65 protein-coding genes and 2 pseudogenes (1 of these 67 running past the window's edge) are annotated in these 57671 nt (G+C 32.1%); 20 read left to right on the plus strand and 47 right to left on the minus strand.

Annotation, left to right across the window (positions count from 1 at the left end; translation table 11 throughout):
- Window positions 1–88: 88 nt before the first annotated feature.
- From JMI89_RS08595 to JMI89_RS08680, 19 genes and pseudogenes are all read right to left on the minus strand, one after another.
- Window positions 89–613: an RHS repeat-associated core domain-containing protein gene (locus JMI89_RS08595; protein ID WP_220679951.1), complete on the minus strand. Its 525-nt coding sequence runs from the start codon at window positions 611–613 to the stop codon at window positions 89–91.
- Window positions 614–961, minus strand: coding sequence for a hypothetical protein (locus tag JMI89_RS08600; RefSeq protein WP_220679848.1), 348 nt, complete (start codon window positions 959–961; stop codon window positions 614–616).
- A gap of 571 nt (window positions 962–1532) precedes the next feature.
- The gene (locus JMI89_RS08605; RefSeq protein WP_220226076.1) at window positions 1533–1874 is read right to left on the minus strand and encodes a hypothetical protein; all 342 of its coding nucleotides are present in this window, start codon (window positions 1872–1874) and stop codon (window positions 1533–1535) included.
- A gap of 104 nt (window positions 1875–1978) precedes the next feature.
- The gene (locus tag JMI89_RS08610) at window positions 1979–2155 is read right to left on the minus strand and encodes a hypothetical protein (protein ID WP_220226077.1); all 177 of its coding nucleotides are present in this window, start codon (window positions 2153–2155) and stop codon (window positions 1979–1981) included.
- Between the two features lie 12 nt (window positions 2156–2167).
- Window positions 2168–2350 (minus strand): annotated as a pseudogene (locus JMI89_RS08615) (RHS repeat-associated core domain-containing protein); the annotation flags it as partial.
- 52 nt (window positions 2351–2402) lie between these two features.
- Window positions 2403–2846, minus strand: a complete 444-nt coding sequence (locus JMI89_RS08620) for a hypothetical protein (RefSeq protein WP_220679850.1) — start codon at window positions 2844–2846, stop codon at window positions 2403–2405.
- A gap of 6 nt (window positions 2847–2852) precedes the next feature.
- Window positions 2853–3239: a hypothetical protein gene (locus tag JMI89_RS08625; protein ID WP_255562883.1), complete on the minus strand. Its 387-nt coding sequence runs from the start codon at window positions 3237–3239 to the stop codon at window positions 2853–2855.
- 18 nt (window positions 3240–3257) lie between these two features.
- A pseudogene (locus JMI89_RS12100) lies at window positions 3258–3392 on the minus strand (RHS repeat-associated core domain-containing protein); the annotation flags it as partial.
- Between the two features lie 432 nt (window positions 3393–3824).
- Window positions 3825–4364: a hypothetical protein gene (locus tag JMI89_RS08630; protein WP_220679851.1), complete on the minus strand. Its 540-nt coding sequence runs from the start codon at window positions 4362–4364 to the stop codon at window positions 3825–3827.
- Window positions 4365–4368: 4 nt separating this feature from the next.
- Window positions 4369–4770, minus strand: a complete 402-nt coding sequence (locus tag JMI89_RS08635) for a hypothetical protein (protein ID WP_255562884.1) — start codon at window positions 4768–4770, stop codon at window positions 4369–4371.
- A 688-nt stretch (window positions 4771–5458) separates the two neighbouring features.
- Window positions 5459–5806 (minus strand): hypothetical protein, encoded by a 348-nt coding sequence (locus JMI89_RS08640; RefSeq protein WP_220679852.1) that lies wholly within the window; start codon window positions 5804–5806, stop codon window positions 5459–5461.
- 4 nt (window positions 5807–5810) lie between these two features.
- Window positions 5811–6032, minus strand: a complete 222-nt coding sequence (locus JMI89_RS08645) for a hypothetical protein (RefSeq protein WP_220679853.1) — start codon at window positions 6030–6032, stop codon at window positions 5811–5813.
- A gap of 170 nt (window positions 6033–6202) precedes the next feature.
- A complete protein-coding gene (locus JMI89_RS08650) occupies window positions 6203–6952 on the minus strand; it encodes an RHS repeat domain-containing protein (RefSeq protein ID WP_255562885.1) in 750 nt (249 codons plus the stop codon).
- A 558-nt stretch (window positions 6953–7510) separates the two neighbouring features.
- Window positions 7511–7978 carry a hypothetical protein gene (locus JMI89_RS08655; protein WP_187755316.1) on the minus strand — a complete coding sequence of 156 codons (468 nt, stop codon included), beginning with the start codon at window positions 7976–7978 and terminating at the stop codon, window positions 7511–7513.
- Between the two features lie 178 nt (window positions 7979–8156).
- On the minus strand, window positions 8157–8357 hold the full coding sequence (locus tag JMI89_RS08660; RefSeq protein WP_220679854.1) for a hypothetical protein: 201 nt from the start codon (window positions 8355–8357) through the stop codon (window positions 8157–8159).
- Window positions 8358–8817: 460 nt separating this feature from the next.
- Window positions 8818–9063 carry a transposase gene (locus tag JMI89_RS08665; protein WP_220679855.1) on the minus strand — a complete coding sequence of 82 codons (246 nt, stop codon included), beginning with the start codon at window positions 9061–9063 and terminating at the stop codon, window positions 8818–8820.
- An 86-nt stretch (window positions 9064–9149) separates the two neighbouring features.
- Window positions 9150–9701: a hypothetical protein gene (locus tag JMI89_RS08670; RefSeq protein WP_187755318.1), complete on the minus strand. Its 552-nt coding sequence runs from the start codon at window positions 9699–9701 to the stop codon at window positions 9150–9152.
- 1295 nt (window positions 9702–10996) lie between these two features.
- Window positions 10997–11347 (minus strand): hypothetical protein, encoded by a 351-nt coding sequence (locus JMI89_RS08675; RefSeq protein ID WP_187755330.1) that lies wholly within the window; start codon window positions 11345–11347, stop codon window positions 10997–10999.
- A gap of 902 nt (window positions 11348–12249) precedes the next feature.
- Complete coding sequence (locus JMI89_RS08680) at window positions 12250–12705, minus strand: hypothetical protein (protein ID WP_187755331.1); 456 nt, start codon at window positions 12703–12705, stop codon at window positions 12250–12252.
- 119 nt (window positions 12706–12824) lie between these two features.
- Between JMI89_RS08680 and JMI89_RS08685 the strand changes: the two genes are divergently transcribed.
- A complete protein-coding gene (locus tag JMI89_RS08685) occupies window positions 12825–13160 on the plus strand; it encodes a hypothetical protein (RefSeq protein ID WP_220679856.1) in 336 nt (111 codons plus the stop codon).
- Window positions 13161–13319: 159 nt separating this feature from the next.
- On the opposite strand, the gene JMI89_RS08690 is transcribed toward JMI89_RS08685, so the two are convergent.
- From JMI89_RS08690 to JMI89_RS08735, 10 genes are all read right to left on the minus strand, one after another.
- The gene (locus JMI89_RS08690) at window positions 13320–13679 is read right to left on the minus strand and encodes a hypothetical protein (RefSeq protein ID WP_187755333.1); all 360 of its coding nucleotides are present in this window, start codon (window positions 13677–13679) and stop codon (window positions 13320–13322) included.
- Between the two features lie 4 nt (window positions 13680–13683).
- Window positions 13684–13824 carry a hypothetical protein gene (locus tag JMI89_RS08695; RefSeq protein ID WP_187755334.1) on the minus strand — a complete coding sequence of 47 codons (141 nt, stop codon included), beginning with the start codon at window positions 13822–13824 and terminating at the stop codon, window positions 13684–13686.
- 68 nt (window positions 13825–13892) lie between these two features.
- Entirely contained in the window at window positions 13893–14243 is a 351-nt protein-coding gene (locus JMI89_RS08700; protein WP_187755335.1) for an immunity 51 family protein, read from the minus strand.
- Entirely contained in the window at window positions 14233–14586 is a 354-nt protein-coding gene (locus JMI89_RS08705; protein WP_246415101.1) for a hypothetical protein, read from the minus strand. Before JMI89_RS08705 ends, JMI89_RS08700 begins: the two co-directional genes overlap by 11 nt.
- A gap of 11 nt (window positions 14587–14597) precedes the next feature.
- Window positions 14598–14783, minus strand: coding sequence for a hypothetical protein (locus JMI89_RS08710; protein ID WP_187755336.1), 186 nt, complete (start codon window positions 14781–14783; stop codon window positions 14598–14600).
- 390 nt (window positions 14784–15173) lie between these two features.
- The gene (locus JMI89_RS08715) at window positions 15174–15530 is read right to left on the minus strand and encodes a hypothetical protein (RefSeq protein ID WP_220679857.1); all 357 of its coding nucleotides are present in this window, start codon (window positions 15528–15530) and stop codon (window positions 15174–15176) included.
- A 373-nt stretch (window positions 15531–15903) separates the two neighbouring features.
- Window positions 15904–16320: a hypothetical protein gene (locus JMI89_RS08720; RefSeq protein WP_220679858.1), complete on the minus strand. Its 417-nt coding sequence runs from the start codon at window positions 16318–16320 to the stop codon at window positions 15904–15906.
- Between the two features lie 4 nt (window positions 16321–16324).
- Complete coding sequence (locus JMI89_RS08725) at window positions 16325–16537, minus strand: hypothetical protein (RefSeq protein ID WP_220679859.1); 213 nt, start codon at window positions 16535–16537, stop codon at window positions 16325–16327.
- A gap of 599 nt (window positions 16538–17136) precedes the next feature.
- The gene (locus JMI89_RS08730) at window positions 17137–17589 is read right to left on the minus strand and encodes an SMI1/KNR4 family protein (RefSeq protein WP_220679860.1); all 453 of its coding nucleotides are present in this window, start codon (window positions 17587–17589) and stop codon (window positions 17137–17139) included.
- Between the two features lie 244 nt (window positions 17590–17833).
- Window positions 17834–18028 (minus strand): hypothetical protein, encoded by a 195-nt coding sequence (locus tag JMI89_RS08735; RefSeq protein ID WP_220679861.1) that lies wholly within the window; start codon window positions 18026–18028, stop codon window positions 17834–17836.
- Between the two features lie 487 nt (window positions 18029–18515).
- Here JMI89_RS08735 and JMI89_RS08740 point away from each other — a divergent pair, with 487 nt between their 5' ends.
- The 3 genes from JMI89_RS08740 to JMI89_RS08750 all read left to right on the plus strand — a co-directional run bounded on the left by JMI89_RS08740 (window position 18516) and on the right by JMI89_RS08750 (window position 21584).
- Window positions 18516–18683: a hypothetical protein gene (locus tag JMI89_RS08740; protein WP_187755343.1), complete on the plus strand. Its 168-nt coding sequence runs from the start codon at window positions 18516–18518 to the stop codon at window positions 18681–18683.
- Between the two features lie 235 nt (window positions 18684–18918).
- Window positions 18919–19338 (plus strand): hypothetical protein, encoded by a 420-nt coding sequence (locus JMI89_RS08745; protein ID WP_187755344.1) that lies wholly within the window; start codon window positions 18919–18921, stop codon window positions 19336–19338.
- Window positions 19339–20273: 935 nt separating this feature from the next.
- On the plus strand, window positions 20274–21584 hold the full coding sequence (locus JMI89_RS08750; protein WP_220679862.1) for a sulfatase-like hydrolase/transferase: 1311 nt from the start codon (window positions 20274–20276) through the stop codon (window positions 21582–21584).
- 234 nt (window positions 21585–21818) lie between these two features.
- Here the strand turns inward: JMI89_RS08750 and guaA are convergent, their stop codons facing one another.
- The 3 genes from guaA to JMI89_RS08765 all read right to left on the minus strand — a co-directional run bounded on the left by guaA (window position 21819) and on the right by JMI89_RS08765 (window position 27024).
- Window positions 21819–23402 (minus strand): glutamine-hydrolyzing GMP synthase, encoded by a 1584-nt coding sequence (guaA, locus tag JMI89_RS08755; protein ID WP_220679863.1) that lies wholly within the window; start codon window positions 23400–23402, stop codon window positions 21819–21821.
- A 222-nt stretch (window positions 23403–23624) separates the two neighbouring features.
- Window positions 23625–25763 (minus strand): phosphate acetyltransferase, encoded by a 2139-nt coding sequence (pta, locus tag JMI89_RS08760; protein ID WP_187755346.1) that lies wholly within the window; start codon window positions 25761–25763, stop codon window positions 23625–23627.
- Between the two features lie 58 nt (window positions 25764–25821).
- Window positions 25822–27024: an acetate kinase gene (locus tag JMI89_RS08765; RefSeq protein ID WP_187755347.1), complete on the minus strand. Its 1203-nt coding sequence runs from the start codon at window positions 27022–27024 to the stop codon at window positions 25822–25824.
- 224 nt (window positions 27025–27248) lie between these two features.
- Here JMI89_RS08765 and yfbV point away from each other — a divergent pair, with 224 nt between their 5' ends.
- From yfbV to JMI89_RS08785, 4 genes are all read left to right on the plus strand, one after another.
- Window positions 27249–27695, plus strand: a complete 447-nt coding sequence (yfbV, locus tag JMI89_RS08770) for a terminus macrodomain insulation protein YfbV (protein ID WP_220679864.1) — start codon at window positions 27249–27251, stop codon at window positions 27693–27695.
- 13 nt (window positions 27696–27708) lie between these two features.
- Complete coding sequence (priC, locus tag JMI89_RS08775; RefSeq protein ID WP_220679865.1) at window positions 27709–28236, plus strand: primosomal replication protein PriC; 528 nt, start codon at window positions 27709–27711, stop codon at window positions 28234–28236.
- Between the two features lie 878 nt (window positions 28237–29114).
- Window positions 29115–30080 (plus strand): cysteine synthase A, encoded by a 966-nt coding sequence (cysK, locus tag JMI89_RS08780; RefSeq protein WP_187755350.1) that lies wholly within the window; start codon window positions 29115–29117, stop codon window positions 30078–30080.
- A 112-nt stretch (window positions 30081–30192) separates the two neighbouring features.
- Window positions 30193–30609, plus strand: coding sequence for a hypothetical protein (locus tag JMI89_RS08785; RefSeq protein ID WP_187755351.1), 417 nt, complete (start codon window positions 30193–30195; stop codon window positions 30607–30609).
- Window positions 30610–30650: 41 nt separating this feature from the next.
- Here JMI89_RS08785 and JMI89_RS08790 read toward each other — a convergent pair whose 3' ends face one another.
- A complete protein-coding gene (locus JMI89_RS08790) occupies window positions 30651–31598 on the minus strand; it encodes a type IV pilus twitching motility protein PilT (RefSeq protein WP_187755352.1) in 948 nt (315 codons plus the stop codon).
- A 22-nt stretch (window positions 31599–31620) separates the two neighbouring features.
- Here JMI89_RS08790 and JMI89_RS08795 point away from each other — a divergent pair, with 22 nt between their 5' ends.
- Entirely contained in the window at window positions 31621–32331 is a 711-nt protein-coding gene (locus JMI89_RS08795; RefSeq protein ID WP_187755353.1) for a YggS family pyridoxal phosphate-dependent enzyme, read from the plus strand.
- 34 nt (window positions 32332–32365) lie between these two features.
- A complete protein-coding gene (locus tag JMI89_RS08800) occupies window positions 32366–32935 on the plus strand; it encodes a YggT family protein (RefSeq protein ID WP_187755354.1) in 570 nt (189 codons plus the stop codon).
- 294 nt (window positions 32936–33229) lie between these two features.
- Here JMI89_RS08800 and JMI89_RS08805 read toward each other — a convergent pair whose 3' ends face one another.
- Entirely contained in the window at window positions 33230–34096 is an 867-nt protein-coding gene (locus JMI89_RS08805) for a YicC/YloC family endoribonuclease (protein ID WP_187755355.1), read from the minus strand.
- A 235-nt stretch (window positions 34097–34331) separates the two neighbouring features.
- Between JMI89_RS08805 and JMI89_RS08810 the strand changes: the two genes are divergently transcribed.
- The 3 genes from JMI89_RS08810 (at window position 34332) to pyrE (ending at window position 36361) form a co-directional block, all read left to right on the plus strand.
- Window positions 34332–34664, plus strand: coding sequence for a YegP family protein (locus JMI89_RS08810; protein WP_187755356.1), 333 nt, complete (start codon window positions 34332–34334; stop codon window positions 34662–34664).
- Window positions 34665–34912: 248 nt separating this feature from the next.
- Window positions 34913–35635: a ribonuclease PH gene (rph, locus tag JMI89_RS08815; RefSeq protein ID WP_187755357.1), complete on the plus strand. Its 723-nt coding sequence runs from the start codon at window positions 34913–34915 to the stop codon at window positions 35633–35635.
- A gap of 81 nt (window positions 35636–35716) precedes the next feature.
- Entirely contained in the window at window positions 35717–36361 is a 645-nt protein-coding gene (gene pyrE / locus JMI89_RS08820; RefSeq protein WP_187755358.1) for an orotate phosphoribosyltransferase, read from the plus strand.
- Between the two features lie 278 nt (window positions 36362–36639).
- Here the strand turns inward: pyrE and JMI89_RS08825 are convergent, their stop codons facing one another.
- Window positions 36640–38382, minus strand: coding sequence for a carbohydrate porin (locus JMI89_RS08825; protein ID WP_187755359.1), 1743 nt, complete (start codon window positions 38380–38382; stop codon window positions 36640–36642).
- A 436-nt stretch (window positions 38383–38818) separates the two neighbouring features.
- Between JMI89_RS08825 and JMI89_RS08830 the strand changes: the two genes are divergently transcribed.
- On the plus strand, window positions 38819–39916 hold the full coding sequence (locus JMI89_RS08830) for an SIMPL domain-containing protein (RefSeq protein WP_187755360.1): 1098 nt from the start codon (window positions 38819–38821) through the stop codon (window positions 39914–39916).
- Between the two features lie 55 nt (window positions 39917–39971).
- Here JMI89_RS08830 and dinB read toward each other — a convergent pair whose 3' ends face one another.
- Window positions 39972–41027: a DNA polymerase IV gene (dinB, locus tag JMI89_RS08835; RefSeq protein ID WP_220679867.1), complete on the minus strand. Its 1056-nt coding sequence runs from the start codon at window positions 41025–41027 to the stop codon at window positions 39972–39974.
- A 216-nt stretch (window positions 41028–41243) separates the two neighbouring features.
- On the opposite strand from dinB, the gene rnt reads away from it, so the two are divergent.
- Window positions 41244–41876, plus strand: coding sequence for a ribonuclease T (rnt, locus tag JMI89_RS08840; protein ID WP_187755362.1), 633 nt, complete (start codon window positions 41244–41246; stop codon window positions 41874–41876).
- 6 nt (window positions 41877–41882) lie between these two features.
- Here the strand turns inward: rnt and JMI89_RS08845 are convergent, their stop codons facing one another.
- The 5 genes from JMI89_RS08845 to JMI89_RS08865 are packed head-to-tail and all read right to left on the minus strand — an operon-like array spanning window position 41883 to window position 46184.
- A complete protein-coding gene (locus tag JMI89_RS08845) occupies window positions 41883–42578 on the minus strand; it encodes a hypothetical protein (RefSeq protein ID WP_187755363.1) in 696 nt (231 codons plus the stop codon).
- Window positions 42578–43729, minus strand: a complete 1152-nt coding sequence (locus tag JMI89_RS08850; protein ID WP_220679868.1) for a beta-ketoacyl synthase N-terminal-like domain-containing protein — start codon at window positions 43727–43729, stop codon at window positions 42578–42580. The genes JMI89_RS08845 and JMI89_RS08850 overlap by 1 nt, the downstream gene beginning before the upstream one ends.
- Window positions 43730–43733: 4 nt before the next feature.
- Window positions 43734–44000 (minus strand): acyl carrier protein, encoded by a 267-nt coding sequence (locus JMI89_RS08855; protein WP_220679869.1) that lies wholly within the window; start codon window positions 43998–44000, stop codon window positions 43734–43736.
- Window positions 44001–44055: 55 nt separating this feature from the next.
- Complete coding sequence (locus tag JMI89_RS08860; RefSeq protein WP_220679870.1) at window positions 44056–45267, minus strand: ABC transporter permease; 1212 nt, start codon at window positions 45265–45267, stop codon at window positions 44056–44058.
- On the minus strand, window positions 45264–46184 hold the full coding sequence (locus JMI89_RS08865; RefSeq protein WP_220679871.1) for an ABC transporter ATP-binding protein: 921 nt from the start codon (window positions 46182–46184) through the stop codon (window positions 45264–45266). The genes JMI89_RS08860 and JMI89_RS08865 overlap by 4 nt, the downstream gene beginning before the upstream one ends.
- 122 nt (window positions 46185–46306) lie before the next feature.
- On the opposite strand from JMI89_RS08865, the gene JMI89_RS08870 reads away from it, so the two are divergent.
- The 4 genes from JMI89_RS08870 to JMI89_RS08885 are packed head-to-tail and all read left to right on the plus strand — an operon-like array spanning window position 46307 to window position 49895.
- Window positions 46307–47227, plus strand: coding sequence for a dialkylrecorsinol condensing enzyme (locus JMI89_RS08870; protein ID WP_220679872.1), 921 nt, complete (start codon window positions 46307–46309; stop codon window positions 47225–47227).
- 14 nt (window positions 47228–47241) lie between these two features.
- Window positions 47242–48417, plus strand: a complete 1176-nt coding sequence (locus JMI89_RS08875) for a beta-ketoacyl-ACP synthase III (protein WP_220679873.1) — start codon at window positions 47242–47244, stop codon at window positions 48415–48417.
- A 2-nt stretch (window positions 48418–48419) separates the two neighbouring features.
- Window positions 48420–48857, plus strand: a complete 438-nt coding sequence (locus tag JMI89_RS08880) for a hypothetical protein (protein ID WP_220679874.1) — start codon at window positions 48420–48422, stop codon at window positions 48855–48857.
- Between the two features lie 21 nt (window positions 48858–48878).
- Window positions 48879–49895, plus strand: a complete 1017-nt coding sequence (locus tag JMI89_RS08885; RefSeq protein WP_187755370.1) for a BtrH N-terminal domain-containing protein — start codon at window positions 48879–48881, stop codon at window positions 49893–49895.
- Between the two features lie 65 nt (window positions 49896–49960).
- Here JMI89_RS08885 and JMI89_RS08890 read toward each other — a convergent pair whose 3' ends face one another.
- On the minus strand, window positions 49961–50290 hold the full coding sequence (locus JMI89_RS08890; protein WP_187755371.1) for a Grx4 family monothiol glutaredoxin: 330 nt from the start codon (window positions 50288–50290) through the stop codon (window positions 49961–49963).
- 219 nt (window positions 50291–50509) lie between these two features.
- On the opposite strand from JMI89_RS08890, the gene yccS reads away from it, so the two are divergent.
- Complete coding sequence (yccS, locus tag JMI89_RS08895) at window positions 50510–52639, plus strand: YccS family putative transporter (RefSeq protein ID WP_220679875.1); 2130 nt, start codon at window positions 50510–50512, stop codon at window positions 52637–52639.
- A 92-nt stretch (window positions 52640–52731) separates the two neighbouring features.
- Here the strand turns inward: yccS and JMI89_RS08900 are convergent, their stop codons facing one another.
- From JMI89_RS08900 to nfo, 5 genes are all read right to left on the minus strand, one after another.
- A complete protein-coding gene (locus JMI89_RS08900; protein WP_220679876.1) occupies window positions 52732–54204 on the minus strand; it encodes a glycoside hydrolase family 32 protein in 1473 nt (490 codons plus the stop codon).
- Window positions 54205–54406: 202 nt separating this feature from the next.
- Complete coding sequence (locus JMI89_RS08905; protein ID WP_187755373.1) at window positions 54407–55087, minus strand: methionine ABC transporter permease; 681 nt, start codon at window positions 55085–55087, stop codon at window positions 54407–54409.
- A gap of 25 nt (window positions 55088–55112) precedes the next feature.
- Complete coding sequence (locus tag JMI89_RS08910; protein WP_220679877.1) at window positions 55113–56174, minus strand: methionine ABC transporter ATP-binding protein; 1062 nt, start codon at window positions 56172–56174, stop codon at window positions 55113–55115.
- Window positions 56175–56274: 100 nt separating this feature from the next.
- Entirely contained in the window at window positions 56275–57105 is an 831-nt protein-coding gene (locus tag JMI89_RS08915) for a MetQ/NlpA family ABC transporter substrate-binding protein (protein WP_220679878.1), read from the minus strand.
- Window positions 57106–57536: 431 nt separating this feature from the next.
- Window positions 57537–57671 carry the 3' end of a deoxyribonuclease IV gene (gene nfo, locus JMI89_RS08920; protein WP_220679879.1) on the minus strand. 708 nt of this gene lie beyond the right edge of the window, so 135 of the gene's 843 nt are visible here — the last part of the coding sequence; its start codon lies beyond the right edge, outside the window; its stop codon occupies window positions 57537–57539.

Consider the following 57671-nt stretch of genomic DNA (forward strand, 5'->3'; position numbering starts at 1 on the left):
ACTTATCAGCGTTTATAGTAGTATCTTCCATTTTTTATTTACATTTAATTCGACTATCCATTAATGATTCAGTATAAGGGTGAGTTTCTCATGTTTGTCTAGTACTAGCCCATTCATTAAGTTTTTTGAAATCTGGATCATTTTCAGGTATAATAGACACATGACTACCATGATCATTAATAGCTTCTAAACCTGTTCCGTTAAGTTTAGCTACATCTACTGCTTGATATTTACCTTCTGGCTTATCCAAAGAAAATGAAAGCCCAGAAGTTGTATCTTTTCCTGGTCTTGGGGTCATTGAATCAGGAGTTCCTGAAGCCATTCTATAGACAATACCCTCTGTAAGTTTTTCATCCAACCCAAACGGGTCGACCATCGTATTGGAATCATGCACATACGCATACAAATTCGGGTTATTTCCTGCCAGTCCGATGGGGTCTTTGCTAGTATACATCCCTGTTTCAGGGTTATAATAACGGAACCGATTGTAATAAAGCCCGTCTAGTTCCTTATCTTCATACTGCCCCAGTTGCCTGAACGGAATAAACGACTTATTGTTAAATAAATTTTCCCTTATTCTGCCATAGATGTCAAATTCTACCTGCCAAACCAGCTAACCTTTGTCATCATAGGCCTGAGCCGGTCTGACCAAATAATCCGATACAATCGAGTAGGACTTACCCTCGCATAGCTTAGCTGTGGGTGCTAAACTTCCTTCTTCATAAACCCAAGTGGTCAGGTTTTCAACCGGTTCGGGTTGTTCTAACATAAGCATTCCCAGCTCATCAGAAATAATCTTAGGACGCCGTTCATTCTCATAAAACCATTCATGAAATAATGCATTACCATCCCAAAGATAACGATAAATCTTTGTATTTACAATTTTAGCTGTTCTTCTATCTAATGCGTCGTGTTCAAAACGGATCCATTTCCCCTGAGGATTGCGTACCGCTTGTAACATTCCGTTACCCAGCCATTGGTATTCCCAGTCACCTTGTTGCTATTGTGGAGGGTCAGAATTTTCAAGCGTTCTTTTTTTTCTTATTTTATCGTATTGTTTGAGTTCGGATTTTGAATATCTCCGTATTTCAGCCCTACGGTCAAATTCATTTTCTTCAATCCAAAAATTGTTCTTAGAATTTATATTTTCAATTAAGAAAGATGAATTTTTTGGTAGGTTATTGGCAGAATTTTTAAAATTTCTCGGAGTTTTTAAAATAAGATTTCCCTGTTTATCATAAAGATAATTCCAAGTTTTATCCTTTAAAATCTTACCCGATGTACCATATACTTGATCGGATTATTGTGGATCGGAATACAAATTTTATAAAAATCAATTTTTATAAAACGGAAAAGAATCCTTAATTCTTAAGAATTTTTAATTAATTTACTATATCTAAAATTGATTCCTGATGATAAGAATTTAGGTTTTACGCTTAACTCTAGTTGTAGTATTGCACAAACACCCCTTATAGACGAGAATCGGAATTGTTAGAGAAACTAAATTGATTGTTAAACCAAAAAGCCAACTTCTAAAGTTGGCTTTTTATAAAATTTATAATTTTATTTTTAATTAAAGTTTTATTTTCTACAAGATCGTTAGTAGTAATCACAAGCATACTTTTATTATCAAAATCACTTAAAAAATCATTGAAATCAATGTCAGGATCTTGAATAATCTTAATGATTTGTGTTTGATTAAAATTAATTAAGCTAATGATTGGATCTAAATCTTCAAAAAAATTACCGTTACTATAACGAGTTTTAAAGAATGGAAATTGCCAATTATCTATTTCATCAGATTCAATTAATAAATCAGTAATAAAGTAATACCATTTTTTTTTAATTCGAGTATGTGAGGTGTTTTCATACAAAAGCTTTCCCTGTAATTATTTCAATGTCTATTCTAACATCTTTAGTACCTTTTATTAAGAAAGTTTTACTTACAGGTGCATCCGCTCCACCATTTTTACCAGCATTAATAATCCACTTTTTTAGCTTTATCAATAGCTTCTTGTCTTGCTTTACGTTCTCCCTTTGTTAAACTTTCAGTTAATTCATCTAACATAGATAGCCCTTCCTTTGACGTTGGTGGAGTCGCTCTATTCCATGATACAGATTTTTCTAAACCATCACCTTGAGCTTGAATTATCACCTTATGTCAATCCAACCCGAACGGATCGACCATCGTATTGCTATCATGAACATATGCATAAAAATTCGGGTTATTTCCAGCAAGCCCAATAGGATCCTGACTGATATATAAACCTTCCTCGGGTGAATAATAACGAAACCTATTGTAATAAAGCCCGTCTAGTTCCTTATCTTCATACTGCCCCAGTTGCCTGAACTTATCTTCATAATAAAAAATCAACCTGAATGGTTGGTGTTGTTTATTTTTATTAACGAGATACTATTAAATTACCAATATCTCCATTCATAGGATCAAATGAGAACCTATAGTCTTCATTATTAATAATGATTGAAAAATAAAGAGTATTTTCAATATAGTATAAGTCAGATACAGCAATATTATTATTTATAAATAAATTTTCAAATTTATTTTTTATTAATTTTAAAATATTCCATTTTATACTTTTATCACCATTGATGATATATGCTTTATTTTCCTTAAAGTTAAAAGGAGCTTCTACAATTCCTATTTCTTGTTCGCCTTTTAATAATATAGCTGTAATTTTTTTTTCATTTAACAATTGATAATTTTTTCCATTATAAGTCCAAGAAACACCTTCAGATAAAAGATCATATATACTTAATCTATTTATATTTTTTGATTTATCATAGCTCCCTAGAGAATCTATTAATTTAAATTTTGATATTTTCATTATTTTTTATGGACAAGTTATTTTTTTAGGTTCTTCAATAGGTATTAATTTAGCACGATCTTCATAATTAAGTATTTGCACTTGATTTCCTCCTCCTTCATAAGTTATTCCATTATAAGTTTGTGGACCAACTGTACCTATCTGAACTCTAGTCCCTTCTGGAATTAAAAATTTTTGAACATGAGAAACCTCTGGTTCAAATTCAGAGGTAACAGCTAGTTTATTTCTCACATAACTTACATCTTTTATATGGTCTAATGTTCCCCATCCCCCTGGTTTTATCTGTCCAGGAGTCATAGCCATATTTACTACCATACCACCCTTAGGAATAATTATAGATTCAATTTTTGTTCCAGACATCCAAGGGTTTGAATTCGTTGGAGTTGGTAACATTAACATCAACCCGAACACATCAACCATCGTATTCGAATCAGACACATAAGCATAAAAATTCGGGTTGTTCCCTTCAAGTTTTATAGGGTCTTGGTTAATATATGAGCTAGTTTCAGGATTATAGTGATGGAAACGGTTGTATTCTAACTTAATTCTTACTTACACTATTTCAAATAACATTTCTTATTTTAATATATTATACCTATTTTGATATTAAACAATTTACTCAATGTGTCTTTTCCACTTATCAGGTAATAGGTGCTATCAAAAATAAAAAAGCTATTCCCCACGCAGAAGGGAAATTTAATTGCTTGTTCTTTTTTATTATCGTTGAATGTTATAATAATTAGTAATGATAATATAATATTTGATATGCAAAATAAATATTTTGCTTAAAAATAAAAAAAACTAAAACTTTTATTAAATTCATCTACAAATTTTTCATTAATAATATCATCGTTTATATCTAAACCTAGCATTTTCCAAAATCTGATTTTTCCTATAGTTGCGTACATATTACTAAAATCTTGATATCCAATTGTCTTAGGTGTTTGATTATCATTCAAATATAATGATTTCATTCTATTAATATTGACTAATATCCATTGTAACAACATCATTTAACATTTGATAATCAGCATCTATTATTCCTTTAAATTGGTCATAAAGATTTTCTAAAATGTTTTTATTACCCAATATGATATTTTTATTAAAATTATTATTTAATAAATATTCTGCCAAAATTAATAAATATACTTTTGAATAATTTTTTAATTCATCTTCATCATCGATTTTAATTTTGTTAATTAATATATTTAAAGAGGCAAATAATATTTTATTTTTAGATTTAAAATTATAATTAGAAGCCACTAGAAAAAATAAAGAATCTAATAAATCAAAGTAATATAAAGATGAAAATTCCTTTGCTTTTTCATATTTATAGCAGGATTGAATAAAATAATCTAAAGATTCATCTTTTAATGATTCTAATGGATGATCTAAACAAAAGTTTAATTGCAAAATATTCTTTTTGTTATATAAATCATTACTGGACTCCTCATCAAACTCACCTTTTAACGAGATTAATAATGCTTTTGTCGAATAGAAAAACCTAATATGAGACATATAATTATTTACATTTTTTTATTTTAGCTATTTTAGAATTATCTAATACTTCTATAGCGTCTTGATGAATCGCCCTTTTAGATAAAACCTCATTTGATCTAGTAGCATTTCTTAATGCTAATGGATCTTTTTTGACTGCTTGAATAACGTTTTCATGCTGTACTACGCTAGGAACTTTATCAGGATTTATTCTCACAGCCCCAAAACCACCATCATATGTTGCATCAAGTTTACCCTTACTCATTGAAATATATCCAGTATCTGTTTTACCTTGAACATGTTCTAATATTTTACCAGAACCAGTGCCCGTTCCTTTAGGTTGAATTCCTGTTCCAGCTTCAATATTTGCAGCATCTACTTCTGATAACCATCGATAATAAGAAGTATCTTTCCCGCCTTTAGCCATCAACCCAAAAGGATCAACCCAAGCATTACTATCATGCGTATATGCATAAAAATTCGGATTGTTTCCGGCAAGTCCGATAGGGTTTTGGCTTATATAAGTTGCCGTATGACTGTCGTAATATCTAAACCGATTATAATAAAGTCCGTCTAGTTCCTTATCTTCGTACTACCCCAGTTGCCTGAAGGAATAAACGACTTATTGTTAAATAAATTTTCCCGTATTATGCCGTAGATATCAAACTCCACCTGCAAAACCGGCTCACCTTTCTCATCGTAGGCCTGAGCGGGTCATCCCAAATAATCAGATACAATTGAGTAAGACTTGCCCTCGCATAACTTAGCAGTAGGAAGATAGCTTTACACTTCTTAATTTTTAAAATTAAGAATTTAAAACAGCTCGAAAAACACTGAAAAAACAAAAAAGCGCTAAATCGCCAAAAATACGTAAAAAAACATTCTCAAACCGCCGAATACAAATTGATAGTTTGAAAAAAGATGGAAATGTTGAACAGTAAAGGGATTTAAGCAATTTTTATAAATGCGTGGCTTTGCCACTCCTTTTTTGCCCCTTTTTTATTCCGCTTTTAGAGTAGAAAGGAATTAAAAAAACCGCTTCAATCAAAGCGGTTGAACTATTCAAAGTCATTTCTTCTACGAAAAAAAGGTTTTTTAAATCTATTTATATTGTTTTATGGATATGTATCTAAAAAGCCTTTTGGAGTAGGATATTTTGAAAAAAAGGTAACGTAATTTTTATCTAATTCAATATCAAAAATTTTTATGTTTGAATATTCTAATGCAAAATTATACTCTTTTAACTTCTCTTCTAACTCATCTGAAAGTGATATACTAAATAGACTAACACACTCCCAATACTCTTTAATTACATTCTTTATTTCTAAAGAAAAATGATTTTCTATAATTAATGCTTTATAAAAATACTGGTTCTGCTGAACAATATCAGTTATCCTTAAATACTCATTTATATATTTTTTATTTAAAGATATAATTCTATCTTCTTTTCTAGTTATACTCATAATTCTATGAACATTTAAATTTACTTGACAAATTCTTTAAATTGCTATCACTAAATCCGTCAACTCCGTTTGGATGAATTAATCTTGCGTGTGCATCTCCTATTTTACCTTTTGTAGGATTATGAATGGCATTAAACCCCGCACTCCTTATTTCTCCCGCAGTTGTACCTTTTACTGATGATAAATCAACTTGACGAGTTGGGAAAGCATCATTCCAAACTTTCATTACATCTTCAGCACTATTGGCTCTTATTGAAGATACACCTTGAGGGTTCAACTTTCCTGATGCAATAGCATCAAGTTCTCTACCATTAAATTTAGAAGCATCTATCCCAGAACTTCCTGAAATCCTAAATAATTTGGTATTATCAGACTAAGGCATACCGTCTATTAGGTCTAACCAAACGGGTCAATTTGTGTATTGCTGTCGTAGACATATCCGTACATCGTAGGGTTTCCACCTGCTAAACCTATCGGATCTTGAGAGATAAAAGTACCACTATTCGGACAGTAATAACAGAATCTGGAGTAGCACAAATCCGTTTCTACATCGTAGTATTGTCCCTGAAATCTAAACGGAATAAACGGCTGATTGTTAAAGGTATCTTCTCGTATTCTGCCATAGATGTCAAATTCCACCTGACAAACCAATTCACCTTTGTCATCATAGGCCTGAGCGGGTCTGACCAAATAATCCGATACAATCGAGTAGGACTTACCCTCGCATAGCTTAGCTGTGGGTACTAAACTTCCTTCCTCATAAACCCAAGTGGTCAGGGTTTCGACCGGTTCGGGTTGTTCCAACATAAGCATTCCCAGCTCATCAGAAACAACCTTTGGACGCCGTTCATTCTCATAAAACCATTCATGCAACAATGCATTACCATCCCAAAGATAACGATAAATCTTTGTATTTACAATTTTCGCTGTTCTTCTACCTAACGCGTCGTATTCAAAACGGATCCATTTCCCCTGAGGATTGCGTACGGCTTTTAACATTCCGTTGCCCTGCCATTGGTATTCCCAGTCACCTTGCTGCCATTTGGGAGGGTCAGAATTTTCAAGCGTTCTTTTTTCGTATTTTATCGTATTGTTTGAGTTCAGATTTTGAATATCGCCGTATTTCGGCCTTACGGTCAAATTCATTTTCTTCAATCCAAAAATTGTTTTTAGAATTTGTATTTTCACTTAAGAAAGATGAATTTTTTGGTAAATTATTGGCAGAATTATTAAAATTTCTCGGAGTTTTTAAAATAAGATTTCCCAGTTTATCATAAATATAATGCCAAGTTTTATCCTTTAAAATCTTACCCGATGTACCATATACTTGATCGGATTATTGTGGCTTGGAATAGAAATTTTATAGAAAAATCATTTGAAAAATGAAAAAAGAACTCTTAATTTTCAAAAAGTCTTAATCACTTTACCCTATCTTAAATTCATCCCTGATGATAAGAATTTAGGCTTTATGCTTAACTCTATTTGAAACATTGGGCAAACGGCTCTTTTAGCGGAAACGGAGTGTAAAGGGCTTGCGCTCAGCCATTTTTCCGCTAGACTTTGACAAACTGTTCTGGCTTGTTAAAATCTTCTTCCTAACTCGGAATGGGAATTGTTAGACATACTGAGTTATGATTATTAAACCAAAAAGCCAACTCATTTGAGTTGGTTTTTTAATTCATATTACAGATTCAAAATTAGTATTTAACCGTAATTTTCCCATAAATATATTTTTTCATTACTTTTTTTAACTTTATCAAAAATCACTTTAGTTCCTATTACTTCAACCCAATACTTAGCATTTTCAAAAATAAAATGTTTATAAACACGATCATCATATTTTCTCCAATTTGAATCATAATTTTCTCTTTCATTTAATATTTTCGTCATCCATTTAGAATTTTTAATTTCATAATAATAACATTTATAGTCATGATTAATATTACTCGGATATAATTCTAATTGAGTATGTCTTAAATGTTTAATTGACATCATATTTTCAACATTAAAACATCCTAAAAAATCATCTTCTATATTATGAGTAATACCTTTATTATAATCCCAACATTTAAAATAATAAAAAAACTCATCTCTTATAAACTCTGAAATACAAAAACACTGAGGATCTTGCCAAATATTTTCTATTTTATGTACTATTATTTCTTCTTTCATACTTATTTATTTACATGTAGTTAATTTACTTGTACCTTCATTAGGGTAACCCGATTCTCTTTAAACGTGAATTAAATTCTCTTAACTAATATACATCTGTGACAATTTCTATAGAAATAGAACTTGCTTTTGATTACCTTGCTAAATAAAGCCTACTATTACCATCTCTTACAACATATTATCCTTTCACATTTACAACTCTAATAGATTTCATATTTTTCATCACATTATCTGCTCCTGAATTTTTAATGATATTAGCATTTTTATCAATATTAATATTATTCTTAGATTGCCCTAAACTCTTGGCAAAATTATCTGGATTATCAAAATTTTTATTAATTGTAGTTTGTGAAAAATTTATATCCTTAGGATTTACCATTGATAGGCTCCATGCCCAACGGGTTAATTTCTATGCTGCTATCATGCACATTTGAATAAAACTTTATTCCACCTTCAAGAGCCCCGTACTGCCCCAGTTACCTGAATGAAATAAACGACTTATTGTTAAATAAATTTTCCTATATGCAGAGGAAACCAAGCTCCTCTATTCATATATCTAAGTAGTCAGATTTTCGACCGGTTCGGGCTGTTCCAACATAAGCATTACCAGCTTGTCAGAAATAAGCTTTGAAAACCACTAGTTTTAGTGAATTATTAGCAGAATTTTTAAAATAAAGTTTTTCTGTTTATAATAAATATAATTTTTATCCTTTAAAATCTTACCCGATGCACCATAATACCTATTCTCATACCAACCTTCTTGGTTTGATATTTCTTTAGTTATTTTTGAAAAATATTTATTAATCATGTTTATAATTTTTTGAGCTTTCTTACTATTTCTAAATTTTTTCAAGTTCTCTATAACGAAAAATGGCAAGCTCTAACTCGCCATCATCACTTAAAACAGTTTTTTTACTATAAACGTTGCGAGTATTGCTACCTCGTTTTTTCTGATGTTTTTCATGACCTAGATGCTGCATCATTTCTTCATTTAACGCCGGTTCAATCACTAGTTTATTCACAAAGCCCGTTAATTTGCTTGAATTTTCCTGATTCTTTATGCTTTTGGCGAGCTCTGCGGTCATTTCTCTTAGTTTTTTTTCGTCGATTTATATCTACCTATTTTTAACTCATTACAATAGTTCAAATATAAGCAAATGCACAAATTTATCTATAGGGTCAATTGATGCTGACTTTTGATTTTTTGAATTAATGTTTTTGCAGTATTATTTAAATCTTCATAAGGTGAGTCTAAATATTTTTCTATGATATTTAGAGTTTCATTATCAATTCCGATTTTGTATAGATCCCAAAGGCATTTCTTCCATATGGGGACCATAAATGTCTCTATATTATCAGTATCATTCTTATCAAACTTATTGATATTTAATATCTCTGAAAAATACTTTTTATTTTTTACACTTATTTCTATTGAATCTAATAGTCTTTCTAAAAAAGAATAGGATATCCAATCTTTTGTTATTAACTCTTTATAAATTCTATCAAGTTTATTTTTAATATACTCATCATCATGCAAATATTCTTCTATATCCAGATATTCCTCTATCTTATCTAAGTCTTTTAAATTAATAGATTCCAATAGTTTTCTATAAAAATAATCTTTATTTTCGTTTAGATTTACTGGATATTCCTTATAAAATGAATCTAAATCTATTTTATTAGTCAATAAATTATAAATTAAACTTTCCTCTTTAGATACCATGATTATTTACATTTATACTTATATTATTAGTACTTACGTCTTGAAAGAATATAATATTTTCATTAAATATATCAAGTCCTTTTCCTAGTCCAATATTGATTTGGGCATTCTTACCAACTTTTTCTTGCTTAAAATATGTAGAAGTTCCCATTCTATCCAGATTTTACTAACTTTGATTGATCTCTAACACCTATGTTTTCTAATACCTCTGTAATTTCATCTATCATGGTAAATTTATAAATTTCCCCCCTGTAATTATTAGAAAAATCCTGAGTTGGAAAGGTGAATTTTTTTTGTTGGAGATAACTTCTTTATTTTTTCCAGTATTTAAGCATGTTCTTCAAAGATAGCTCTGTAAAATATTTAATCTAATTCGAACGGGTCAACCTGTAAATAAAATTGAATAAAATCTGATTCTAATGAAATATTTAAATCTAATAATGCATTTGAATATTGTTCTGATATATCATTAAACCACCAAACATTTTTTTATAAAAATCTTTAACTTTGCTTGATAAAATTCCAAATAAACCTTAATTATATTCAACTTTTAATTTTCGAGCGTTAACTTCTGCCTCTGCTCTTTGCTTCCAATAAGCTTCTCTATCAATATTAAATAACTCTATATCTACTGGATTATAAAGGTGAGCATTTGATAAATAAGGAAGGAGTGCATTACTTACATAATATTTTTGATATTTTGGTGTTGATAATAATAATATTTTTATAATAATTTCTTATTTCTCCTACGATTTTGTTTTAGACCGATTATCTTTTAAGTATAATTCAAAGATTTTCACTCCTTTACTTCTATCTCCATGATGAGGCTCTAAAGTAGGTATCCCATCAAATATCATTTATCCATTTAAATCCTCTGGAACACCTAAGAAAGTTTTTATAAATTCAACTCTATTAGAGGGCCACCAACCATAGTTCTCTTTTGATCTAGTTTAATCCACCAATACCCATATTTATCATCCTCAAATACATCTATATCTTTCCTATATATTCTATCTAATTTATACTCCAGTCCGAAAAAAACAATCTCTAGGTTACTATTATAAACGTCAGCATAAAAATAAGGTTGATTGCCTTGCAGTTTTATGGGATTTTGGGAAAATATAAACGAAACCGATTATAAAAAAACCCGTTTCAACATCTTCAAAATTTGGAGACAGAATCAACCGCCACCTTTAACGGATAAAAACGCAAAATTTAGGATAGGGTCTCTAGGTAATTCATTTTTTTAACCATATTTCTAATTAAGTTAAAGTTCCAATGTTATAATTTAATTATTAACTTTCATCTTCTATTTCCTCTAAAAAAATATCCTGTAGATTTCCATTAAGTTTTTTTCCTTTATATAAAAATTGGAAATTTTCCTCTTGTCCTTTCAGATAACTAACACCGTCAATAATACCTAATAAATTAGAAACTGTATCTGTAATTGATAATTTTAAAAAAGATATAAATTTATCTTTGTCTGTTACATCCAACTTATTATAAAGAGATACTCCATTTTTCCATTCCCCTTCAGGTAATTCATTTTGTTTATTATCCAAATTACTTAAATTATCTTTATAATGATCTAAATTATTTTTTAATACTTCTATAATTATATTATTTACAAATTCTACATCGTTCATATTTATTTACTTTTCATTTTAGGTTTTTAAAACGCTTTAGGATACATCTCTTTATTAAGCGCTATGAGCTCTTTTAGTTTTATATTTGGAATATCTGGATATACTCTTTTAAGTTCCTTAATATCTCTAGCTAATAAATCTCTTGCACAATTAATTCCTTTTATACTTCTTGAAACTACAGTGTTTGTTGTAGGATCTTTTATTGTATGACCCTATTTAGGAACTAATATAGCTGGTGCTTTTTCTAAATCGTATCCAGGTATAAATTTACACAATACTGCTTTTTGTCCTACATGATGAGAATTTAAACCAATACCTGCACCTTTAACTTTTAAAACTTCTTGTATTTCAAATTCATATTTTATGCCTGAGCCTGACTAAACCATCAACCCGAACACTTCAACCATCGTATTCGAATCACTTACATAAGCGGGTTGTTTTCTGCTAACCTTATTGGGTCTTGGCTAATGTATATAAACCAGTTTCAGGATTATAATATCTAAAACGATTATAATACAGCCAGTTTCAACACCCTCATACTGTGCCAATTGCCTGAATGGAATAAACGACTTATTGTTAAATAAATTTCCCCGTATTCTGCCATAGATGTCAAACTCCATCTGCCATACCAGCTCACCTTTATCATCGTAGGTCTGAGCAGGTCTTCTAAATAATCCTATACAATAGAGTAGGACTTGTTCTCGCATAGTTTAGCTGTGGGAAGAAAGCTTCGAACAGTATAATTTTTAAAATAGCGGACTAAAAAGAGTTCGAAATAACAAAAAACGCTAAACAGCCATAAAATAAGTAAAAAAGCCCATTTTCAAAGCAGCTAATGCAAGTTGATAGAGTAAAAAAAGGTGGAAATATAGAACAGAAAAGGGATTGAAACGTTTTTTGTTTTAAAGTTTTCTATAAATTTCTTTTAGTTCTTTTTCATACTTTTTTGCATTTGGAATACGCGTAGCTTTTAGATAAGGCTCTAATCCAGAAGGATTAGTTTTTAGTAAAAAATATTCAATTAGATAAAGGAGTAAAAAACTTTTTGAGTAACCAAGTATTGTTTCATTATCATCTTCTTGTTCAGGCTCTTCTCTATTTGGATATTCTTCATCAATTTTTACATTTTCAAATTTTTGCATTTTACATAAGACAAATTCATTGAAAATTTCTTTATCCATTTCGAGTAATTTCATTGCTTCTTCTTCGGACAAATTTGCCAATTTCATCTTTTTTTCATCACGACTTGCGACAGCTTCTCTATATTCACTAAGAACTTTTAGCTTTGTTCTTTTCTGTATATTATCAACTAAATTTTTATATTGACATGAATCAATTATTTGTTTTGCAATTTCCATTTTTTTACCTTTATAATTTCTTTAATAATATTATCTACAAATTCTATATCATTCTTATCTATTTACATTTTATTTCAGGTTTTTAAAATGCTTCGGAATACATTTCTTTATTAAGCTCTATGAGCTCTTCTAGCTTTGAATTTGGAATATCTGGATATGCTCTTTTAAGTTCCTTAATATCTCTAGCTAATAAATCTCTTGCACAATTAATTCCTTTTATACTCCTTGAAACTACAGTGTTTGTTGTAGGATCTTTTATTGTATGCCCCTATTTAGGAACTAATATAGCTGGTGCTTTTTCTAAATCGTATCCAGGTATAAATTTACTCATTAATCCTCAAGAATTCCTAATTACTTTACCCTATCTTAAATTTATTCCTAATGATAAGAATTTAGGTTTTACACTTAACTCTCTTTGTAATATCGAGCAAACAGCCCTTTTAGCGGAAACGTAGTGCAAAGGGCTTACGCTCTGCCATTCTCCGTTAGATTTTTATAACCTGCTCTCGCTTGTTAAATGCCTTCTCCCTAACTCGGAATGGGAATTGTTAGACCAGCTGAATAATGATTATTAAACCAAAAAGCCAACTTTAAAGTTGGCTTTTTGGTTAGTTTTATTTTGTTTCTTCTAAAAAATATTTAATATTATGTTCTTTTAAAAATTTTCTGCAAAAATCTAATTCTTCTTCTTTTCTTTCTTTGTTATACATAATACCTTCATCTACTTCAATAGTATTTTGTATTATACTTAAAGCCCAATGATAGGGCATTTCATGCATTAAAAAATAGACATCTCCAGCTTCCTTTAGATTATCCAAATAATTAATAATTCTTTGATTTATTTGATTATTTTCAAGTTTTACATTAAAAAATTTAATTATTAATTCTCTAATGTATTTATAAAATAATTTTCTATGGAAAATTCTTCTTTCTCCATCTGTTGCATCATCAATAAAAATAAAATCGTTTTCCATAATTTTAAGGAAATTTTATCTGTTCAGAAGCTAATTTTGCTGCTTTATCACTGTTTATAGTTACTTGCATTTCATTTAATGCTCTTGTTTTTTCTACCCCATCCATGACTGCTTGAGGATTAGCTAATTTAGGGTTAATTACCATGGGCTAAGGTTCCATTTCTACCTTTGGTTACAAAGTCTGCCCATTTAAGTTTGTGTAATAATGTATTTTTAATCTAACTCTGCTCTTGAAAATAAATCTTGTATTAAGGTTTCGTTTTCGCAGGCTTCTTTAAATGCAATTATGAAGGATTTCAGAGCATCGGGATTTGATGAATAAGCACAAAACATATCTGCTTCCGGGTCAAACTTAACGACCTCCATTAATTCCGGTTTGTACTCCTCTAAAAATACTATTGCTAAAGAACCCCAATCGTAACCGTTTCCCTCAAATCCTTCTTCTTCTCTTGTTTGGAAAATTTCAGCTTTGTATTCTCCAACATTTAAGCATACCGAAACACTCTTTTCGTGTTCAACCCAAAAAAAAGGCTTAATTAATTCCTGAAAGTTATTAGTGTCCATATTGTTCTAACTCTTTAAAAAGTTCATCGCCATTTGCTTTTATTCCGTCCCTGTATTTCGCAGGTATTTTACTTCCTACACGTTCAAACCAATCATTAAAAGTCTTTTTCCATTCTTGAATTTTATTTTTTGTAATTAATATATTTGCATCTGTTGGATATTTTTTAGCAATCATTAATAACAAATCAATATTTGCCAATAATGGTTGAGCTATTTTGTCATTTTTCTTCATCCAATCATTTACATCTTCAATCAAAGAAATAGAAAACTTCAAGTAATCTACTCCTACATATTCTGCAATATCATTACCCTCTGGGGCGGTGCTAAATATTTTCATTTTCATTAGTTTATAAATTATCCAAAAGATACTTTTCTTAGTTTTTTATTCATTTTAACTTTTAAAAGATTGTCTGATGTCCAACGTTCATTTACTATTCCTCTATTTTTATTTATTAGTCCTGATTTTTCAAGTTGTTCTTCAATTGATAAATTCATTCTATCCATTAATGTTAATCGTTCATCCATTCTTTTTCTAATCATAGCTCTTTCAATGGAACTAGCTTGCTTGTGTGAGATTTTCTGCTAAAACTTGCATTATACCAATCTTACCTATTTTGTTTGGGTCTGCTAAATGTTCTGCAAATCGTGCACTGTTGTTCTACTTGTTATTCCATAATAAACAACCTTGCCTTTAGAGTCTAATAGTTGATATACAAGTTCGCCACTTAAACCAAAATATCGCCCCAAGTATTAGTATCTTTCACAAAGATGTAAATTTATAGATTTGCCATCTGCTCCTATAGGAGCTAGTCCCCCTAAAGCTATATCTAAAGAAGTTCTACCTTTAGAATCAATTAAATCCCAATTTACATCTTGTTGGAAAATTTTGTAAGTATACCCTGTTCCTCCTCAATTATTATTTATACTGAATCATAAATTAAGAGGGTAATTATCAAGAAATCCATTAAAAGATGGATATTTAATATAAAAAGATATTTCTTGATTTTCTTCATCTATGTGAGGTAGGAAAATTTTAACGTTTCTATTATCTAAATATAAATTATATTTACTTATATCTTCTTCTAATTCATCCAAAATAGAAAAAATTAAGTCATTAACAGCATTTACATAATCATCTAAAATGAGAACAAGTTCTTTAGGAAAATTATTTTGAATTATTTTTCCTGAATATAAAAATGGTATTTTTGGATCTTTATGAACTTCAATAAATCCTAGAATTTTGTTATTTTCCTTAGAAATAATATAATCTTTGATAATTTGTTCCATATTATTTAGACCATTTAAAGTTATCCGATAATTTTTTCAAATTACTATTACTAAATCCATCGGCTCCATCCGGATGGATTAATCTATCATGCACAACACCAATACCTTTTGTAGGATTATGAGTTCCTGATGATATGAATTTAGGTTTTACCCTTAAATCTCTTGTTATATTTCACAAACGGCTTTATTGGTAGATCTATCGTTTACCAATTATATGGAACACAACAAATGTGATATCTTTAACATTTTGCAACTGATACGCTCGCTTATTCCTGAAGATGAACTCGAACTTGTTGTTAAAATGAACTCTTAGAAGAGATAAATCTGCTACATTTGCGAGGCGGATTATTATTTTATCTCATCTATTCATATTCTATTTTGATGTATCCCCAATCCTCATTTCTAAAATCTTTTTAGCATCTTCATGAATTTCGTCATTAATGTCATTAGAAATTTTTTCTAACAAATCAATTGGAAGTTTTTTATTTCTTATTACAGCTAAACGTACTGAATAATTTTTATCCCTTAATAATTTTTCAAAAATAACTCTATTGCATTTTTTCTTCATTGCAATTGTGAATCGTACATCGTTATTATCATCAGTAACAAGCTCTTCCAATATTTTGACTGGAATTAATTTATTATGAATAATCCACGATTTTCTTTCTGGATAATTTTTTATAATCTCTGAAATTAAATCAGATGATAATTCCTCATTAATTATTCTATTATTATCTAATTTACTATCGCTATCAGCTAAATACAGATACTCATTTATATTGCTAATCATAAATTTATTTACATTTTACAATCTTACCTACTGGTCCTTTATACTTTTTATTAGGATAAATAAAATCTCCATTTTTATCAACATCTCTATACAATTCTAATGTTCTTCCTTTTCCTTCTTTAAAAACTTTAAAAAATGAACCTCCATGACCTGCGGTATTTTTAGACCGACATAAACCTGTACTATCATGTTGGTAATATCTTTGGTTACCTATCATTTTTGATTAATTAGATCGTTTATCTGTTAATTCTCAAAGCTTCCTCTCTTTCATCAACCCAAACGGATCAACTTTTGAATTAGAGTCAAAAGTATACGCATAAGGATTCGGATTGTTTCCTTCAAGTTTTATCGGATCTTGACTTATCGACTTATCGTTAAATAAATTTCCCTTTATTCTGCCATAGACTTCAAACTCCATCTGCCATACCAACTCACCTTTAGCATTATAAGCCTAAGCCGGTTTTCCTAAATAATCCGATACAATCGAGTAGGACTTGTTCTCGCATAGTTAGCTGTGGGAAGAAAGCTTCGAACAGTATAATTTTTAAAATAGCGGGCTAAAAACATTCCGAAAAACAAAAAAACGCTAAACTGCAAATTGATAGAATTAAAAAACGATGGAAATGCAGAACAGTAAAGGGATTTAGTGTAAGTGTGGATAACTTTTTATTTTGGGCTGTTTTGAAAGCCAAAACGAACAAAAGAATGGGAAATTGCAAAGCAACTATAATTTAACGCGTGGCTTTGCCACACAATTTTTTGCCCCTTTTTTTCTTTTTGACACAAAGAAACTGCTTTTCTCGAAGCGGTTTTGGTTTAATAACCTAATTCAATAAAATCTTCAAAGTATTCTTCAAAAGATGAAAATAATTCTTCTATTTTATCAATGTTCATTTTTTCATCATCATATTTTACGTTTGCTCCATAAATCGCATTATCTTCTAATTCTTGATTTATAGAAACCTTGTACAGTGTTAGATATTCGCCAACTTCGTAACTAAGAACAATTAAATCATTAGGAAGGTTTACTTCTTCTCTCATTTGTTTAGTAACTTCTACTAATGGATATGTAATGCTATTTTCATCTTTTGCAATTCCAAGTATATTAACATCTCCAAAATTGCACATTCCGCATTGAGATAGAAATTTTTTGTATTGCTTTGGGAGTTTTATATTTAATTCTTTTTCAATGTAATGAATTTGATCATCATCAGCACCTAACCAATATTCAAATTCTTCGCTTTGTTTTAAATTTTTAATGTAATCCATAAGACATTATTATCAATGATAACCTTTAAATGATTTTGCCCTTTTCTTTCCAATGATTTTTACAGAATCTTTCGTTTTGTTTTTGAGCTTTCTGTTGTTTCTAGAACTATTACCGTCTTCTATTAAGCCGTGTAATGGTTTATAAGGCTTTTTATGAGTACTGTCTAATAGTTGTGTCAGCACCAAGAACGTGATGTAGATTCATTTCTTTCCGTCAATTCAATAGGAGCATAGCTTTTACTCATCAAATCATAATTTGAAGCCCTTCATCAAGTAATTTTTCTGCAGTAGGATTGGTTTTCCATACAATAGGGTCAACAAATATTGGAACACCTCCGCCAAAATCAACAGGATTTTGATATATCTTTCTTCCTAAAACCGCAATCGAATTATACTTATTTAATCCAAATATATCCACTTCTGTATTTATATCACTCACACAGGCATAAAAATTCGTGTTGTTTCCCGCCAATCTTATGGGGCTTTACTAATGTATAAGCCTATTTCAGGATTATAGTAACGGAAATATCGAACAAAATGAATTTTTTTACCAGATTAAACAACAGCCTTACCCCCGAAAACCTCAAAAGTTTTTTAACTTTTTGAAAACATTTCATTTATTGAAAAGTTATCAACAGCTGGGTTTTACACTTAACTCGCTCTGTAATATAGCCAAAACGGCTCTTTAGGTAAAATAGAGTGCAAGACCACTTATCCTCTACCATTAATATGCTCTGGCTTATTAAAAACCTTCTTCCTACTAGAGAATGGAAATAGTTAGACTAATTAAATAATGATTAATTATTATCAACCATAAATATTTCATTAGTTTAAACAACTTAAAAAAACACATCAGCTATACTCGATCAACTTAAGAAAGTGAAATCAGCTAAGAGCAATAGTGAAGTATACATCCAGGGTGAGCGATGAAAAAAGAGAAGCAGATTATCAAAAAAAATGGCATCAAAATTGTGGATGATATTTATCGATATTTAATTAGTTATGGTATTCATTATAAGCGTTATGATCATAAAAATAAGTTGGCTGAGTTAAGTTGTTTACTATCAATTCAGGGGATATCAAATGTACACTAAAGCTCACCAATGTTAATTTGGTATTATCCTGCCATTATTGATGATATCTGTTTTTAAACTTAAACGTAGGATATTTTAAAAGTTATTGACAAGACTATTTTATCTAATCCTATATCAAACCTTTGATGGAAAATATTCAATTTATTTGCAATATTTTTTTATGAAATTATGAAAAAAGATGTAACATATTGCTCAATATATAGTAAATCAATGCAAAGTAGAAATGAGGAATCAAATGAATAGAGGTTTAAAATTATATATTATAAAAGACTATTTCGAGAAAGCCCAACTACCAAAATTTGATGATAAATCAATACTATATATTTCCAAGGATGCCTCATTATGGCAATATGTATTTTATAATTTTTTTGTTGTATTTTTGATTAAACACTATTTAATTTACTTTCAACCTGATCAGATTATCTTAATTGAGTTAACCAAATTAGGGGACTTAACCAAAAATATAAAAAAAATTCCAATGGAAAAGATTAGCAATATACAATTTAAAAGGGGTATTATATGTAGTAAATTATCTTTCATGGTCGATAATGAAAAATTTCAATTTAAAATGCCCAATTATTTGTTGAACGAAAAATGGCAAGAAGCTAATTTAGAGAATATTATTGGCAATTATTTTTTAACAGCAAAAACATAACAACATTTAAAAATATAATGAATTTAAAGATAACTACTCTTTCCAGAGAAAATATGGAACAATCAAATAGAGTATAACTATTACTAAAAATAATAGATTTATTTCTTGAAAAAAATATAATCAATATCGTAAAAAAGTTTACTTTTTTCAATCGATAGTCCTAAAATTTAGATACTACAAGCCCATTAAACTGTGTAAGTGCAAATCAACAGTAACTAAACAGAAAACTCTTTATCATGGCACAGCTTTCACGTTATTAATACCTAAGAATAGCTAGATCCCACCATTATGTGCAGCTATCAATAGAAGAACTACCACACAATTAATTGGTAAAAGGCTTAGTTAAGTAATTGTACTCAACTTAATCCATTAGCGATGCAACAACCAAAATAAAGTAATTTTGGACATTAAAACATAGATAGATCAAAAATTATTGAGAACATTTTCATTCAACTCTTTTATAAATTTATTCTTTTTTATATAAATAAATTATCGCTTTGCAAGTTTTAATAATAACAAAATATGATTTCTCCAATCATAGCGAATATTTGCAATCGCTTAAAATTTATTATGTTGCGAAAATTAATCTAATCAATTATTATATTAAAATCGAAAACAAAAATAACAAAAACCAATCATAATTCCATGAAGATTCCCCAACCTATTTATCGATACCGAAATGCTTCAATTTTACTTTTAGTTTACATCATTCTCAGTTCTTTTTTGGCTTACTATTATATACTTGAATCTTTGGCTAAAATCGATAGTTGTAATTTTGATATAATAAATTTTTGTTTTATATTGATCACAACTTTGTGCTTAATTTTATTTATTACGATATTTATTAAAAACCGTAATTATTTTATTGTAGCATTAGGTTCGCTAATGTTATTTCTATTTTTATGTGAAATATCTTATATAATCTATTTTGTGAGATGATTTCAGAAGGTGTACTTGATTCTTTGTTGGAAACTAATGTTCACGAAGCATGGTCAATGAGTGGACAAGTGCTAATTATCACTTGCCCAGCATTATTAATCACCCTCACTATCGTTTTTATTTACCGCAGATTTATTTCTGTTGAATTTAGAATAACCATACCATTATCATTTTATATCATCTCATTTTGTGGTCTTTTTATCCTAATACTTGGAACACCCATAAAAAAGGAAATCAAAAATGGGGATTTTAATACCATGTCAGAGCTGATACGTGTTTATTTTCCTGCTTTAACTGGTAATTTATTGTATGTAGGTCTCAAACCTATTTCAACCGATATCTATTCAAATTTCAATGAAATTGAAAAATTTAATGAGGCGGTTATATTACCCCCTAAAAAAACAGATAATGATTTGGTTGTATTAATAATGGGAGAATCTTCCTTAGTTACTCGCTATAGTACTTATGGCTACGATAAACCAACCACGCCTTTCATGACTGAAATTTTTAATCAAAAAAATGGATGTATCGTTCAAAAGGCTCATTCAACTGCTGCGCTTACTCGAGACTCAATACCAATGACTTTATCATTTAATATTCCTGAAAGCGATGATAATTTATTTAATAATAAGTCAATTATTGAAATGGCTAAGTACAATGATTATAAAACGTTTTGGTTAGCGTCAATACAACAATCTATCTCTAGCTCGTTTAGTACTAAATTCGGCTTTATTGCTCGCAAAAGTAATTACATTGAATTTACCGATAATTTTGATGATATAAGTTTAAGTAAACTATTGGAAGATCGACTAAAGAATGACAACTCACCTAAAAAGTTTATCTTTATTCACTTACGTGGGAGTCATAAAAATTATACAAGTTATGATGAAATTGATAAACAGGCATTACCTAATGCTGAAGATTATGACCTTACGATCCATCATACAGACCGTGTGGTGAAAGCCTTATATGACGTGATTAAAACATATAGTGATAATTATACACTAATTTATACTTCAGACCATGGAGAAATAGTAAATGTTGGGCATGGTTTCGTAAAAGGTATTGACCAGTTTTTGATCCCATTTATGATGATATCAACTAAAAATGAGTTTAATTGTCAATTTATAGAATCATTTCGCGCAACAAATGGCTACTTAAGTGGTTTAATGAATAAATATATTTTATCTAACCTGTTAGGTTATGAAATTGAACCAACTATACTTAATCAAGAAAAAAATAACGATCGCGTTTATCTATCTAACAATACGGTTATGCCATTTTTAGAATTTTTAGAAAAAAATTAATTTATTGTTAAGTTGACAACTTAAACAACTGCTTAAATGGGCATTAATAAACAAGTAATATTAAACTTTTAACTTAATGAGAGGCGAATTAAATTTAATAAATCATGTGTTTAACAATTTAATGAGTTTTTAAAATTTAAAGATATAGTCACTACTTAATCTAAATAAAAAGCCAAAAATATTGATAATATTTCTGGCTTTTATAAGCTTAAAAGGCCATCACCAAAACGATATTTATTCCCACTCAATAGTCGCAGGTGGTTTACCACTTATATCATATACTACGCGGGATATTCCGTTTACTTCGTTAATAATTCGATTTGAAACTCGCCCTAAAAAATCATAAGGCAGTTGTGCCCAATGAGCAGTCATAAAATCGATAGTTTCAACGGCACGCAATGAAACAACCCAGTCATATCGGCGGCCATCGCCCATGACCCCTACAGAACGAACAGGTAAAAAGACAGTAAAGGCTTGGCTAACTTTGTGATATAGTTCAGCTTTGTAGAGTTCTTCTATAAAAATCGCATCAGCTTGACGTAGTAAATCACAATATTCTTTTTTCACTTCACCAAGTACCCGCACCCCGAGACCAGGTCCAGGAAATGGATGACGGTAAAGCATATCATATGATAAACCAAGCTCTAAACCTACTTTGCGTACTTCATCTTTAAAAAGTTCACGGAGCGGTTCGACTAACCCCAATTTCATATCTTCTGGTAATCCACCAACATTATGATGGGATTTAATCACATGCGCTTTACCTGTATCAGCCGCAGCAGACTCGATCACATCTGGATAAATCGTACCTTGTGCAAGCCATTTGACATCTTTAAGTTTAGCGGCTTCTTCATCAAATACAGCCACAAATTCACGGCCAATAATTTTACGTTTTGCTTCAGGATCCGATTCGCCTTTCAACGCTGTTATAAAACGATCTTCAGCATTGACAGCAATTATATTTAAACCAAATTTATTACCAAACATGTCCATCACTTGCTGATCTTCATTTAAACGTAACAAACCGTGATCAACAAAAACACAAGTTAATTGCTCGCCAATTGCTTGATGTAAAAGTAATGCAGTTACTGAGGAATCAACCCCACCAGAAAGTCCTAATAAAACCTTATCATTACCCACTTTTTCTTTAATTTTCGCAATTGCATCAGTGATAATTGAAGATGGTGTCCATAGCTTTTCACACTGACATATATCAATTACAAAACGTTGTAATATTTCAAAACCTTTGACGGTGTGCGTGACTTCTGGATGAAATTGAACACCATAAAATTGTTTTTCATCATTTGCCATAATAGCATAAGGGCAAGTTTCGGTACGACCGATCACAGTAAAACTGTCTGGAATTGCGGTTACTTTGTCACCATGACTCATCCAGACATCAAGTTGATTAATACCATCTGCATTAGTGCTATCAAAAATACCATCAGTTAACTGAGATGAACCAACTAAATCAACTTTTGCATAGCCAAATTCTCGTTGATTAGAACCCGTTACTTGCCCGTTTTGACCAACTTGGACAGCCATAGTCTGCATACCATAGCAGATCCCTAATACGGGTACGCCAGCTTCAAAGACATATTTTGGTGCTCTTGGGCTATTCGCTTCAGTAGTGCTTTCTGGGCTACCTGATAAAATAATCCCTTTGGGATTAAACTGCTTAATCTTTTCTTCTGAAACATCCCACGGCCAAAGTTCGCAATACACGCCAATTTCCCGGACCCGACGAGCAATCAATTGAGTCACTTGCGAACCAAAATCAAGAATTAAGATACGTTGCTGATGGATGTCTTTTTTCATGTGGTTTTTCCTAGTAAGCTAATAAACAGTATGATCTGAAAATAAACATCAAAACATAAGTTATTGATTTTATTATATAAAATAAGGTATTTAACAATGATTTCTAGACTTTAAATATCATGATGTTTATTGAAACTAACTAAACAATTATTATTAAGAACCCTAAAATAATATGAGGTGATATTATATCACCTCATATTTTCTGATCTACTTAAAACACAATTATTGTTGAGTAGCTTGAATTGCAGTTAATGCAATGGTATAAACAATATCATCAACCAATGCACCACGTGATAAATCGTTTACAGGTTTACGCATACCTTGTAACATTGGACCAATTGAAACCAGATCAGCAGAACGTTGTACCGCTTTATAAGTGGTATTACCGGTATTTAAATCAGGGAAAATAAATACCGTTGCTTGACCCGCAACAAGGGAATTAGGTGCTTTAGATTTAGCTACATCAGGCATTACTGCCGCATCATATTGTAATGGACCATCAATTAATAAATCTGGACGTTTTTCTTTCGCGATGCGTGTTGCTTCTTTCACTTTCTCAACATCCGCGCCTTGTCCCGAATTACCGGTTGAGTAGGAAATCATTGCAACTTTTGGTTCGATACCAAAGGCAATCGCAGTATCCGCTGACTGAATTGCAATTTCAGCCAATTCTTGCGCATTTGGATCTGGATTAATTGCACAGTCACCATAAATATATACCTGCTCAGGCATTAACATAAAGAAAACAGAAGACACCAATGAACTACCTGGTGCAGTCTTGATTAATTGTAAAGGTGGACGAATAGTATTTGCTGTCGTGTGTACCGCACCTGATACTAATCCATCCACTTCATTTGCTTCAAGCATCATAGTACCAAGTACGACATTATCAGCAAGTTGTTCACGCGCTAAAATTTCGGTCATACCTTTATTTTTACGTAATTCAACTAAACGCGGAACATAATTTTCACGAATCGCCTCTGGATCCATTATTTCAATACCCGCCCCTAACGTTACGCCTTGCGTAGCGGCAACGCGTTTTACTTCATCTGGATTACCAAGTAATACACATTTAGCAATACCGCGCTCAGCACAGATAACAGCGGCTTTTATTGTTCTAGGTTCATCACCTTCTGGTAATACAATTGTTTTACCCGCTTTACGAGCAAATTCTGTTAATTGGTAACGGAATGCTGGTGGTGACATACGTACAATGCCATCTACCATTTCAGTTTTTAATGATTTAATCCAGTCACCATCAATATGATCAGCTACAAAATTTTGTGTGTTATCTAAACGTTCTTTATCATCGACTGGAATTTCTAGATTAAAACGTTGTAGACTTATCGAGGTTTGGAATGTATTGGTGTCAACACTAAAAACAGGTAATCCAGTTTCAAATGCCGGTTGGCAAAGTTTAGCTACATTCTCATCTATTTCATACCCACCCGTTAATAAAACACCGCCAATTTCAACACCGTTCATCACCGCTAAAGAGATGGTCGCTAAGATATCAGCACGGTCTGCTGACGTTACAAGTAATGCATTTGGACGTAAGTGAGAAATAATGTTTGGCACACTACGTGAACAGAAAGAAACGTGTTTGATACGACGTTGTTTAATACCACCTTCATTAATGATTTTAGCTGCAAGATGATTGGCCATATCTACAGCGCGACATGCCGTTAAATCGATATTCCAGGGAATACAACCTAATACCGGTAATGGGCTATGTTGGCGTAAATCATCGATAGTGATTTTTTTTCCATCAAATTTTGGTGTATGATAAATATCAGAAACATCTGGACGCGCTAAAGTTTGTGCGTCAATCGGCGCGTTAACTTTATTGATGATCACACCAGTAATTTTCTCATTTTTGATACCACCAAAGTTAGATCGTGCTATTTCAACACGTTCTTTCAGTTGCTCCGGCGTATCACTGCCCATAGACATAACAAAAATAATTTCCGCACCTAAAGTTTTCGCAACATTGTAATTAAGTTCATTTGCAAACGGATAATTAGCTGTTGGAACAATTCCCTCTACTAAAACTACATCTGATTGTTTATTGTTTTCAGCATAAAGGGCTATGATTTCTTCCATTAATACATCTTGCTGATTTAAACCTAATAATTTTTCCACATGACTCATTTTCAGTGGTTTATTTGTTGGGATTGATGTATTACTTTGAATCAATGTCGTTGTTTGATCAGGACGATCACCATCTAAAGCAGGTTGTGCGACTGGTTTAAATAAACTGATATTGACACCTTGACGTTCCATTGAACGAATAACGCCTAAGCTAACGCCAGTTAAACCGACATTTGCACCAGTTGGGATTAACATAATGGTACGAGCCACTTTTGTACTCCTTTTCTTTGAATCTAAAAAAACCGCCAAATTTGGCGGTCAATTATTATTATGCTGTTAAACGGGCAGCATCTTGAGCAATAACTAATTCTTCATTAGTTGGAATCACCATCGCAATGGCTGAACCATCTTTAGTAATCGTTCCGCCTTTGCCAAATCGAGCAGCAAGGTTACGCTCTTGATCAAGTTCAAAGCCAAGTAGCCCTAATTTTTGAAGTGCCATACGACGAACTTCTTCAGCATTTTCACCGATACCACCAGTAAATACAATAGCATCCAAACGACCATCTAATAACATAGCATAACCACCAATGTATTTAACTAATCGATGGACAAATACATCTAAAGCATTTTTTGCATTCTCATCTGTGTCATAATTTTCAGTCACATAACGACAATCACTGCTAACACCAGTTAAACCGAGTAACCCTGATTTTTTGTTTAATAGGTCATTAATCTCTGCAACAGACATTTTCAAATTGTCATGTAGGAAAAACATGATTGCAGGATCGATATCACCACTGCGAGTTCCCATGACTAAGCCTTCTAATGGTGTTAATCCCATTGAAGTTTCAACACATTTACCATTTTTTACAGCAGAGATTGAAGCACCATTACCCAAATGGCAAGTGATCACATTAGTCTCTTCAACAGGTTTATTTAATAATTTAGCTGCTTGTTGGCTGACATAAAAATGACTAGTACCATGTGCACCATAACGACGAATACCATATTTCGTATAAAGTTCATTAGGAATGGCATATAAATAGGCCTCTTTAGGCATTGTGGTATGAAACGCTGTATCGAACACAGCAACATTTTTTGTTTTTAAATGTGGAAATGCTTTAAACGCTTCTTCAATACCGATAAGATGGGCTGGATTATGTAATGGAGCAAATGCCGCTGCTTCTTTGATGCCAGCTAGCACGCTATCATCAATAACTACTGATTGTGTATATTTCTCACCGCCGTGGACGATGCGGTGACCAATTGCGCTTATATTAGCTAATAATTCAGGTTTTTTAGAAAAAATATTATCTACCAAAAATTTAATTGCCTGACTATGAGCTGCACCAGCACCTAATGAAGCTTCACCTTTTTCACCGTCTAATTTCCATTTGATGCGTGCATCTGGAAGATTAAAACATTCAGCTAAACCAGAAATATACTCATCACCATTTTTTGGATCAATAATAGCAAACTTTAAGGAAGAACTACCACAGTTCAAAACGAGAACAAGATTACTCGACATAATAAATCCTTTTTTTAAAATAAAACAACACCGCCAGCATGATTGCTGTTGGTTGAACTTATTTAAAATGAAAATATATAAAAATTAATCGTAAAGATTAATATGACTTAGGAACTCTATTTAAGACCCTTTTTTTGTATTAAAATAAAGGCTAGATAAAATTCCCAATATTAATACTTATATTTTAAGACAATAAATAGCTAATGTCGAGGAATCCTCTTGTAATGAATTTATTAAAACTGTTTAAGATTGGTCGAAAATATATTTCAATTTGCCCAACAAAATTAACGCTAGCATCTACCTTTCCCGAAATTAAAATTATTAATTATATTAAATCGGCCAGTAAATATTTACCGCCATTTATTGTGGCATTGATAGTATGGCAATACTATATGAACATTGAGCTGGCCATTACTATCCTTACGACAATTTTTGCTTTAAGTCTTCCTTTGCAAGGCATAATTTGGCTAGGTAAACGCGCAACTTCGCCTTTGCCCCTTAGCTTATTAGATCATTATAATCATATTCAAAAATGTTTAATTGCTAAACAAATTATCGGGGCAAAAGCAATAAAAACAGTTAATATAAACTTTATGGATTTTATGCAATTAATGAATCTTGCTAATAGGCATCTTTCTGAAGATAGTGATTCCAATTACTTTACTCACTAATAAGTCAACAATTATGAATAATCAAACTAAATTATTATTACAAAAACTTCAGCAAACAATTGATCAATTAGAGAATTCGATAGAACCTTATCAACAGCTAATACTTAATAGCCCTTGCTTTGATATATCACTATTTAAACGGGCGCCGGCTAAGGCGGGTTACAACTTTTATTTTCTTGAAATTAAGCATAATTATCAAAAATTAGAGGAATTGGTTGAAAAGAATAATCATGGTCAATATTTTGCTGCAATTGAATATTTAACTGAACATTTATGTTATCAAATTGAGGCATTAAATCGAGGACTCGCAAATATTCAACCTGAGGACAGAACAAATAGCCAATTACCTACGCAATCACTTTATGATAAATATAATATACATCTGGATTACTTACGCCGCTTACAAGCCATGAAATACGAATTACAACAATTCGATAAGTCTAATCCTACTCTAATACAGAAAATGACTGTGCTTGATCAGCGGATTGCGCGCTGTCAATATGCACTGATGAAACTTGAAGAACAAATTGACTCGCTATAACATAGTATTCATTTATCCTCCTCACTATTCACTAACAATTTACTATAAAACTCATAAATATAACCATTTATAAGTATCCTAAAATATGGTTATTTGGCTGGTATATGGACAATTATTTAGTAAAACTGTCATCAGTTAATTTAAGTTTTAGCTTAATATAAACTATTATATTTGCATTTTTACAATTGCGTTTTTAACAATACAAAATTATCGAATTTCATACTAATCATCACTTTATGACTTTTGCGTTGTTGGTTTCTCTTCAATACTATTTGAAAAAAAATTCATGAAGATATGACATAAAATATTTAGTTTACCGCCAACGTTAAGTTTATAGAAATATATTTTGGCTTATTCATTATGATTAAATATGGGTGTTTTTACAGCACAAATATATTTATTTTTATCAGAATAGTTATTAACTGCTTATGCAGAGTAATATGAACCATAAAATATAAAATTATGGTTTCAATTTAATTTATGAAAGATATCACCTCATATATCGTTTGTATTTATGCATCGTCAACCAAAGAACCAGCGTTTTTTGAAAAACTCCCTAAAGCAATAGGAAAACGCTATAAGACTACAAAAATTATAGCCAAATCTGATTCTAGTTTTAATTATTTAAAACAGTATTAAAATGTTCAATTCGTCAAATTATGCAATGAAATTAAAAAAACAATGAAAAATAATATTATCAACTAATTATTCAGATAAAATTTTCAAAATAAGCTGAATTGTTTCCACTTAGATCTAAAGCGAATATTGTTATAATAATTAATTACTATATTCTTTTTTAGAAGCTCATATAATAACAATAATTTGTTCGTTAACATCATTTAGTACTATTTTTTAAAATGATAAACAAGGATTCTAACATGAGTAAAATATTTGATGATAATTCACAAACCATAGGTCATACACCACTCATTAGATTAAAACATTTCGGTCATGGCAATATTTTAGCCAAAATTGAATCACGTAATCCAAGTTTTAGTGTTAAATGTCGTATTGCTTCTAATATGATTTGGGATGCAGAAAAACGTGGCTTACTCACACCAGAAGTTGAATTAGTTGAACCTACCAGCGGTAATACTGGGATTGCACTCGCTGCTGTTGCTGCTGCACGGGGTTATAAACTAACCTTAACGATGCCGGAAAGCATGAGCATTGAAAGACGAAAGTTATTAAAAGCATTAGGTGCAAATTTAATTTTGACTGAAGCAGTAAAAGGTATGAAAGGTGCAATCGAAAAAGCTGAAGCTATTGTTGGAAGTGATCCCAAACATCATTTAATGTTACAGCAATTCAGTAATCCTTCAAATCCAGAAATTCATGAAAAAACGACTGGTCCTGAAATATGGCAAGATACAGATGGTAACATTGATATTTTTATCGCTGGTATTGGAACCGGAGGAACGTTTACGGGGATTACACGTTACATAAAAAAAACGCAAGGTAAAAACATTACTGCTGTTGCTGTTGAACCTCTCAGCTCACCTGTTATTTCTCAGGCGTTAGCTGGCCAACCTTTACAACCAGGACCACATAAAATTCAAGGTATTGGCGCGGGATTTATCCCTGATAATCTAGATTTGACGCTTATCGATGTTGTTGAAAAAGTCTCTAATGAAGATGCAATAGAAACGGCGAGACAAATCATGGATAAAGAAGGTATATTAGCAGGCATTTCTTCAGGAGCTGCAGTATTTGCGGCAGACAAAATAGCTAAATTACCTGAAAATAAAGATAAAATCATCGTGGTTATTTTACCTTCATCAGGCGAACGTTACTTAAGTACCGATTTATTTAATGGGATTTTTACAGAAAAAGAGTTAGGTTAATCCTAAAATTTGTTTAAAATATAATAGCTTTACAATAAACATCTTGATTTATGTAAAAAAAATAGCATAATTTATATGCCATTTCGCGTAAATTAATCTAAGGAAATTCAACATGCTTGTTACTTGTATTATTTTAATTATTTTAGGTATTGCAGCTGCACCTTCGATAGTTTTATCTAAAAAACCGAATGCCAAAGATATATTAGATAAATTAGTCCCTTATCAAGGTTGGTTAGGTGTTATTGTTTGTGTAATTGGTATTTGGAGTGCAATTGGCGGAATTTTAGGTATTCAATATCTTCACATTGCTCCGTTTTATTGGTTAGCGGGTATGGCGGTTTCCCTTGTTGAAGTCCTTTTAGGATTTATTATGGGGTTTGGCTTAATAAATAAATACGTTTTATCTCGTAATTCAGCTTCCGAAGAAAAAGGTCGTCAATTACTGGAAAATCTTCTACCAATGCAAGAAAAACTAGGTATTGCGGCTATTATTATTGGTATCGTAGCATTAATTATCACGTTTATCTAAAACAGTAATGGTAAATTTTTTGATTAACTGTGTTAACGCAGTTAATCAAAATTTTGCATACCATATTCCTTTCCTGTTTGCATAATAGAAATAATTTGTTTAATTTTACCTTCTCGTATCAAATTACTCACCGCTGGAATATTTACTAAAATTTCAAATTTTGCTTTGCGTCCTAATTTTTCATCACTAACAAGTTTCTGTGAAATAACAGCTTGCATTGTATGTGCCAATTGTGAACAAATATATTGTTTTGACGTATCGGGAAATAGATCAATCACTCGGTTAAGAGTAGCAACGGCTGAATGAGTATGTAAAGTTGCAAAAACAATATGCCCTGTCTCTGCGGCTTGTAAAGCTGCACTAACCGTTTCGCGATCGCGTAATTCACCAATCACAATAATATCGGGATCTTGCCGTAACATGGCTAATAATCCTTCACGATAACTAGCACAATGTAATCCAACCTGACGTTGTTGTATCAATGATAATTGATTTTGATAAAGAAATTCTATGGGATCTTCTAGCGTAATGATATGTTTCGCTTGTTGTTGATTTATCTGATTAATCATTGCAGTCAATGTAGTTGATTTACCGCTGCCGGTAGCGCCACTGATTAAAATAAGTCCTTGCTGCCTTTGGATTAATTGCTTAAATATTTCTGGTGCATTAATCTGTTCAAAAGTCGCGATATTGGCACGAATATGGCGAAATGATGCTGAAATTCCTCGATTTTGATAGAATATATTGCCACGAAAACGGCAATTTTCATTAATCTGTAAGGCAAAATCAAGCTGTTTATTTTGCTGCAAGTTTAGTAATTGAGCAGCATCTAAAATAGAAAATAATTTATGTTCAAGTTGTTGGTGTGTTAATGGTGGCGCATTCAATCGACTTAACTGACCATTTTGTCGGATTATTATTTTTTCATTACTTGCAAGATGCACATCCGAGGCATTTTGAGTTAAACTTAAAGTTAATATTGATTCCATACTTAAATTGACAAAAGTTAATATGACGATTAAAGAAAATATACATCAGATAAAGCAACGTATTACCGCGATTGCACAACAATGCGAGCGTGATCCTAAACAAATTCAATTAATTGCTGTAAGTAAAACTAAACCTATTTCAGCCATAAAAGAAGCCATTGAAGCAGGTCAGCGATTATTTGGCGAAAACTATGTTCAAGAAGGCATAGCAAAAATTGAATATTTTCAAAAAAATCATACTAATCTTGATCTAGAATGGCATTTTATTGGTCCGTTACAATCGAATAAAAGCAAATTAGTAGCCGAAAATTTTTCTTGGGTACATACCATTGAGCGAGATAAAATTGCTAAGCGGCTTAATGAACAACGACCTAATCATTTACCAGCAATGAATGTCTTAATACAAATTAATATTAGTAATGAAGTAAGTAAATCAGGGATCGCACCTGATGAAATGTTCAATTTGGCTAAAATCATTCAGGAACTGCCTAATTTAAAACTACGCGGACTGATGGCTATTCCAGCCGAGACAACTGATTTACAACAACAAATTGTGACATTTAAACGAATGTATGATTTATATATACAACTACAAAATCGATATGAAAATATTGATACTTTATCTATGGGTATGACACATGATATGCAAGCTGCCATTACTGCTGGTAGTACAATGGTAAGAATTGGTACCGCCATCTTTGGTGCCAGAGAATACAAGTCTGCGATTATATGATATAATCTGTAAATTAATATAAAGGAGTTTTTTAATGTCACCTTTGTTCTTTATGTTTAATACAGCTGCGACTTGTGCTGTATACTTATTTTTATTACGACCTTGGATGCAATATACTGGTGTAAATTATTACAACCCTTTTGCCCAAATTGTTGTAAAAATCACGCAGCCAGTTATTAGTCCACTAAGAAAAATATTTCCAGCCCTTGGAAAAATTGATACTGCATCATTTATTGTCTTATATATTATAGCTGTTATTAAGTTATTGATTATTTTTTACTATAGGAAGTTGAATATATATATAGATTTTCAGTCTTGGCAATGTCTTATCTTTGCACCGTTAGTGATTATTTATAGTTTTGGTTATTCAATGTTCTGGTTTCTGTTAATTCGAGCTATTTTAAGTTGGGTAGGTCATGGTCAATCACAATTAGAAATAGTACTTTATCAACTTACTGAACCAGTTGTCTCACCGATTAGACGAATCATTCCACCGATTGGAAACATCGATATTTCTTTTATGATTTTTATGTTTGGCTTAACATTTGCCAATATCCTATTTAGTAATTTTTTTGGCATATGGTGGGAAATTCTATCACTATAATCTTATGAAGGCCCTTTTATAAAGGGCTAATCTTTCTTTGTACTTATCAACTAAACTGCGTTGTGGCTAAGTATATTTAAAAAGTAAAATTATAGGATAGTTAATCGCTGTTGAATATTAACATAATACAATCTCTTAAAATTCACTAACAAAAGGTAGGTATTAGTATTCATTAAGTCAAAAGTTATATTATCTTTTACTATCTAAAAAACCATAACTTTGTAGTAAAATGAGACCCATGTTATATAAACAATGGGTAATTCATATCTTAAATTATAATAAGCGATAAAATATTTATTCAATATTCTGGATCTGTTCGCGCATTTGTTCGATAAGTACTTTTAATTCAATCGCTGAAGCGGTAACATCCGCATTGATAGATTTAGAAGCAATTGTGTTCGATTCACGATTAAATTCCTGCATCATAAAATCCAGACGTCGCCCTATTGCTTCATTTTTCTTTAAAATATTAAAAGTTTCCTTTACATGAGTAGATAAACGATCCAATTCTTCAGCAACATCAATACGCTGCGCAATAAGAATCAGTTCTTGCTCAAGCCGGTTTGGATCAAGTTCAACATTGATTTCTTCCAATTTAGATTTAAGCTTATCCTTTTGCCATTGTAAAATCTGTGGCATCCATTGACGAATTTTATAAACTTCAAGGGTGATAGCTTCTAATCTTTGAATAATTAATGCTTTTAACGCTTTACCTTCACGTTCACGGACTTGAATAAAATCATCAATTGCCTTTTCTAACAACTGTAAAATTTCTTGTGATATTGTATCAAGATCTTGTTCTTTAGCTGACATAACACCTGGCCAACGTAATATATCAGTTACATTAATCTGGCCAGCTGGCGCTTGTTCTTTGATCCAATTTGCCGCTTCAATTAATTGATTGGCTAAATCACGATTTAATATTAATTGCTGATGCTGATTTGCTAGATCTAATTCAAAATGTAAATTACATTCAACTTTACCGCGTGTTAAACGATTTCTTAATTTTTCACGGATAATCGGTTCTAATGAACGTAATTGTTCAGGTAATCGTATATAAGTTTCCAAATAACGTTGATTTACCGAACGTAGTTCCCAACAAGCTGTTCCCCAATGAGCATTTATTTCTTTTCTGGCATAAGCCGTCATACTTCTTAACATACATTATAATCCTACTATATAAAAAATTTATCCATCATAGCATATTCTAAAAAATGAATTACAACTAATACTATTTATCATAATTGACTGCATTAATTTAATAAATCCAAGTTATTATGATAATTTTTAATAATCCCATGTAGCAATATTAACGATAATCTGATATATATAAATTATTAAAAATTAATAATTTATATATTAAACTGACCATCAATTATTTATTAAGGGGTGAAAAATGAGTGGTAAATTCGAGATCTTTAAAAGTGAAAAAAATCATCAATTTTATTTTCGTCTTAAGGCACGTAACGGACAGATTATTCTACAAAGTGAAGGTTATTCAACCAAAGCAAATTGTTTGGCAGGCATTGAATCTGTCAAAAAATATGCTAATGATGATAAGGCATATCATAAACATGATTATCATTTTGATTTAAAATCGACAAAAAATGGCCGGATTATTGGTTCCAGTGAGAAATATAACAGCAATTCCGCAATCAATAATGGCATAGATTCAGTCAAGAAAAATGCGCCAACTGCACATATTGAAGATCTTAGTACTAAAGCATAAATTGACGTTAATAGCTAACGAAAAGGTCCTCTTTTAATTAAGGACCTAATTAATTTTCTTTAGGCTTACGTTTGTAACTACAAGAAAAATTCCATTTTGTAATCAATCTATTTTCCAAAATAGCTATGTGCATTATTTGCTAAATGCTGTATAATGTTGACTTAGCTTAGGCTAAACGTTACAAATTCTGATTTGCAACGTCCTCCTAATTCGTGTTAAATCTATTTGTCAATTTTCTGGAGAAATACATGCGCCCTTCCGGCCGAACAGCGGAACAAATCCGCCCAATAAAAATTACACGTCATTATACTAAACATGCTGAAGGTTCTGTACTAATTGAATTTGGTGATACAAAAGTACTTTGTAATGCAACAATTGAAGAAGGGGTTCCTCGATTTTTAAAAGGTCAAAATCAAGGATGGATAACTGCAGAGTATGGTATGTTACCAAGAGCGACTAATACCCGAACCCAACGCGAAGCGGCAAAAGGTAAGCAAACTGGAAGAACCATGGAGATCCAACGTTTAATCGCTCGTTCACTAAGAGCTGCTGTTGATCTTAGTCAATTGGGGGAATTTACTATCACTGTTGACTGTGATGTTATTCAGGCCGATGGAGGAACTCGTACTGCATCAATCTCCGGAGCCTGTGTTGCCCTATATGATGCTTTAACCCAAATGGTTAAAAAAGGTCTATTAAAAACCAATCCTTTTAAAGGTTTTATTGCTGCTATTTCAGTTGGTATTGTTAATGAGCAAGCAGTATGTGATCTTGAATATATTGAAGACTCTAACGCTGAAACTGATATGAATGTCATCATGACCGATGATGGTAAAATAATTGAGATTCAAGGAACCGCTGAAGGTGAACCATTTTCCCATGAAGAATTATTAACGCTGTTAGCATTGGCTAAAGATGGTATTTCAACAATTATTAAACACCAAAAAATAGCACTAAATATTACTTCATAAACTTTTTTGAATAAGCGACATAAGTCGCTTTATTTTTGCTTAGAATAATATTACATAATATACGAGTCTGGAGAATATATAATGAAATCTTATAAACGCCAATTTATTCAATTTGCATTAGAACGACAGGTATTGCGATTTGGCGAGTTTACCTTAAAATCCGGACGCAAGAGTCCCTATTTTTTTAATGCGGGTTTATTTAATACTGGTAAAGATCTCGCGTTATTAGGTCGCTTTTATGCTGAAGCCTTAATCGATGCAAATTTAGATTATGATGTCATTTTTGGGCCAGCTTATAAAGGGATTCCAATTGTTGCTTCAACAGTCGTGGCGTTATCTGAGCATCATAATATTGAAGTACCTTATTGCTTTAACCGAAAAGAAGCAAAAGACCATGGTGAGGGAGGTAATCTAGTAGGAAGTCCGATAAAAGATAAACGCGTTATGTTAGTTGATGATGTTATCACCGCTGGAACTGCCATTCGTGAATCCATGCATATTTTAGAAGATAATCATTCAAAACTTGCCGGTGTACTCATTAGTTTAGATCGCCAAGAAAAAGGACGAGGTGAACTGTCAGCTATTCAAGAAATCAAACAAACCTATCATTGTGATGTCATTTCGATCATCACCTTAAGTGATTTAATTCATTATTTAGAACAAGATGGTAAAACAAATGAATTAGCACAAGTAAAAGCCTATCAAGCACAATATGGTATAAATTAATATAGCGATAATCTATTTCGAAAAAATCAATTAACTATTTAAATGATTATAATACGCAAGCCTCCCCATAAATCGGGAGGTTTAGCTTAGCTATTAAATCGGTATCTCATTAATCACCTTCTTAAGCTTTTTCGCACAATCATTCGGTTAATCAATATTTAATTTCAAGAACTATTTTTCCTATATTAACTCAGTAAATACTTTAAATTTAGGCCATACATGTCGCTTCATCTATGGCCCATAATTAGTTGCTTTTTATAGGTTATGATCAACTCAAATTAGAACCAAACTTCAGTTTGTACGCCAAAACTAAATTGATGATTTTTACCATTGAAATCAAATTTACTCATATCATTATGAATTGATCTGATATAAGAAGCATAAAAACGGATATCAGGTCTGGAAGATAAAATACTTTCTTCCACTTTAAATGAATGGAATAGTGTAGCTTTGTAACCTTCTTCCTGATAGGACTTACCATGAACTTTATTTTTTTGGTTAAAATATCCTAGCTCAACACCTGATTGATTATAGTTATCCCAAATATAGGCTGGACGAACAGCTGATTTTATACTGTTAAAATCAGCGTTAGCCATTTTCAAATCATAAGAGTAGACATCTTGGCCAGTGGTTAACGCTAATGCATGAGCCATAATAACCTTATCAGCTAGATATGCTTCCCCCTGTGAGACTAAACGATAAGCTTTACCTCCGGTATGTTTACCCAAATAATCATTATTAGAATTTGAAGCAAATTCAGGATTATTGGTATTAATATTAGCAAATTGAGCAGCGACTGAATTGGTTGCTGTTTGCAAAGTGAATTGATTAAAACCACCAAAAAACTCATTTTGGGTGAGAATTAAACTGGCCAACCAAGCATTTTTAACCGTAATATCATCTTGAAGTTTAGATTTATTCGGCGCTGAGAATCGAATATTTGCCCCAAGTGTAGCATCTTTCCATAGTGGAATATCATAATAACGGACTTCAAATTCGTTAAGATCAACTTCCGTTTCATTTTTAGCATCAGGTGCAAGTGGTGGTTTTTTCAATTTAACATTTACATCAGCTCTAACAACCGCTAAATCAACTTTACCGACGCCAATATCAAGGTTTTCGATTCCAATTCCTCCACCTGCTGGCGCTTTTTGCGTTTTCCAGTCGAGCATCTGTATTTCGTTGTAAAACAATGAGTGTTTACCTACCCAAAGTTTAGCTTCGGGAAACCCAGGCACAAATCCGATGGTAGAGAGATAAATATCTGAGAATTGCATAAGGTTATCATCTTGAGTATTAAATAATCCGGCTGCTCTATCTGTAGCTACATTACCATCGACCATTACAATAGCATCAACACGACGACCATTATTATCATAAACTTTTTGTTTAAAGATAAAATCATACCAACCGCCGTACTCATTACCAAAACGACCTAAAGCGCCTTCAGCATAATTTTTCGGTCTACCGTTGGCTGATGTTGACCAACCACCGCGAAAATAACCATTAAACGAAAAGCCGATTTCATCCTTAATATAATCTTTAAGTTCGGTCAATGTGAATACATTTTTAACACCTGAAGTATCTGTTGCACCATCTTCTAGTGGATCATTAACTAAAACGATTTGATTATTATCCATCGCTTTGGTTTCCAATATTGGATGCGTTTGTTTAGCCACTTGTTGTGTCGTCGATTTTGTCTGATTTTTATTAGTTGATTGAGTGGTTTTCGCAGTAACTTGCTGAGTATTAACAATACGTTGTTGCTGTAAATTGGTATTGAGCTGTGCTAATTGTTTGTTAGATTCTATAACTTGTTTTTTCAAATCAATTGATTCTTGGGTGAGTTCTAATAACTTCTGCTCTAGTAATGAAATTCTTGCTTCTAACTCCTGTTGCGTCGCCCCCCAGCTACAAGGTAAATATAACAGTCCCAACATTGTTATCAAGGCAATTCGTTTATGTTTTAAATTAAGTTGATAACCCTTATTCTGTTCTCGGTTTAACGATGAATATTTCATTTTTCCTCTACTCTAGGTTGATAACTATAAAATGTCAAAATTAAAAGCAAAAAAAAACCTAGAGAATAGATGAAAACATCTATTCTCTAGGTTTTGCCCGTAAAACTTCGGTAACAATCCAGTATTGATTACTAGGTTAATATAACGAATAAAAGATAGGTTTCAAACATTAAATACCAATATTGTGACTCTTATCACTTTCTTAGTAATTGTTTTAATCTTTAGCCATTATTTTGCATATTTCATTGCTAAAACCGTTATATTAATAAATATAATAAAATTTAAGCGATTATACTCGAATGTAATATTTACAAAAATTTCTTAAATTTGAACCTAAAAACAACACAGTATCATATTAAAAAATCAATAAAAAATCTTTACAAATTAGTTAGTTATATTATATTTTAGCTTACATTTTAAAATTATAGGAATTAAGATGAAACGAAAATTATTGCTGTTGATGTTAATCAATTTTAGTATTGCAGGAGCAGTATATGCTCAAAACCAACTTAATGAAAATTATTTACTTTCGTCTAACATAGAGTGGCAGCAAGCTAAATATGGTAAAGAAATGATAGCTGTAGGCAATATTACCACGAAGGTTATTGATAAAGTTAAATTTAAACCAGATATTGCTGAATTTACTGTCACTTATACTACTGAAGCAAATAATTATCGTGATGCTGCCAGCCAAAATGCCGAGAAAATGAAAATTTTTAATCAATTTTTAGTTGATAGCGGCGTGAACGAGAAAGATTTAACAACCGTCAGTTATCGTAATTATGAAAATGAAATAAACCAACCTATTGACAGTCAGTCTAAACAGTATCGTTCTACTTATCTTATACATTTAAATATCGATCAAGCGCAATTTTTTAACACTATTGAGTTATTAGATAAACATAATATTCATGATATTTCTCAAGAAAGTAATCAAGCCTACTATGTATTTGAACTGGAGCAATTAGCCAATTCACAAGAACAAGCAAAACAATTGATACAACAACAATATCAAATTATTACCGACGAACTCAAAAAATTAGGTAATAATTCCATGACAATTACCGCCTATGGTAATCAAGAAATTTCACCTAAGACCACAATAGTTAAAACATACAATGTAAAAAATACGTTAAAAATTAAAGTTAGGAATTTTGATTTAATTAGTAAGATAATGACCAAAGCGCAAGAAATGAATATCATTGTTAATGACGACTTAAACTATGATGTATCAGATGAAGCAATAGAGCAAATTTTACAACAACATGAACAAACACTCTATAACAAATTAGCAAATAAAGTAGGACGTTTAATCGGTAAACAATACAAGCTTGGTGATGCAATCAGTTTAAATTATTATCAACAAAATAACAGTTTTAGCAATAGACCTAAATTATATGCTGGAGCATATAAGCAATATGCTTCGGAATCAAAAAGAGGTGAAATGGTCGAAATCCAAACACCTGAAGAATTTGAAATGGAAATTATATTGGATGGTTCTTTTGAAATCACTCGCTCAATTAATTCAAAATAATTCTTTGCTATGATTGTTATCCCCTTAAACCAAATATCTAGGGGATATTATAGCGCTATAACTGTAAGACTAATTGTTTATCTACTTGGGGGTCGATTAATGTTACATGAAAACCAATTAATCGCACCCCACGATCTTTGCGTCGCTCGTGCCAAATTTGATATGCTTGATTGATCAAATCTTGTTTATTTAATTTTGGATAAATATGTTCTTGCGTTGTTATTTGGAAATCATGAAATTTAAATTTCACTCCTTGCCTAGCAATTGAAAAATCAGCACGGACTTTACCTAAACGAGTTTCAAGCTCACTGTAAAGCGAATCAAAAATTGTTAAACACGCTTCCCATGAATACAGATCATGAGCAATTGTTCGTTCCACACCTACCGATTTACGTTGCCGATCATTATTTATTTCTCGGTCGTCAATCCCATTGCAACGTTCATACAATATTCTGCCAAATTTACCAAATTGATTAAGTAGTTTTGATAAATCATAATCAATCACATCACGACAGTAAATCAAACCTAATTCAGACAAACGTTTTTCAGTTACTTTGCCTACCCCTGGAATTTTCTTTAATGGTAAATCGGTAATAAATTGTGTCACTTTATCTGGAACAATAACATATTGCCCGTTAGGTTTATTTATATCTGAGGCTATTTTAGCTAAAAACTTTAGTGGAGCAATTCCAGCAGAAGCCGTTAAGTTAAGCTCCTTTGCGATTTTCTGTCGAATATCTTGTGCTATCAATGTCGCAGAACCATGAAATAATAAACAATCAGTAACATCTAAATAAGCTTCATCTAACGATACAAATTCAATAAGATTTGTATAACGTTTAAAAATTTGATGAATTTGTCCTGAGACTTCTTTATAAACATTGAACCGTCCAGGGATCACAATTAAATGTGGGCATAACTTTATAGCTTGAGCCATAGACATAGCACTATGAATACCATATTGACGCGCAAGATAATTTGCCGTGGCCACAACGCCACGCTTTTTGGGATCTCCTCCTACCGCTATTGGCATATTACGATAACGAGGATTATCACGCATCTCAACAGCAGCATAAAAACAATCCATATCAATATGAATTATCTTCTTCATTATGATTCAAAATAAATTTTATTAAATAAAGTGAAATGGTTAAAAACAAAAAATGATTAACAACTGATTTAATATACAGTAAAAATGGATAATATACTATAGCAAATTATAATCTTACATTGAAAGATTATGTAATTTTCCTATTCGTTAGCAATGAAAACTGGCATAATAATCACCATATATTCATCAATAAGTTAATCATTATAGTAAATTATCGTGTCAGATATCATAAATAATAAGCTTTGTAATCGTTTTCGTGGGTTTTATCCCGTTGTTATTGATATTGAAACCTCTGGATTTGATAACAAAAACAATGCCATTTTAGAAATTGCCGCAATCACATTAAACATGAACCAAGATGGATGGCTTAACATTGATGAAAAATGTCATTTCCATGTCAATCCTTTTGAAGGCGCAATACTCGAACCTTCAGCCCTCGCCTTTAATGGCATCGATCCTAACAATCCATTACGAGGTGCTGTTGATGAAAAAATTGCTATCGATGAAATCTTCAAATTAGTACGAACAGGGATTAAAGCCCATGATTGCACACGTGCTGTCATTGTGGCGCATAATGCCCACTTTGATCATGGTTTCATGATGGCAGCTGCTGAACGCTGTAAAATAAAACGTAACCCTTTTCATCCCTTTGCAACATTTGATACAGCATCTTTAGCCGGGTTAGTTTATGGTCAAACTGTGCTAGCAAAAGCCTGTGAAGTGGCTAAAATTCCATTCGATCAAAAAGAAGCACATTCAGCCTTATATGATACCGAAAAAACCGCTGTATTGTTCTGTGAGATGATTAATCGATTTAAACAACTTGGTGGTTGGCCATTAACTAACTGAATTTGATTAATTAAGTAAGCGAAGCTTGAGATACTTGTTAAACATTAAATTAATCTTCCATTGTTTATTTGATCTTTGTTGAATAGCATCAAGTATTTCCGAAACATTCTGATAATAATAGTTCGGCTTTTGGATTTCTGATGCATTACATTGACCTTGATGAATAGAAATTTCAGCAATTGCCTGTTCACATTGTCTGGATAATAATAACCAATGGCTACCTTCTTGATGGTATGAATCAATATAGGTGGGTGATTCATAACACCAACCAACTAACGCTTGTTGTACTTTACCTTGAGCTAAGTCGATCAAAGCAGGGAGAAAAATTTGTGACCAATTATTGGATTGCGTTGCAACAAATAAATTAGGACCTTTTAAATTTAAAGCTTGGGCAATATAAAATGAAACAGCATTATTAATACTATTAATAAATTGGAAAGGTCTTGGTATTTTATGTTGAAATATATCCAACTGTAGATCATACATATTACTCGGTGAACTAAAACTCGAAGTAATATAGACACCGCAGTTTTTTTGTATTTTATGCATTGGTAATGCACCTAATAACGCGAGCAATGTTAAACGAGTTGTTCGACGACTTAATATCTGAAATCTTTGTTTAAGCTCAAGTTTGAGTCCTTTTTCATCTATGTTTGCCGTTGTCAAATATTGAGATTGTTGATGTAGATACAGTTTTTCCATTAATTAGTTATCTCCAAAATTAATGAGGTATTATTACCGCCAAATCCTAAGCAATTTAATAAATAATATCCAGAAGGTAATGCGGTCAATACTTTTTTGCCGCTAAATTTATCTTCAACATCCCCTTCATTGTCTTGGTAATGCGGCAAAATTGGCATACGCTGGGATTGGAATATTAGTAATAGCATGATGGTTTCTAATACACCTGAGGCACCTAATGTGTGTCCCAAATAGGATTTAAAAAATAATAACGGTGGCTCACTAATAAATGTGGCGGCTATACTCTGTTGTTCAACATTATCATTAACAGGACTTCCGGTAGCATGGGGTTTAATTGCAACAATTTCGAATGGATTAATTCCCGTTTGAGTCAAGGTATCATTGATTAATTTTGCTACTACTTTGGAATCGGTTGTCGTAATATTACCAATATCACATTCATTCTTACCGTCATGTAAAATAAAGTGATTGTAATGATCGGGATTTGGTCGATCACTGATTGCAATACAACCAACGCCTTCGCCTAATATTAACCCATCGCTGTTAGACGAAAAGGGTGAATTAAATTTGGCCGTTAAAAGCCCTAATGAATAAAAACCTTCCAATGTAACGGAATTAAAAGCTTCAAAGCCTACAACCAGTGCTCGTTTAATAAGTCCCTGACGAATATAACGTTGAGCATACAATAATGCATTTGAACCGGACGTACAGGATGTCGCAATATTAATAACCGATAATGCTGGCCATTTTAATTTAAGTTGTTCAGTTATTTCACTCAATGAGAAAGGTTGGTCATGACAGGCCTGGGCTAATCTTTCTTGCTCAATATTGAAAAAACGAATTTCATGTGATGACAATGAGAATGAGGTAGAGGCTAGAAATATCGGGATTTCATCTAATTGCGATTCGCACCAGTGACACGCATGCAAAGTGACTAAAATTTGTTTTGCGATTTTATCTACTATTTCCCTCAATGTTAATCTGTTTTTATCAAAAGCAGGAAAGTAATAAATTTGCTTTATTTCATTATCAAAATGTAAACTTCGTAATTGTGGGCTTTTGGGCCGAGACATCATATTAGCGACAATCGTTTGGCAACCATCACCCTGCGCACAGATAGCTGAAAATCCATTAATATAAATTTTTTTCATTCAATTATTCATTAATTTGTTGCTGAACATAATCACATAAATTTGCTACACACATCATATGTTTTCTAACTTCACGATCACCCTGTAAACGAACACCGAATTGCTCTTTAAGCGCTACACAAATTTGTAAAGCATCTAGCGAATCCAACATTAAACGACTTTCTGGTCCAAACAATGGTTCATCATCGGTTAACTGTTCTGCACTTAAAGTCTCTTCTTTTTCAGCTTCAGTAATAATTAATAGTTTTAATTGCCATGTAAGATTTTCCAATTTCATCCTCTTTTAATAATAAGTTATTGATATTATTCCAAACCACCAATGTCATTTAAATATAGCGTTTATTCAATTGGCGATAATATATCGCGCTAGCTAACGATAAAAATATACATGCAAAGCAAATTAACGATAACCATTGGGGTAATATTTGCGTAAAATTATATTGATTTAATAATAAATTATGAAAACCAGTTAATGCCCATGACATAGGTGAAATCAAGCTTATCGTTTGCATTGTTTCTGGCATCATATAACTAGGTACCATAATTCCGCCTAATGCAGCCATTAGAATATTGCCCCCCCCGCCTAATACCACTGCATGTTCAGCTGACTTTGCCAAGACGCTTACCAATAATGCATAGCCTAATGCGGATAAACTAATGGCTATCGACAGCATCATATAAAACCAATAAGGTCCTTGCAATACAAACCCCGCAATACCAACTAACGGTAAAACATAGATACCAAGTAGAATCATGCCCAAAAATTGCAATTGATTAATAATAAAATAGGGTATAAGTTTAGCAAACAATAATCTGGTCGCAGATGCCTTAGCTAATTTTAGGCGAATGATCGTGTTGGTTTGTTTTTCACATGTCATTACATTCGATAACGGTATCATAATAAAAAACATACCAAAAATAAGCCAAGCTGGCACACTTTGTTGTACTGAACTTGGTTTAACAACCACTAGTCCATTTGTATTTAAAAACTCTTCCACAATGATGTTAGTTGTTAAAAAATTAGCCAATTGTTGCTCTAAAATCATGTTTTGAGTCGTATTGTACTGATGTTCGGGCACACTATTTTGTTGCGTCAAAAGATAGGGAAGCCGATATTGTAAGTAAATTTTCTGTAATATCGCTTCTAAATTAAGTAATCTAAGAGCATCCGTTCCGGCTAAGCTTACTAATTGCAGAGGTTCATCATGCGTTAAATCTGTTATCGTGGTATTTGGATTGATAACTAAAATATCGTAATGATTTTGAATTAATTGAACTTTAGCTGCATCTTGATCTATTAGCTCAATTGAATCAACATGAAGATTATTTTGGTTCTTCAATTCGTCTATCAGTAATAAATTTATAGGATTACTCGCATCACCGACTAACGCTATTTTGCTATTTTGGTTGACATCATCGCTTTGACTTAATGCTACTGACATGATCAACATGAAGATCATTGGCATGAGAAATAACACGGCTATACCATGTAGATCACGACTTAAAAGGTGAAACTCCTTAATTATTGCTGCAATCATTTGTCATCCTTATTGATGAAAGCGGTCTGATTTAGAAAATTTAGATAAAACGACTCTAATGAACCATATCCATATTGGACATTTAGTATTTCATAATTTTTTAAGCTATTTAATACACTAACTAATTGAATTGCCAGAGTATTAATACGAATGATATATGATGAATGATTAGCTACAACTGAACCATGAATACTTGCCAAGAGGTCAGCCGAAACCGGTTTACTTAAAGTAATTAAGCATTGTTGATGACCATTTTGGGTTAAAATGTTATCAACAGTATCACAATATCGCAGCTTTCCACCCTCGATAATGGCAATTTTGTGACATAAAGATTCGATTTCTTGCAAATAATGTGAGGTATAAATAATGGTTACGCCTTCCCGACTTAATTGCTTCACGCTATCGAGAATAAACTGTCGCGAAAGAGGGTCAACCCCAACGGTAATTTCATCCATAAATATGAAAGAAGGTGAATTAATTAAACCAATGGCAAAATTTAAACGCCGTTTTAATCCACCTGAAAGATTTTTTGATAGCGTGTTTCGATAGGATAATAGGGCCACTTTTTCAAGTAAAGAACATAAAAAATTGCGGTTTTTTATGTGATACAGTGATGCAAAAAATTGTAGATTTTCCCATACTGTTAATTGAGGATAAAAAGCATACTCTTGAGGTATTAACGAAATACGTTGCGATTGTTGAATTGAAAGTTTAGCTAACGACTGATTATGATATAAAATTTGCCCAGATTGAAGTGGTAATAAACCAGTCATTAACGAAATTAATGTCGTTTTACCCGCTCCGTTTGGTCCCAATAATCCAAAACATGTTCCCGATTCAATAGCTAAATCAACATTTGATATTGCATTTTGATTAGATTTAGCATAACAATGACTCACATTTGAGAGTTTTAACATATAAATATTCAGTGGATTTATTATTTTTATAATTAGAATTCTAACATAATATGTTATGATGTTGAAATCGGTATTGTGCCAGCAGTTTCATCTGATAATAAGTTTATAAATTAAAAATAACAATGAAAAATAAAAAAAATGTACTTTTGGTGTATTATTCACAAACGGGTCAATTAAAACAGTTAGCCGAAAAATTTGTATCGCCTTTATCGAATCATGATGAAATTAATTTAGAAACCTTAGCGATTAAACCCGAGGTTTCTTACCAATTTCCATGGTCATTTATTCGGTTTTTTGATACTTTCCCAGAAACAGTGCGTTTAACCCCAGCGCCAATTATCACTCCGGAATTCAAGCAACAGAAATATGATTTAGTCATATTAGCTTATACGGTATGGTTCTTATCGCCAGCTCAGCCTATTACTGCTTTTTTACAACATGAAAAAACCAAAGCAATTTTCGCTAATACACCAATTGTAACTTTAATTGGTTGCCGTAATATGTGGCTGATGGCACAAGAAACTGTAAAAAAACACCTAAAAGAAGCTCAAGCCAATCTAGTTGATAACGTAGTACGAATCGACTCATGTGGTGGTCCTGCTAGTTTTATTGCTACACCATTATGGATGTTTACTGGTAGTAAACAACCGGTATCTTGGTTACCAAAAGCAGGGATTTCTGAAGAAGATATCAATGAATGTACGAAATATGGCGAAAAAATAAAATCTGTTTTACTAACGCAACCTTTTATTAACGAACCTATGCTAAAAAATATGGCAGCAGTTAAAGTTAATGAGAGGTTGATCCTAAGTGAAAAATTTGGACATCGCAGTTTTAATTTTTGGGGTAAGTGGATAATACAAGCAGGAACAATATCGCCCTATTTGCGTCATGCTCTACTGTATTTTTATATTCTATTTTTAATTACAGTTATATTAACTGTTGTACCTATTAGTGCATTAATTAAACTATTATTGTCTCCTTGGTTAAAGAATAAAATCCATAAGCAAAAACGTTTATTTAGCTGGCCATCGGGCGAATAAGTATGAGTTATAATATGAACAATCAAAACGTATATATAAATAAAATTTCAGTATTTTTACCCAATGATCCAATTGATAATCAAACTATGGAGCACATTCTTGGTCAAGTTGGAGAAAAACCGTCAAGAGCTAGGGCGATTATATTAAAAAGTAACGGCATAAAAACACGATATTATGCGATCGACCCGCGAACGCGTCAGGCTACCCACAGTAATAGCGAACTTGCAGCTCAAGCAATTAAAACATTATATAATGATGATCTACAAGCAATTAAAAAAATGACATTTCTAGCTTGCGGTACATCTTATCCTGATCAAATTATGCCCGGACACGGTGTTATGGTTCATGGCGAATTGAAAACCAGTCAACCTTGCGAAGTTCACAGCTGTGCAGGGGTTTGTGTAGCAGGGATGTCAGCGCTAAAACAAGCCTATAATGCCATTAAAACAGGAGAACACCATACTGCGATTGCCTGTGCTTCAGAAACCGCATCCGCCGTTATGAGAAGTGAAAATTTTCAAATTGAAATTGAGCAAAAAATTAACCAACTTGATATTCGTCCAGAAATCGCTTTTGAAAAAGATTTTCTCCGTTGGATGTTATCTGATGGCGCCGGTGCAATGCAATTGAGTAATCAAGCTAATCCGCATTGCTTATCACTTAAAATTCATTGGATTGATCTATTATCCTATGCCAATGAAATGCCTGCTTGCATGTACGCAGGTGGTGATTTCCATGATGACAAGTTTATTGGTTGGAAACAATATACGCAAACCGAGCAACAGGCTCAAAGTTTATTAAGTGTCAAACAAAACGTTAAACTTCTCAACGAGAATATAGTCAAATATACTGTTGAGAAAATGCTTGCCAATTCAATAAAAAAACATGATCTAAAAAATGAACAGATTGATTATTTTCTACCTCATTATTCATCAAATTATTTTCGTGATAAATTATATCAAGGATTAGTGAATATTGGTTTCCATATACCTTATGAAAAATGGTTTACTAATCTTAGCTCAAAAGGAAATACAGGCTCTGCTTCAATCTACATTATATTAGAAGAATTTATCCGCACCCAGTCATTAAAACATGGTCAAAAAATACTTTGTTATATTCCTGAAAGTGGACGTTTTTCATCATGTTTTATGTTATTAGAGGTTATTCACCCCAATAAGCAGGAACAATAACCATGGATGTAAATCAAATCCCACAAGACAAAAGTAAAACTTATGGCGGTCATGCCAAAATTATTTATGCGACTACGGAAGGAAAATATACATCGGCGACAAGTGATGGCTGGCAAGATGAAGAGTATGCAACTTTACAAGCTGTTAATGCATTAACAGAGCAAACTCAACATGCCTATGATTTAGTAAAATCTGGTCAAAAATCACCGCTATTTTATTATATGTTTGCCTACCGACATGATGTGACTAGTCTGGCTCAGACCAGTGGTTTCTTCCGTTGGCAAATTAGGCGACATTTAAATATTAAAATATTTAATCAATTATCAGATAAAAAATTAATGCGTTATGCACAGGCGTTTAATTTATCCATTGAACAACTTAAACAACTGCCTGATCAAATTACATCGAATGGTATTAATGATTCTTTCGATGAACATTAACTTATTATCAATAGAAATTTTATGACAATTGAATCATTTCAGCACCAACATACGGCCCATTGTGAAAGTGGTGTGATGTCCACACTACTAAAACATTATGGATTAGATTTTAGCGAACCTATGCTCTTTGGTTTATCTTCAGCGCTCACTTTTGCCTATTTACCAATGATTAAAGTATCAGGTATGCCCTTAATAGCCTATCGTATGCCGCCCAAAACAATTATAAGAAATTCTTGTAAAAAGTTAGGCTTACAGCTAAATATGTATAAATTTTCTTCGCCAGCACAGGGGATGCAAAAATTAGATCTTGCATTACAAAATAACCAATTAGTTGGCTTACAAACCTCAGTATTCTGGTTGCCATATATGCCAGAAGCATTACGCTTTCATTTTAATGCTCATAATATTTTAGTGTATGGTAAAAAAGATGATCATTATTTGATCAGCGATCCGGTTATGGAAAACCCGGTAGCGTGTCCAAGAATTGATTTGGAAAGAGCGCGTTTTGCTAAAGGTGCGTTGGCTGGCAAAGGGCTTATGTATACGTTAGATCTCAGCAAACCCATTAATCATTGTATTGATTTAGTTCCACTCATCCGTAATGCGATTGTAAAAAATGCACGACAAATGCAGGCTCCACTCCCCTTTGTTGGTATTAAAGGTATTCATTTATTAGCTAATCGAATTCAAAAATTAAAAAAATCTCGCAAATCTGATCAATATAAAAAACTTTATCTTGGCCATATTGTGAGAATGCAAGAAGAGATAGGAACCGGAGGTGCCGGTTTCCGTTACATGTACGCATCATTTTTACAACAATCAGCATATTATTTTCCAACTAATCAGCAAACCTTATTACTAGATGCAGCCAAATTCATGACTGATATTGGTGATAATTGGCGTCGATTTGCCAGTCGAACGGTAAAATTATGTCGAAATTTATCAGAAAATGGCTTTTATGATGTTGCGCAATTATTGCATCAAGTTGCTGACGATGAAAAAAAACTTTGGCAAATGCTTATCAAAGCAATGAAATAAATAAAATTAAAATGGCATTGTGCTATGTTAAAAAAAACATAGCACAGAACGTAATCTGTATACCATTATGCTGTCTGATACTTACTACTAGTATTTTTTATCAAGGTTTGTAATTCACCCGATTGGAACATTTCTATCATAATATCACAGCCCCCTATTAGTTCACCTTCAACCCAAAGTTGGGGAAATGTTGGCCAGTTTGCATAAACAGGTAATTCGGCACGTATATCTGGATTTTGCAAAATATCTACATAAGCAAAAGGAACTCCACATTGGGATAAAACTTGTGCAGCTTGAGCTGAAAAACCACAACTTGGTAATTTCGGTGATCCCTTCATATAAAGGAGAATTGGATTTTCACTAATTTGTTGTTGAATTTTTTCAATGGTAGTCATAAATATCTCATATCAATAATAGTTAAATAACGTCGTTATATTAACTTAAAAGTAAAATGACAGCTATTGATATTAACTATCATTACAGTTGTTAAATTTAAAAAATAAATTTTTTTTAATAAGTGTAAAATTATTATTCGACCTATGTTAATAACATATTTATTTTAGACTTTTTCAGTTAAAATAATTACTAATGTATTTTTTACCATAAAGTCAGTCGTGTCTTCTATTCAATCTTCATTAAAAAAAGTATTTTATCATAGCAATATGCTATATAGCATTCGTATCGTTGTTAGCTTAACAGGTTCAACTTTTATACCTTGGTATTTTAATAATATTATTGCCGTTATACCCCTTACATTAGGGGTGGTTGCTGCGGCTTTAACAGAAATTGATACCCGTTTACTGTATCGCTTAATTAATTTAATATTAACGCTACTTTGTTTTGCTATCGCGATTTTTTCCGTACAGATCCTTTTCCCTTACCCGTTGCTGTTCATTATTGGTTTAGTAACATCAACTTTTCTGTTTACCATCGTTGGTGCATTGGGACAACGGTATGGGGTCATTGCATTTGGTTCACTATTGATTGCAGCATATACAATGCTTGGTCAGCAAATGTTTAATGACCTATATACACAACCATTTTACTTATTAATGGGAGCTATTTGGTATAATTTAGTCTCATTTATTGAATCGCTCATCTTACCGATTCGAACAACTCAAGAAAGTTTATCTAATACCTTTGCCCGGTTAGCGGATTATTTATCAGCAAAAGCTACTTTTTTTGATCCCGATGAGACCAAGGGTTTTAAAAATCAATTATTACTATTAGCACAAAATAATCAGTGCTTAATCGACGCCTTGAATCAAACCAAACACTCCTTATTTAATCGTTTTAAAAGTTATCGCGGTCAATCCTATATCCAAAACTTACTCAATTACTATTTTGTGGCTCAAGATATTCATGAACGCGTTAGTGCAAGCCACGTCAATTATCAAACCTTAAGCAACCAGCTTAAACATAGCGATATTTTATTTCGCTTTGCCGGTATTTTACAACAGCAAGCCAAGGCATGTAATCAACTAGCGAACTGCATTAAATATAATCAGATATATCAACATAATAGCAATTTTGAAAAATACTTTAATCATCTCGAAGAAGCCATTAACCATTATCATGGAAATAGTCACTTGAAGGCTAGCCTAAAATTACTCATAAAAAATCTTCAGAATATCGATTTACTGTTAGCTAACATAAATAATGAACAACAACTTTCCAATCAATATATGGAAAGACAACTTATCGATGATCAACTATATAGTTTTAAAGATGCCTGGCATCGCATCCAACAAAACTTAACCATTAAATCACCACTTTTTCGGCATGCTGTACGAATGAGTATCGTTTTTTTAATTGGCTATTGTGTTATTCAACTTACCAATTTACCTCACGGATATTGGATAATCTTAACCAGTTTGTTTGTTTGCCAACCTAATTATTCCACAACAAAACATCGTTTAAAATTAAGAATTCTTGGTACAATTGTCGGTATTATACTCGGTATTCCACTTACCTACTTATTACCAAATATTGAGGCACAATTAATTTTAATTATTATAAGTGGGTGGCTATTTTTCTTATTCAAAAATTCCCAGTACGCTTATGCTACAACCTTTATAACTTTACTGGTATTTTTTAGTTTCGGTTTAGTTGGCGAAAGCAGTCTTTCAGTTGCCTTGTCCAGAATCATCGCCACGATTATTGGCTGTATGATTGCATGGCTAGCAATTAACTTGATTTGGCCAGATTGGCAATTTCGTCAGTTAAGCGCCTTAATTAAACGCGCGTGTGATGATGATTGCCATTATTTAGCTTTAATTGGCACACAATACTCATTTGGTAAAACTAATGATGTCACTTATCGGGATATCAGGCGACGTGTCCACGAAAACAATGCTGATCTTTCATCATTAATTAGTATTATGACTAAAGAACCGCATGTTAATCAGCAGATTATCGATCAGGCTTTTCGATTTATTACTCTAAACTATACCTTAATCAGTTATATTTCGACGTTGGCAGCACATCGTGATAAAAATCTGTCACAACCAATCTTGTCCTTTTTTGATGATACTAATCTTGTAATCATTAATATGCTTCAAGAAAAACAGAAAAAGGCGCCACAATTAACAGATTTAGACACAATGATTCACCGTTTAAATGAACAACAAACCGAAGGGTTAACGAGTTATGATTTATTAGTCCTTCAGCAATTAGCATTGATCTTAGAAATTTTGCCGGAAATAACCCATTTAGCCACGCAGTTAATCAATAAAAGCGCGTAACAAAATAATTATTTCTATCAAGTTCAAATAAACATTTTGAACTTGATTCTCCTTTTATGATAGGGGTAAGGAAACAAACTCATTAACTCTAGCTAAACAATGTCATGGATATTTTTTAAATACCAGTATTCCAGTTGATCGATTACCAGTTTACCATTCTCGGCAAAAACCTTTATGGTTCTTTGTTCATAAGTAGGATAGAAACGACTAGTCAGGGTTGCCATACCGTGATTAACAAATACTTCAATTGAACTATGATCAATGAAAATATGTAACTCCAGTATTTGACCTTCAGGAATAGCAATACTACGATATCCCATCACGCCTGATCCAGAAAAAGCACGATCTAAAATCAAGCGCTGAGCTTGGTTATCTATATATAATAATGTGAACTGATTATCATCATTCGAGGCTGTGAATGCGATTCCTGCACGTTCAGCATCTGTTTTATTTAAATCGATTTTAATGACCAATTCACACTGCCAACTATCCAAGAGTAAATCCTGTTTACCATTGATTACCTCAATATCATGACTCAATACCGCTTTACTGCGTAATAATTGCAGTTCAGTAATTGGTGAGATGATAAGTTTATTGTCACTCGATAAATGTAATTCCCTTGGCAAACTTAAAGCACCAGCCCATTTATCTGCTTGACTCGGCATTACCGAATCCCACATGTCCATCCAAGCTATTACAATACGTCGTTTATCAGCAGTTAAGAAAGATTGTGGCGCATAATAATCATGACCAAAATCTAACTCGGTAAATGGCTGGCAAATTTTAAACGTCTCACCCGGTTGCCACTCTCCGACGATATAACCGGATTGAAAGCGATTACGATATTGATATCCCTTAGCTTGCATTCCTTGCGGAGAAAACATCAAAATATATTTATCGCCTAAAGGAAAGAAATCTGGACATTCCATCATATAGACATCCGGATCATCAACCTTGGCAAGAATCTGATCAAATTGCCAATGATATAAATCTTTCGAATGATATAACCAAACTTGCCCAATATTTTCACTATCACAAACACCTAAAACCATATACCAACAATCACCTTGTCGCCATACTTTAGGATCGCGAAAATGCATAATACCTTCAGGGGGAGCAAGCACGATACCTTGTTTGGTAAAATGGATTCCATCTTGACTGGTTGCTATGCATTGCACTTGATGAATCAGACCTTGACTTTCATTGTTATTTAGTAACACATGGCCGGTATAAAATAAAGTTAAAACCCCGTTATCATCTACTGCAGATCCAGAAAAACAACCATCTTTATCATAGGGTTCCGAAGGTGCTAAAGCGATAGGTAAATATCGCCAATGAACTAAATCATCACTAACAACATGCCCCCAATACATCTCGCCCCAACGCTCGCTAAAAGGATGATGTTGGAAAAACGCATGATATTGACCATTAAAATAGATAAGACCATTCGGATCATTAATCCAACCTGATTTTGCTGCAATATGATATGCAGGATAATAGCGACTTTTAACTTGCTTAGCCCCTTGCTCAACCGATTGATTAGCATTAATAATTTGATCTTTCATATCTCATTTCCTTTTTATCCTATCATTAAATAAATGATAAAGATTAATCATTACTCACTTGAGTATTTAGAGCATGTAAGTAATTGAAAATTAAAATTATTAATTATTATATCGCTTAAATGAAATAACCAAAATCATTGATAACTATCAATGTAACTAAATATTGCTAATCTATTTAGCCAAATGAAATCAATGTACTAATCTAATGACTAACTTTTTTGATTAAGCTATTACAGACCCATTGAGTAAAAAAAACTAACAATAAGATAATTAGTGTACAAACAATTGAAATATCGTCCTTAAATCCTTCATGTCCTTTTTTTACTGCCAGCGTGCCTAATCCGCCAGCCCCAACAGCACCAGCCATTGTTGTTAGTCCAATTAAGCTAATAATACTGACAGCAGAAGCGCGAATAATCGCCGCCAATCCTTCTTTTAAATAGACATGAACAAAAATTTCATAAGGAGATGATCCCATTGCTTTAGCTGCTTCCACAATACCTTCGTCGACTTCTAGCAAAGCATTTTGAATTTGCCGCGCAAAAAATGGTGCAAAACCAATTATTAAGGGGACTAACGCCGCATCTAATCCAATAGTTTTACCAACAATTAGGCGAGTCACGGGAGTTAACAACGATAACAGAATCACAAAGGGAATGGAGCGGAATAAGTTGATAAATTTATCTAAAAATGAATGAACCTTAGCTTGTTCCAGCACGCCATCAGGTTTCGTCGCCACTAACAGAAGGGCTAACACAATACCCAAAAAACCACCAGCCAAACCAGAAAAAAAAGTCATATAGATGGTATCAATCGTCGACTTTAGTATTTCCTCTCTCATATCAAAAACATTTGGAAAATAATGATAAAAAAAATCACCCATATATTGTAGCTCTCTTATAATAAAATTAAATTAGGTAGTAGTTTTCATGTTGTAAGGCGTTTAATCGACTCATTGATATATTTTGTTGACGTAAATAGTTTTCAATTTTTTCAATCGGCGTTGATTCTGACGTTATTAAAGCTATTAAATTACCAACCGGTTGATTTTGTATAATTTCAATATCGCTATACAGTATGGTAACTTCGGTTTGATAACGTCGATATAGCTCACTAATAAAAGGGTTAAATGAGTTATGTCCGATATAATGTAATTCGAAAAGACAATCATTTTGCAATTTATTGGCTAATAAAGGATGATCAAAAATATTTTGATAAGCCAATTCAATATTAGACGCGATGTAAATAAAATCTTGCGTTAATGATTGTTTAGGATGACTAAATATATCGACAATTTTTCCCACTTCAATCACTCGTCCTTTTTCCATCACCGCCACTTTATGGCATATTTCCTTCACCACATCCATTTCATGGGTAATTAACACCATAGTAATACCCAATTTTTGATTAACCTCTTTTAATAATTTTAGGATAGCTTGGGTATTTTTCGGATCAAGTGCACTGGTTGCTTCATCACATAAAACAATTTCTGGATCGTTAGCTAATGCTCTGGCTATGGCAACCCGCTGTTTTTGCCCACCTGACAATTGCGACGGATACATATCGCGTTTATCAGCTAAACCTACTAATTCAAGAAGTTGCTGAATTTTCTGTTCTTTTTCTTGCTTAGTCAATTTTGCGTCACGTAATGGATACAAAACATTGCCATGTACGGTACGAGAATTCATTAAATTGAAATGCTGAAAAATCATACCTATTTTTTTTCTGGTTGCCCGAAGCTGTTTTTTGTTTAAATTCATTAAATCCTGATGATTAACAATAACTTTACCGGATTGAGGCTTTTGTAATAAATTAATAACCCTAACTAATGTCGATTTACCTGCACCGCTATAACCAACAATACCAAAAATTTCCCCTTTTTGAATATGCAAATTGACATTATTAACTGCTTGCAATATGTGACCTTGTTTATCATGATAATTCACATTAATATTTTCAAGTTTAATCATTGGTTTTGCCCCGATTATATTTATTAGATTCAATTGATCACCGATTAAAGTTATAACTAGACCATTTATAAATTCATTGTTTTGAAGTAATCAATTATGATTACTTCAGTTCTTCTGGGATAAACCAATAATTATCTGAATTATGTTCTTTCATATACTGTTTGAATGCTGCTGAATGATAAGCAGCAACTACCGCTTTTGCCCATGGTGTGTTTTGATTAGTTTGTTTAACAGTAGCAACTAAAATTAATGGTTCCAAAATATCTTCACGTAATAAGGCTTTTTTGGCATCGATTTTTGCCGCATAAACAATACTACCGGTGATCACGGCATATTCAAGATCGGGTAAAGCACGAGGTATCGTAGCACTATCCATTTCGATAATATTGATACCATATTTGTTTTCAACCACATCTCGAGCACTAATTTTAGTCGGATCGATGCCATTTTTTAATGTTATCCAACCTGCTTTTTGTAATAGCATATAAGCTCTAGCTGCATTGGATGGATCAAGTGGAATCGCAACAGTATCGCCACTAGTAACTTGATTCAATGCGGTCTTTTTACCCGTATAAAGCCCAGCTGGGACCGTAGGAATTTTAGTAATACCTATCAAATCACTACCACTATTACGGTTAAAATCTTGATAATATGCGGTATGTTGATCAACGTTTATGTCCACATCACCATAATCTAAAGCAACATCAGCTTGCCGCAGATTTACAAATTCAATGGTTTTAATGGTATATCCTTGCTTTTCCAATATTGGTTTTATTGCTTGCAAAAATAATTCACTATAGGGTCCAGGTGAAGTACCAACACGTATTAGTTGATTATCTTGAGTAATGGATTGATTATTTGCTTTATCACAACCGACCAACCCTATACAAAAAGCAAAGGCTAAAAACATACTACTAATAATTTTAATCATTATTATTCCTCGATCCTATTTACTGATGAAATTATTTCGCTAACTATGTAAATAAATTAACAATAAAAATGGTATCTACGAAATATGAATTGTGTATATTGATATGCTGTTTAGTTATATATCATAAATTGACAAGACAAATGGCAATTACAACCTAATTTGATTGAATATTATGGAATAAAATAATAAGAATAATAAATTTTGTAATCATTAGCATAAATATCCTTCGAAGAAAGAACAATTCCCCCGAAATAAAAGAATTATTACTTAACTATAATTTGTGGCTAATTATTGCCAATTTCGCATCGTGAGTTTAGCGATACATTAAAAATATAACAAGATAAATCTGTTGTGAATGATTGATAACAGTTAAACAAATAAGGCTAAATCAGCCTTATTTAATGAAAGGATAAGAGTTAAAGTGATATTGCTTATTTAGCCATCGATTTTAACCAAGCGATTTCATCAGCCCAAATATCAGGATTGATGGTTTCCAAAATAAGTGGAATTTCATCAATTCTTGGCTCTTGCATTATATATTCAAACGCAACTTTGCCAATATTGCC

The organism is Frischella sp. Ac48 (assembly GCF_019641635.1).
GTDB lineage: Bacteria > Pseudomonadota > Gammaproteobacteria > Enterobacterales > Orbaceae > Frischella > Frischella japonica.

Excerpts from the sequence above, each read along its gene's own strand:
- JMI89_RS08750 (WP_220679862.1), top strand. The coding sequence starts at position 20,274 with ATGATTTCAGAAGGTGTACTTGATTCTTTGTTGGAAACTAATGTTCAC.
- JMI89_RS08900 (WP_220679876.1), bottom strand. The coding sequence starts at position 54,204 with ATGAAAGATCAAATTATTAATGCTAATCAATCGGTTGAGCAAGGGGCT.
- JMI89_RS08695 (WP_187755334.1), bottom strand. The coding sequence starts at position 13,824 with ATGGTAATTAACCCTAAATTAGCTAATCCTCAAGCAGTCATGGATGGG.
- JMI89_RS08910 (WP_220679877.1), bottom strand. The coding sequence starts at position 56,174 with ATGATTAAACTTGAAAATATTAATGTGAATTATCATGATAAACAAGGT.
- yfbV (WP_220679864.1), top strand. The coding sequence starts at position 27,249 with ATGAATTTATTAAAACTGTTTAAGATTGGTCGAAAATATATTTCAATT.
- JMI89_RS08620 (WP_220679850.1), bottom strand. The coding sequence starts at position 2,846 with ATGAAAATATCAAAATTTAAATTAATAGATTCTCTAGGGAGCTATGAT.
- JMI89_RS08825 (WP_187755359.1), bottom strand. The coding sequence starts at position 38,382 with ATGAAATATTCATCGTTAAACCGAGAACAGAATAAGGGTTATCAACTT.
- pyrE (WP_187755358.1), top strand. The coding sequence starts at position 35,717 with ATGAAATCTTATAAACGCCAATTTATTCAATTTGCATTAGAACGACAG.
- JMI89_RS08805 (WP_187755355.1), bottom strand. The coding sequence starts at position 34,096 with ATGTTAAGAAGTATGACGGCTTATGCCAGAAAAGAAATAAATGCTCAT.
- JMI89_RS08650 (WP_255562885.1), bottom strand. The coding sequence starts at position 6,952 with ATGAATTTGACCGTAAGGCCGAAATACGGCGATATTCAAAATCTGAAC.
- JMI89_RS08740 (WP_187755343.1), top strand. The coding sequence starts at position 18,516 with ATGAAAAAAGAGAAGCAGATTATCAAAAAAAATGGCATCAAAATTGTG.
- JMI89_RS08800 (WP_187755354.1), top strand. The coding sequence starts at position 32,366 with ATGTCACCTTTGTTCTTTATGTTTAATACAGCTGCGACTTGTGCTGTA.
- JMI89_RS08670 (WP_187755318.1), bottom strand. The coding sequence starts at position 9,701 with ATGGTATCTAAAGAGGAAAGTTTAATTTATAATTTATTGACTAATAAA.
- JMI89_RS08730 (WP_220679860.1), bottom strand. The coding sequence starts at position 17,589 with ATGGATTACATTAAAAATTTAAAACAAAGCGAAGAATTTGAATATTGG.
- JMI89_RS08890 (WP_187755371.1), bottom strand. The coding sequence starts at position 50,290 with ATGACTACCATTGAAAAAATTCAACAACAAATTAGTGAAAATCCAATT.
- JMI89_RS08630 (WP_220679851.1), bottom strand. The coding sequence starts at position 4,364 with ATGTCTCATATTAGGTTTTTCTATTCGACAAAAGCATTATTAATCTCG.
- JMI89_RS08885 (WP_187755370.1), top strand. The coding sequence starts at position 48,879 with ATGACAATTGAATCATTTCAGCACCAACATACGGCCCATTGTGAAAGT.
- JMI89_RS08710 (WP_187755336.1), bottom strand. The coding sequence starts at position 14,783 with ATGATTAGAAAAAGAATGGATGAACGATTAACATTAATGGATAGAATG.
- JMI89_RS08600 (WP_220679848.1), bottom strand. The coding sequence starts at position 961 with ATGTTACAAGCGGTACGCAATCCTCAGGGGAAATGGATCCGTTTTGAA.
- JMI89_RS08765 (WP_187755347.1), bottom strand. The coding sequence starts at position 27,024 with ATGTCGAGTAATCTTGTTCTCGTTTTGAACTGTGGTAGTTCTTCCTTA.
- JMI89_RS08860 (WP_220679870.1), bottom strand. The coding sequence starts at position 45,267 with ATGATTGCAGCAATAATTAAGGAGTTTCACCTTTTAAGTCGTGATCTA.
- cysK (WP_187755350.1), top strand. The coding sequence starts at position 29,115 with ATGAGTAAAATATTTGATGATAATTCACAAACCATAGGTCATACACCA.
- JMI89_RS08810 (WP_187755356.1), top strand. The coding sequence starts at position 34,332 with ATGAGTGGTAAATTCGAGATCTTTAAAAGTGAAAAAAATCATCAATTT.
- JMI89_RS08690 (WP_187755333.1), bottom strand. The coding sequence starts at position 13,679 with ATGGAAAACGATTTTATTTTTATTGATGATGCAACAGATGGAGAAAGA.
- JMI89_RS08715 (WP_220679857.1), bottom strand. The coding sequence starts at position 15,530 with ATGGAACAAATTATCAAAGATTATATTATTTCTAAGGAAAATAACAAA.
- JMI89_RS08880 (WP_220679874.1), top strand. The coding sequence starts at position 48,420 with ATGGATGTAAATCAAATCCCACAAGACAAAAGTAAAACTTATGGCGGT.
- JMI89_RS08700 (WP_187755335.1), bottom strand. The coding sequence starts at position 14,243 with ATGGACACTAATAACTTTCAGGAATTAATTAAGCCTTTTTTTTGGGTT.
- JMI89_RS08705 (WP_246415101.1), bottom strand. The coding sequence starts at position 14,586 with ATGAAAATGAAAATATTTAGCACCGCCCCAGAGGGTAATGATATTGCA.
- JMI89_RS08665 (WP_220679855.1), bottom strand. The coding sequence starts at position 9,063 with ATGACCGCAGAGCTCGCCAAAAGCATAAAGAATCAGGAAAATTCAAGC.
- rph (WP_187755357.1), top strand. The coding sequence starts at position 34,913 with ATGCGCCCTTCCGGCCGAACAGCGGAACAAATCCGCCCAATAAAAATT.
- JMI89_RS08785 (WP_187755351.1), top strand. The coding sequence starts at position 30,193 with ATGCTTGTTACTTGTATTATTTTAATTATTTTAGGTATTGCAGCTGCA.
- JMI89_RS08685 (WP_220679856.1), top strand. The coding sequence starts at position 12,825 with ATGAGCTCTTCTAGCTTTGAATTTGGAATATCTGGATATGCTCTTTTA.
- JMI89_RS08850 (WP_220679868.1), bottom strand. The coding sequence starts at position 43,729 with ATGAAAAAAATTTATATTAATGGATTTTCAGCTATCTGTGCGCAGGGT.
- JMI89_RS08655 (WP_187755316.1), bottom strand. The coding sequence starts at position 7,978 with ATGAAAGAAGAAATAATAGTACATAAAATAGAAAATATTTGGCAAGAT.
- JMI89_RS08660 (WP_220679854.1), bottom strand. The coding sequence starts at position 8,357 with ATGGTAAATCCTAAGGATATAAATTTTTCACAAACTACAATTAATAAA.
- JMI89_RS08830 (WP_187755360.1), top strand. The coding sequence starts at position 38,819 with ATGAAACGAAAATTATTGCTGTTGATGTTAATCAATTTTAGTATTGCA.
- JMI89_RS08790 (WP_187755352.1), bottom strand. The coding sequence starts at position 31,598 with ATGGAATCAATATTAACTTTAAGTTTAACTCAAAATGCCTCGGATGTG.
- JMI89_RS08865 (WP_220679871.1), bottom strand. The coding sequence starts at position 46,184 with ATGTTAAAACTCTCAAATGTGAGTCATTGTTATGCTAAATCTAATCAA.
- JMI89_RS08675 (WP_187755330.1), bottom strand. The coding sequence starts at position 11,347 with ATGAACGATGTAGAATTTGTAAATAATATAATTATAGAAGTATTAAAA.
- JMI89_RS08795 (WP_187755353.1), top strand. The coding sequence starts at position 31,621 with ATGACGATTAAAGAAAATATACATCAGATAAAGCAACGTATTACCGCG.
- JMI89_RS08645 (WP_220679853.1), bottom strand. The coding sequence starts at position 6,032 with ATGAAAGTTTGGAATGATGCTTTCCCAACTCGTCAAGTTGATTTATCA.
- JMI89_RS08725 (WP_220679859.1), bottom strand. The coding sequence starts at position 16,537 with ATGATAGGTAACCAAAGATATTACCAACATGATAGTACAGGTTTATGT.
- dinB (WP_220679867.1), bottom strand. The coding sequence starts at position 41,027 with ATGAAGAAGATAATTCATATTGATATGGATTGTTTTTATGCTGCTGTT.
- JMI89_RS08870 (WP_220679872.1), top strand. The coding sequence starts at position 46,307 with ATGAAAAATAAAAAAAATGTACTTTTGGTGTATTATTCACAAACGGGT.
- JMI89_RS08635 (WP_255562884.1), bottom strand. The coding sequence starts at position 4,770 with ATGGCTAAAGGCGGGAAAGATACTTCTTATTATCGATGGTTATCAGAA.
- JMI89_RS08640 (WP_220679852.1), bottom strand. The coding sequence starts at position 5,806 with ATGAGTATAACTAGAAAAGAAGATAGAATTATATCTTTAAATAAAAAA.
- JMI89_RS08625 (WP_255562883.1), bottom strand. The coding sequence starts at position 3,239 with ATGTTACCAACTCCAACGAATTCAAACCCTTGGATGTCTGGAACAAAA.
- JMI89_RS08875 (WP_220679873.1), top strand. The coding sequence starts at position 47,242 with ATGAACAATCAAAACGTATATATAAATAAAATTTCAGTATTTTTACCC.
- priC (WP_220679865.1), top strand. The coding sequence starts at position 27,709 with ATGAATAATCAAACTAAATTATTATTACAAAAACTTCAGCAAACAATT.
- guaA (WP_220679863.1), bottom strand. The coding sequence starts at position 23,402 with ATGAAAAAAGACATCCATCAGCAACGTATCTTAATTCTTGATTTTGGT.
- JMI89_RS08745 (WP_187755344.1), top strand. The coding sequence starts at position 18,919 with ATGAATAGAGGTTTAAAATTATATATTATAAAAGACTATTTCGAGAAA.
- JMI89_RS08680 (WP_187755331.1), bottom strand. The coding sequence starts at position 12,705 with ATGGAAATTGCAAAACAAATAATTGATTCATGTCAATATAAAAATTTA.
- JMI89_RS08905 (WP_187755373.1), bottom strand. The coding sequence starts at position 55,087 with ATGGGTGATTTTTTTTATCATTATTTTCCAAATGTTTTTGATATGAGA.
- JMI89_RS08915 (WP_220679878.1), bottom strand. The coding sequence starts at position 57,105 with ATGATTAAAATTATTAGTAGTATGTTTTTAGCCTTTGCTTTTTGTATA.
- JMI89_RS08845 (WP_187755363.1), bottom strand. The coding sequence starts at position 42,578 with ATGGAAAAACTGTATCTACATCAACAATCTCAATATTTGACAACGGCA.
- JMI89_RS08720 (WP_220679858.1), bottom strand. The coding sequence starts at position 16,320 with ATGATTAGCAATATAAATGAGTATCTGTATTTAGCTGATAGCGATAGT.